At 68.9% G+C, this 40517-nt stretch carries 35 protein-coding genes and 2 pseudogenes (1 of these 37 cut by a window edge); 22 read left to right on the forward strand and 15 right to left on the reverse strand.

Annotation, left to right across the window (positions count from 1 at the left end; translation table 11 throughout):
- Positions 1 to 1113, reverse strand: partial view of a D-amino acid dehydrogenase gene (locus ACI48D_RS16550; RefSeq protein WP_435572334.1) — the 5' portion only. Its footprint begins 180 nt before the window's first position; 1113 of the gene's 1293 nt are visible here — the first part of the coding sequence; it begins with the start codon at positions 1111 to 1113; its stop codon lies off the left edge, out of view.
- A 105-nt stretch (positions 1114 to 1218) separates the two neighbouring features.
- Here ACI48D_RS16550 and ACI48D_RS16555 point away from each other — a divergent pair, with 105 nt between their 5' ends.
- The 10 genes and pseudogenes from ACI48D_RS16555 to ACI48D_RS16600 all read left to right on the forward strand — a co-directional run bounded on the left by ACI48D_RS16555 (position 1219) and on the right by ACI48D_RS16600 (position 12331).
- Positions 1219 to 1704, forward strand: coding sequence for a winged helix-turn-helix transcriptional regulator (locus ACI48D_RS16555; RefSeq protein WP_435572335.1), 486 nt, complete (start codon positions 1219 to 1221; stop codon positions 1702 to 1704).
- Between the two features lie 124 nt (positions 1705 to 1828).
- Entirely contained in the window at positions 1829 to 2794 is a 966-nt protein-coding gene (locus ACI48D_RS16560) for a chemotaxis protein (RefSeq protein WP_435572336.1), read from the forward strand.
- 43 nt (positions 2795 to 2837) lie between these two features.
- Positions 2838 to 3803, forward strand: coding sequence for a diguanylate cyclase (locus ACI48D_RS16565; RefSeq protein WP_435572337.1), 966 nt, complete (start codon positions 2838 to 2840; stop codon positions 3801 to 3803).
- 191 nt (positions 3804 to 3994) lie between these two features.
- Positions 3995 to 7201 (forward strand): efflux RND transporter permease subunit, encoded by a 3207-nt coding sequence (locus tag ACI48D_RS16570; protein WP_435572368.1) that lies wholly within the window; start codon positions 3995 to 3997, stop codon positions 7199 to 7201.
- Positions 7191 to 8363: an efflux RND transporter periplasmic adaptor subunit gene (locus tag ACI48D_RS16575; RefSeq protein WP_435572338.1), complete on the forward strand. Its 1173-nt coding sequence runs from the start codon at positions 7191 to 7193 to the stop codon at positions 8361 to 8363. Before ACI48D_RS16570 ends, ACI48D_RS16575 begins: the two co-directional genes overlap by 11 nt.
- A gap of 104 nt (positions 8364 to 8467) precedes the next feature.
- A complete protein-coding gene (locus tag ACI48D_RS16580; RefSeq protein WP_435572339.1) occupies positions 8468 to 9355 on the forward strand; it encodes a TauD/TfdA dioxygenase family protein in 888 nt (295 codons plus the stop codon).
- Between the two features lie 22 nt (positions 9356 to 9377).
- Positions 9378 to 10391 (forward strand): annotated as a pseudogene (locus ACI48D_RS16585) (ABC transporter substrate-binding protein).
- A 13-nt stretch (positions 10392 to 10404) separates the two neighbouring features.
- Positions 10405 to 11268: an ABC transporter ATP-binding protein gene (locus ACI48D_RS16590; protein ID WP_435572340.1), complete on the forward strand. Its 864-nt coding sequence runs from the start codon at positions 10405 to 10407 to the stop codon at positions 11266 to 11268.
- Between the two features lie 143 nt (positions 11269 to 11411).
- Positions 11412 to 11954 (forward strand): annotated as a pseudogene (locus ACI48D_RS16595) (ABC transporter permease); the annotation flags it as partial.
- 53 nt (positions 11955 to 12007) lie between these two features.
- Entirely contained in the window at positions 12008 to 12331 is a 324-nt protein-coding gene (locus ACI48D_RS16600; protein WP_435572341.1) for a DUF5710 domain-containing protein, read from the forward strand.
- On the opposite strand, the gene ACI48D_RS16605 is transcribed toward ACI48D_RS16600, so the two are convergent.
- Complete coding sequence (locus tag ACI48D_RS16605) at positions 12328 to 15171, reverse strand: hybrid sensor histidine kinase/response regulator (RefSeq protein WP_435572342.1); 2844 nt, start codon at positions 15169 to 15171, stop codon at positions 12328 to 12330. The genes ACI48D_RS16600 and ACI48D_RS16605 overlap by 4 nt on opposite strands.
- Positions 15172 to 15357: 186 nt before the next feature.
- Here ACI48D_RS16605 and ACI48D_RS16610 point away from each other — a divergent pair, with 186 nt between their 5' ends.
- The 3 genes from ACI48D_RS16610 (at position 15358) to ACI48D_RS16620 (ending at position 17243) form a co-directional block, all read left to right on the forward strand.
- A complete protein-coding gene (locus tag ACI48D_RS16610) occupies positions 15358 to 15804 on the forward strand; it encodes a hypothetical protein (RefSeq protein ID WP_435572343.1) in 447 nt (148 codons plus the stop codon).
- Positions 15805 to 15877: 73 nt separating this feature from the next.
- Positions 15878 to 16294, forward strand: a complete 417-nt coding sequence (locus tag ACI48D_RS16615; RefSeq protein WP_435572344.1) for a secondary thiamine-phosphate synthase enzyme YjbQ — start codon at positions 15878 to 15880, stop codon at positions 16292 to 16294.
- A gap of 88 nt (positions 16295 to 16382) precedes the next feature.
- Complete coding sequence (locus ACI48D_RS16620) at positions 16383 to 17243, forward strand: protein phosphatase 2C domain-containing protein (RefSeq protein ID WP_435572345.1); 861 nt, start codon at positions 16383 to 16385, stop codon at positions 17241 to 17243.
- A 31-nt stretch (positions 17244 to 17274) separates the two neighbouring features.
- On the opposite strand, the gene ACI48D_RS16625 is transcribed toward ACI48D_RS16620, so the two are convergent.
- Complete coding sequence (locus ACI48D_RS16625) at positions 17275 to 19737, reverse strand: PAS domain S-box protein (RefSeq protein WP_435572346.1); 2463 nt, start codon at positions 19735 to 19737, stop codon at positions 17275 to 17277.
- A gap of 216 nt (positions 19738 to 19953) precedes the next feature.
- Here ACI48D_RS16625 and ACI48D_RS16630 point away from each other — a divergent pair, with 216 nt between their 5' ends.
- From ACI48D_RS16630 to ACI48D_RS16640, 3 genes are all read left to right on the forward strand, one after another.
- Positions 19954 to 20094 carry a hypothetical protein gene (locus tag ACI48D_RS16630; protein WP_435572347.1) on the forward strand — a complete coding sequence of 47 codons (141 nt, stop codon included), beginning with the start codon at positions 19954 to 19956 and terminating at the stop codon, positions 20092 to 20094.
- A 22-nt stretch (positions 20095 to 20116) separates the two neighbouring features.
- The gene (locus ACI48D_RS16635) at positions 20117 to 20443 is read left to right on the forward strand and encodes a hypothetical protein (protein ID WP_435572348.1); all 327 of its coding nucleotides are present in this window, start codon (positions 20117 to 20119) and stop codon (positions 20441 to 20443) included.
- Between the two features lie 280 nt (positions 20444 to 20723).
- Positions 20724 to 21968, forward strand: coding sequence for a YaiO family outer membrane beta-barrel protein (locus tag ACI48D_RS16640; RefSeq protein WP_435572349.1), 1245 nt, complete (start codon positions 20724 to 20726; stop codon positions 21966 to 21968).
- Between the two features lie 6 nt (positions 21969 to 21974).
- On the opposite strand, the gene ACI48D_RS16645 is transcribed toward ACI48D_RS16640, so the two are convergent.
- From ACI48D_RS16645 to ACI48D_RS16655, 3 genes are read right to left on the reverse strand one after another with little or no spacing between them, the layout of a single operon-like run.
- A complete protein-coding gene (locus ACI48D_RS16645) occupies positions 21975 to 22436 on the reverse strand; it encodes a universal stress protein (RefSeq protein WP_435572350.1) in 462 nt (153 codons plus the stop codon).
- Between the two features lie 6 nt (positions 22437 to 22442).
- On the reverse strand, positions 22443 to 22880 hold the full coding sequence (locus tag ACI48D_RS16650; RefSeq protein ID WP_435572351.1) for a universal stress protein: 438 nt from the start codon (positions 22878 to 22880) through the stop codon (positions 22443 to 22445).
- Between the two features lie 44 nt (positions 22881 to 22924).
- Positions 22925 to 23791, reverse strand: coding sequence for a MaoC/PaaZ C-terminal domain-containing protein (locus ACI48D_RS16655; protein ID WP_435572352.1), 867 nt, complete (start codon positions 23789 to 23791; stop codon positions 22925 to 22927).
- Positions 23792 to 23917: 126 nt separating this feature from the next.
- Here ACI48D_RS16655 and ACI48D_RS16660 point away from each other — a divergent pair, with 126 nt between their 5' ends.
- Both ACI48D_RS16660 and ACI48D_RS16665 read left to right on the forward strand, forming a co-directional pair.
- Entirely contained in the window at positions 23918 to 25045 is a 1128-nt protein-coding gene (locus ACI48D_RS16660) for a branched-chain amino acid ABC transporter substrate-binding protein (protein WP_435572353.1), read from the forward strand.
- A gap of 100 nt (positions 25046 to 25145) precedes the next feature.
- The gene (locus ACI48D_RS16665; RefSeq protein WP_435572369.1) at positions 25146 to 26138 is read left to right on the forward strand and encodes a diacylglycerol/lipid kinase family protein; all 993 of its coding nucleotides are present in this window, start codon (positions 25146 to 25148) and stop codon (positions 26136 to 26138) included.
- Here the strand turns inward: ACI48D_RS16665 and ACI48D_RS16670 are convergent, their stop codons facing one another.
- From ACI48D_RS16670 to ACI48D_RS16680, 3 genes are all read right to left on the reverse strand, one after another.
- Positions 26139 to 28895 (reverse strand): EAL domain-containing protein, encoded by a 2757-nt coding sequence (locus tag ACI48D_RS16670; protein ID WP_435572354.1) that lies wholly within the window; start codon positions 28893 to 28895, stop codon positions 26139 to 26141.
- Between the two features lie 212 nt (positions 28896 to 29107).
- A complete protein-coding gene (locus ACI48D_RS16675; RefSeq protein WP_435572355.1) occupies positions 29108 to 29551 on the reverse strand; it encodes a hypothetical protein in 444 nt (147 codons plus the stop codon).
- 99 nt (positions 29552 to 29650) lie between these two features.
- Positions 29651 to 31462, reverse strand: a complete 1812-nt coding sequence (locus tag ACI48D_RS16680; protein ID WP_435572356.1) for an ATP-binding protein — start codon at positions 31460 to 31462, stop codon at positions 29651 to 29653.
- A 135-nt stretch (positions 31463 to 31597) separates the two neighbouring features.
- On the opposite strand from ACI48D_RS16680, the gene wrbA reads away from it, so the two are divergent.
- Entirely contained in the window at positions 31598 to 32197 is a 600-nt protein-coding gene (wrbA, locus tag ACI48D_RS16685; RefSeq protein ID WP_435572357.1) for an NAD(P)H:quinone oxidoreductase, read from the forward strand.
- Between the two features lie 217 nt (positions 32198 to 32414).
- Entirely contained in the window at positions 32415 to 32981 is a 567-nt protein-coding gene (mntP, locus tag ACI48D_RS16690) for a manganese efflux pump MntP (protein WP_435572358.1), read from the forward strand.
- A 61-nt stretch (positions 32982 to 33042) separates the two neighbouring features.
- Here the strand turns inward: mntP and ACI48D_RS16695 are convergent, their stop codons facing one another.
- The 6 genes from ACI48D_RS16695 to ACI48D_RS16720 form a co-directional block, all read right to left on the reverse strand.
- Positions 33043 to 33387, reverse strand: coding sequence for a hypothetical protein (locus ACI48D_RS16695; RefSeq protein ID WP_435572359.1), 345 nt, complete (start codon positions 33385 to 33387; stop codon positions 33043 to 33045).
- Between the two features lie 16 nt (positions 33388 to 33403).
- Positions 33404 to 33793 carry a hypothetical protein gene (locus tag ACI48D_RS16700; RefSeq protein ID WP_435572360.1) on the reverse strand — a complete coding sequence of 130 codons (390 nt, stop codon included), beginning with the start codon at positions 33791 to 33793 and terminating at the stop codon, positions 33404 to 33406.
- Between the two features lie 97 nt (positions 33794 to 33890).
- Positions 33891 to 34178: a mercury resistance system periplasmic binding protein MerP gene (gene merP / locus ACI48D_RS16705; protein WP_435572361.1), complete on the reverse strand. Its 288-nt coding sequence runs from the start codon at positions 34176 to 34178 to the stop codon at positions 33891 to 33893.
- Between the two features lie 10 nt (positions 34179 to 34188).
- On the reverse strand, positions 34189 to 34542 hold the full coding sequence (locus ACI48D_RS16710) for a mercuric transporter MerT family protein (protein ID WP_435572362.1): 354 nt from the start codon (positions 34540 to 34542) through the stop codon (positions 34189 to 34191).
- 13 nt (positions 34543 to 34555) lie between these two features.
- A complete protein-coding gene (locus ACI48D_RS16715; protein WP_435572363.1) occupies positions 34556 to 35680 on the reverse strand; it encodes a transglutaminase-like domain-containing protein in 1125 nt (374 codons plus the stop codon).
- A gap of 36 nt (positions 35681 to 35716) precedes the next feature.
- Positions 35717 to 36289, reverse strand: coding sequence for a redoxin family protein (locus tag ACI48D_RS16720; protein WP_435572364.1), 573 nt, complete (start codon positions 36287 to 36289; stop codon positions 35717 to 35719).
- 154 nt (positions 36290 to 36443) lie between these two features.
- Between ACI48D_RS16720 and ACI48D_RS16725 the strand changes: the two genes are divergently transcribed.
- Both ACI48D_RS16725 and ACI48D_RS16730 read left to right on the forward strand, forming a co-directional pair.
- Complete coding sequence (locus ACI48D_RS16725) at positions 36444 to 38276, forward strand: family 43 glycosylhydrolase (RefSeq protein WP_435572365.1); 1833 nt, start codon at positions 36444 to 36446, stop codon at positions 38274 to 38276.
- A gap of 100 nt (positions 38277 to 38376) precedes the next feature.
- Positions 38377 to 40371 (forward strand): glycoside hydrolase family 2 TIM barrel-domain containing protein, encoded by a 1995-nt coding sequence (locus ACI48D_RS16730; protein WP_435572366.1) that lies wholly within the window; start codon positions 38377 to 38379, stop codon positions 40369 to 40371.
- Positions 40372 to 40517: the final 146 nt, after the last annotated feature.

Consider the following 40517-nt stretch of genomic DNA (forward strand, 5'->3'; position numbering starts at 1 on the left):
GCGCAGCGGCGTGGCGCCGACGATCGGGGTCGAGTCCGGGGTCATCGGGCGCAGGCCGGTCCAGAACTTGGCCCTGGCGACGTCGCCGCCGCCGGGGAACAGGTCGGTCACGACCATCTCCAGGGTCTCGCGGCGGCGCGGGTTCAGTTCCTTGCTGTAGCCCGCGATCTCGGCCATGCCGCCGACGCGGATGCGGTTCTCGAAGCGGGTGATGGCGATCTTGTAGGTTTCGTCCAGGATGGTCGATACCGGCGCCTGGGCGGCATCGGTGATCGGCACGGTGATCGAATAGCCCTTCAGCGGATACACGGGGACGCGGAAGAACTGCTTCATCAGCAGGCGCGAATAGCTGCCCAGCGCGAGCACGTAGCGGTCGGCCGTGAACGTGCCTTTATCCGTCCGCACGCCGGTGATCTGGTCGCCTTGCGATTCGACTGCACGGATGTCGACGCCGAATTCGAAACGCACGCCGAGTTCGCGGGCCATCTCGGCCAGCTTGGTGGTGAACATCTGGCAGTCGCCGGTTTCGTCGTTCGGCAGGCGCAGGCCGCCGACCAGCTTGTCGCGCACCCGGGCCAGCGCCGGCTCGGCATTGGCCAACTGTGCGCGGCTCAGCACTTCGAACGGCACGCCGGCCTGGCGCAGCACGTCGATGTCCTTGGCGGCGCCGTCGAACTGCGCCTGGGTGCGGAACAGCTGCAGGGTGCCCTGCTGGCGGCCTTCGTAGTCGATGCCGGTTTCTGCGCGCAGTGCGCGGATGCAGTCGCGGCTGTACTCGGCCAGGCGCACCATGCGTTCCTTGTTGACGGCGTAGCGGTCGGCGTCGCAGTTCTTGAACATCTCCCACATCCACTGCAACTGGAACAGCGAGCCGTCCGGGCGGATCGCCAGCGGCGCATGGCGCTGGAACAGCCACTTGAAGGCCTTCAGCGGGATGCCGGGCGCGGCCCAGGGCGAGGCGTAGCCGGGGGAGATCTGGCCGGCGTTGGCGAAGCTGGTCTCCAGCGCCGCCCCCGGCTGGCGGTCGATCACGGTCACCTCGTGGCCGCTCCTCGCCAGATAATACGCAGTCGTGACGCCGACGACACCGCTGCCCAGGACGATTACTCGCATAGTGTTCTCAAAAAATTGATTGGATTGGTTTAGAAAATATTGCTATCTTATATTTGACGTGGCCGTAATTGTTCCTATTTTTAGCTGCCTATTTGGTGAAACTTCATGCGCGTTCAAAAAGATTCGAGCCGGGTACTCGACAAGATCGACCTCCACATCCTTTCCATCCTGCAGCAAGACGCCCGCATCGTGATGAAGGACCTGGCCGAGCGGGTCGGACTGTCGCTGACGCCGTGCATCGAGCGCGTCAAACGGATGGAGCGCGACGGCGTCATCACCGGCTACCATGCGCGCGTGAGCCCGCAGGCGATGGGACTGCAGATCCTGGTGTTCGTCGAGATCACCCTGCTGCAGAAGTCGGAAAAGGCCTTCGAGCGCTTCCGCCGCGCCATGCTCGGCATTCCGGAAGTGATGGAATGCCACCTGGTGTCGGGCGACTTCGACTACCTGATCAAGGCGCGGATTCCGGAAATGTCCGAGTACCGCAGGCTGCTGGGCGAAATCCTGCACCTGGCCGATTCGGCGCAGTCCAAGAGCTATGTGGTGATGGAGGAGGTGAAGGAAACCCTGGCGCTGTCGATTGGTAATTGACGACGCTGTGGTTTTTTGGAACAAAACGACTGAAACTCAGCAAGAGTCTGTCCTGTAATGACACAGGAGCCAAGCTCGTCCCTAAAATCATTTCCCGGGGGAATTACCATCAACAGGACGAGACATGAAATCGGTTCAGCAGGAAGTCGACGAGCGCAGCAACCTTACCGGCACCAACAAATTCGAGCTTTTGCTGTTCCGTCTCGGCGGCGACGAGAACGGCGCACATAGCGAGCTGTTCGGCATCAACGTCTTCAAGATCCGCGAAATCGTCGCCATGCCGGAGATCACCGCGATCGCCGGGGCGCCGCCGCATGTGCTGGGCGTGGTCAACCTGCGTGGCCAGATCATCCAGGTGCTGGACCTGCCGGCCATCGCCGGCGTCAGGCCCGTCACCGGCCTGAACATCATGCTGGTGACCGAATTCGCCCGCACGACCCAGGCCTTCGCGGTCGAGAGCGTGGAAGAAATCGTGCGCCTGGACTGGAGCCAGGTGATGTCGTCCGAGCACAGCGCGGGCAGCGGCATGGTGAGCAGCATCGCCCGTCTCGAAGCGCAGGACGGCCAGCCGGGCCGCCTGGCGCAGGTGCTGGATGTGGAAACCATCCTGCGCGACCTCGGCCCGGCTGCCGATGACGGCGAGCGGGCGGTGCAGCAGGCGGTGGGCGCCAAGATCGGCATCAAGCCGGGCTCCGTGGTGCTGGCGGCCGACGATTCCGTGGTCGCGCGCGTCCTGATCGAGCAGGGCCTGGATGCGATGGGCCTGCCGTTCATCATGACCAAGAGCGGCAAGGAGTGCTGGGAGCAGCTGAACGCCATCGCGGCCGCCGCCGAGGCCGAGGGCAAGAGCGTCGACGACCGCGTGGCGGCGGTGCTGACCGACCTCGAGATGCCGGAGATGGACGGTTTCACGCTGACCCGCATGATCAAGACCAGCCGGCGTTTCTCGATGCTGCCGGTGGTGATCCATTCCTCGCTGTCAGGCACCACCAACGAGGAACATGTCAAGAAGGTCGGTGCCGACGCCTACGTCGCCAAGTATTCGGCCGAGGACCTGGCACGGACCCTGCGCGCTGTTCTGCATCCCTGACTTCCGGTATGATCCGGCAGTCGACTTGTTACCGAACTGCCAAGTGATCACTTCCAAGCCAGAAGCCGCCGATTCCGCGCATCTCGCCGCGCGCGTCCTGAACCTCGTCAGCGGCGGCGTCATCGTCCTCGACGCCGACCAGCGCATCGTGCTCTGGAACAGCTGGCTGACGCCGCGCTGCGGCCGCGCCGCCGGGCGCGTCATGGGCCACTCGCTGTTCGAGGTCTTTCCCACGCTGCGCGGCTCGCGGATCGAGACGGCGGTGCTGGCCGCCCTGGCCGACGATACCGCCACCGCAATCCCGCAGAGCGAGCACCGCAGCCCGTTCCCGCTGCGCGCCGCCGGCAGCTTCGACGGCCCGCTGATCGAGCAGGCGGTGTCGGTGTCGTCGTTTCGCGAGGACGGCGAGCCGTTCTGCCTGGTCGAGATCCGCGACATCAGCGGCGCGAATGAGCGCGAACGCCGCCTGCTCGACCACGCCGAATCGCTGCGCGCCCGTTCCTACGTCGACGGCCTGACCGGCATCGCCAACCGCCGCTACTTCGACGTCGCCCTCGACCGCGAACTGCGGCGCGCCCAGCGGCTCGGCGGCACGCTCTCCCTGCTGCTGACCGACATCGATTCCTTCAAGGCCTACAACGACCATTTCGGCCACCAGGCCGGCGACACCTGCCTGTCGGCGGTGGCGCAGGCGCTGGCGACCAGGCTGAAGCGCCCGGCCGACGTCGCCGCGCGCTACGGCGGCGAGGAGTTCGCCGCGATCCTGCCCGACACCGACGCGCTCCAGGCGCGCCAGCTCGCCGAGAACATCCGCGCCTACGTCGCCTCGCTGAACCTGCCGCATGCGCCGGGCGCGGTGCGGCCCTACGTGACCCTCAGCATCGGCGTGGCCAGCATGGACGAGGGCCGCCTCGGCGAGGCCAAGGCGCTGATCGAAGCCGCCGACAAGGCCCTGTACGCCGCCAAGCGCGGCGGCCGCGATCGGGTCGTGGTCGACGGCGAGGCTTGAAGCGCGCGCCGGGCAATACGATTGTGACGGCGGGGCGGGGCCTTGGGCTCCGCCCTTTTCATTTGTATTGACGCGACGGCGCCGGCGCGCAGTGACGCATGAAATTCATGGCGGTTTGCGGCTCGCGGGCCTAGCCAGCGTGGGGGTTTTCGCGCATATTATTGGGTTTGCATCAGCCGGAGTATTCCATGCTGCTTGGCCTTGTCCGCGTCGCGCTACGGCGTCCCTACACCTTCGTCGTGCTGGCGCTCACCCTGCTCATCATCGGCCCGCTGGCCGCCACGCGCACGCCCACCGATATCTTCCCGGACATCAAAATGCCCGTGATCGCGGTCGCCTGGCAGTACACGGGCCTGCCGCCGGACCAGATGGCGGGGCGCGTCTCGACCCTGTTCCAACGCTCGCTGACCACCACCGTCAACGACATCGAGCACATCGAAGCGAATACCTATCCCGGCATCAGCGTGGTGAAGATCTTCTTCCAGCCGGGCGTCGACATCGCGGTCGCGAACGCGCAGGTGACGGCGATTTCGCAGTCGGCACTGCGCCAGATGCCGGCCGGGATCACGCCGCCGCTGATCCTGAACTACAACGCGGCCACCGTGCCGATCCTCCAGCTGGCGCTGTCGGGCAAGGGCCTGTCCGAGCAGCAGCTGTTCGACCTCGGCATGAACACGATCCGCACGCCGCTGGTGACGGTGCCGGGCGCGGCGATCCCGCTGCCGTACGGCGGCAAGCAGCGCCAGGTGCAGATCGACGTCAAGCCGGATGCCCTGCAGGCACGCGGCCTGTCGGCCCAGGACATCGCCAACGCGCTGGCGGCGCAGAACGTGTTGACCCCGGTGGGCAACCAGAAGATCGACGCCCTCGACTACACGATCCAGCTGAACAGCGCGCCGTCCGCGATCGAGGACCTGGCGCGGCTGCCGGTCAAGGTGGTGAACGGCGCGACCATTTATCTCAGCGACGTCGCCGACGTCCATGACGGCAACGCGCCGCAGACGAATATCGTGCACGTCGACGGCGGCCGCTCGGTGCTGATGTCGATCCTGAAGAACGGCTCGGCCTCCACGCTCGCCATCGTCGACGGCGTGCGCGCCAAGCTTGGCCAGATCAAGGCCGGCCTGCCGGAGGCGCTGAAGGTGGTGCCGATCAACGACCAGTCGGTGTTCGTGCGCGCGGCGATCAAGGGCGTGGCGACCGAGGGCGCGATCGCGGCGCTGCTGACCAGCATCATGATCCTGCTGTTCCTCGGCAGCTGGCGCTCGACCGTGATCATCGCGGTCTCGATCCCGCTGTCAATCCTCGGCTCGATCATCGCGCTGGCGGCGTCAGGGGAGACGCTCAACCTGATGACGCTCGGCGGCCTGGCGCTGGCGGTCGGCATCCTGGTCGACGACGCCACCGTCACCATCGAGAACATCAACTGGCACCTGGAGCAGGGCAAGGCGGTGGAGCCGGCGATCATGGACGGCGCCCAGCAGATCGTGGCCCCGGCCCTGGTATCGCTGCTGTGCATCTGCATCGTGTTCATCCCGATGTTCTTCCTCGAGGGCGTGGCGCGCTTCCTGTTCGTGCCGATGGCGAAGGCCGTGATCTTCGCCCTGGTGTGTTCGTTCATCCTGTCGCGTACCCTGGTGCCGACCATGGCCAACTGGCTGCTCCGCGCGCACGACCCGCGCGCGGAGCACGCGCACAAGCCGACCAATGCCGTTCAACGCTTCCAGCGCGGCTTCGAGGCCCGCTTCGAGGGCCTGCGCCACGCTTACCGCGGCATCCTGCAGCATTCGATCCAGCACCGCCGGCCCTTCCTGGTCGGCTTCATCGCCGTGGTGGCGCTGTCCTTCCTGCTGGTGCCTTTCCTGGGCAGTAACTTCTTCCCGGCGGTAGACTCCGGCCAGGTACTGATCCACGCCCGCGTGCCGGTCGGCACCCGCGTCGAGGAGACCGCGAAGCGCTTCGCCAACATCGAAGAAGCGATCCGCGGCGTGATCCCGGGCCGCGAGATCGTGACCATGGTCGACAACATCGGCATGCCGTCCTCCAGCATCAACACCACCTACGGCAATACCGGCACCATGGGCACCCATGACGGCGACTTCCAAATCGCATTGAAAGAGGACCACGCGCCGACCGCGGACTACGTGAAGAAGCTGCGCGAAGTGCTGCCGCGCGCCTTCCCCGACACCACCTTCTCGTTCCCGCCGGCCGACATCGTCAGCCAGATCCTGAACTTCGGTTCGCCGGCGCCGATCGACGTCCAGGTGCGCGGCCGTGATATCGATGCCAACTTCGGCTACGCGGCCAAGCTCCTCAAGCGCATCCGCGCGATCCCCGGCGTGGCCGACGCCCGCATCCAGCAGTCGAACCGCGCGCCGCTGTTCAAGGTCGACGTCGACCGCACCCAGGCCCAGTTGCTGGGCCTGACGACCCGCGACGTCACCAACAGCATGGTGGTCAACCTGGCCGGTTCGAGCCAGGTCTCGCCGACCTATTGGCTGAACCCGGCCAACGGCGTGACCTATCCGATCGTGATGCAGACCCCGCAGAGCCAGCTCGATTCGCTGGCGGCGCTGGCCAACCTGCCGGTCGGTAATGGAAACAACAGCGGTGCCAACGCCAACGCCGCCACCGTCGGCGGCCTGGCGCGCTTCGAGCGCGGCACCGGCAGCGCGCTCATCAGCCAGTACGACATCGCGCCGATGGTGCAGATCCATGCCACCACCCAGGACCGCGACCTCGGCGCCGTCGCCGCCGACATCCGCAAGGTCCTGGCCGACACCACGGCCGACCTGCCCAAGGGCGCCTCGGTCGAGATGCTGGGCCAGGTGCGCACCATGGAGCGCGCCTTCTCGGGCCTGCTGTTCGGCCTGCTGGGCGCGGTCGGCCTGATCTACCTGCTCATCGTGGTCAACTTCCAGTCCTGGCTCGATCCGGCGGTGATCGTCTCGGCGCTGCCGGCGGCGCTGGCCGGCATCGTGTGGATGCTGTTCGCGACGCACACCACGCTGTCGGTGCCGGCGCTGACCGGCGCCATCATGTGCATGGGCGTGGCCACCGCCAACAGCGTCCTTGTCATCAGCTTCGCGCGCGAGAGGCTGGACATATTGGGCGACGCCGCAGCCGCCGCGCTGGAAGCGGGCTTCGTGCGTTTCCGCCCGGTCCTGATGACCGCCCTGGCGATGGTGATCGGCATGCTGCCGATGGCCCTCGGCCTGGGCGAGGGCGGCGAACAGAATGCCCCGCTGGGCCGCGCCGTGATCGGCGGCCTGCTGTTCTCGACCATCGCCACCCTGGTCTTCGTCCCCGTCGTTTTCAGCCTGGTCCACGGCCGCCGCGAACGGCGCGCCGTGGACGCCGGCTTGCCCCCATCTGGAGTTCCCGCCCATGCCAACTAAATCCACTTCTTCCCGCCCGCTGGTCGCAGGCGTGCTCGCCGCCGCCGTTGCCGCCGCCGTGGTGATCGGCGGCCTGGCCACCCGCCACTCGCAGGCCGAGCAGCTCAAGGAGGCCGCCGCCGAGCATGCGGTGCCGATCGTGAATCTGGTGGCGCTGAAGGATGTCGCCGGAGCCCCGATGGAGCTGCCGGCCCGCATCGAGGCCTGGTCGCGCGCACCGATCTATGCCCGGGTGTCCGGCTACCTGGCGCGCTGGAACGTCGACATCGGCGCTCCCGTCAAGGCCGGGCAGGTGCTGGCCACCATCGAAACCCCGGACCTCGACCAGGACCTGCGCCAGGCCCAGGCCCAGCTGGCGGTCGCGCGCAGCAACCTCGCGCTGGCCGAAAGCACCGCCAGGCGCTGGCAGTCGCTGGTGGCGCAGAACGCGGTCTCGAAGCAGGAAGCCGACGAGAAGCAGGGCGACTTCATTTCCAAGAAGTCGAACGTGCAGGCCCTGCAGGCCAGCGTCGAGCGCCAGCAGGCGCTGAAGCGCTACACCCGGCTGGTCGCGCCCTTCGACGGCGTGGTCACGGCCCGCAACACCGACGTCGGCGCGCTGGTCAACGCCGGCGCCTCGGGCACCAGCGGCAGCGAGCTGTTCGTGGTGTCCGACCTGCGCCGCCTGCGTGTGTACGTCCAGGTGCCGCAGCGCCAGGTGGCGCAGATCCATCCGGGCAGCAGCGCGAACGTGAGCGTGCCGGAACGTCCGGGCAGCAGCTACCAGGCGAAGGTGCAGTCGCTGGCCCAGGCGATCAACGCCGGCTCCGGCACCATGCTGGTGCAGCTGGCGGTCGACAATCCCAAGGGCGAGCTGCTGCCGGGCGCGTTCGCTACCGCGCAGTTCGATCAGGCCGCGCCGGCCGACGACGCCGTGGCGGTGCCGCCGGGCGCGCTGATCATGGGCCGCAACGGCGCCCAGGTCGCGGTGCTGGACGCCGGCAACCGCGTGCACATGAAGAAGGTGACGATCGCCCGCGATTTCGGCAACGTGATCCAGCTGGGCGAGGGGGTGACGCGGGCGGACCGCATTGTCGACAGTCCGCCGGACGGCATCGGCGAGGGCGACCTGGTGCGGGTGGCGCAGGCTGCGCCAGTGGCGCCGGTGCGCAAGGCGGGCTGAATCGTCGTTGAGCGAATTTCGTATTTGGTTTCTCGAGATGCTTCGTTGTCGAGTCAATCATGCGGGCCTAAGCTGGATGCACCTGAACTCATCCGGAAACGCCCATGTCTGCCGTCCTCCAAGCACTCCCTGCGTCCCGCCAGCATCTCGCCATCAAGCCCTTCGACGCCCCGCTCGGGGCCGAGGTGCTGGGCCTCGACCTGTCGCAACCCGTATCGGAGCAGGACTTCGCGCTCCTGCACCGCGCCCACCTCGACCACCACGTGCTGGTGTTCCGCGACCAGCACATCGCGCCGCGCGAGCAGGTTGACTTCAGCCGCCGTTTCGGAAGGCTGCAGATCCACGTGCTGCGCCAGTTCCAGCTGCCTTCCGATCCGGAAGTACTGGTCATCTCGAACATCCGCGAGAACGGCCAACCGATCGGCCTGGGCGATGCCGGCCACTTCTGGCACTCCGACCTGTCGTACAAGGAGACCCCAAGCCTGGGCTCGATGCTGCACGCCCAGGAGTTGCCGGAAGAGGGCGGCGACACCCTGTTCGCCAACCAGCACACGGCCTGGGAGCAACTGCCGGACTACCTGTGGCGCGCGGTCGAGCATGCGCAGGCCGAGCACAGCTACCTGGCCCGCTACGCGGACCTGCAGAAGCGTAATCCCTGGCGGCCGGACCTGACCCAGGCCCAGATCGACGAGGTCAGGCCGGTCGTGCATCCGGTGGTGCGCACCCATCCCGAGACCGGCCGCAAGGCGCTCTTCGTCAGCGAGCATTTCACGACGCGCATCGTCGGCCTGCCGGAGAGCGAATCGCGCGCGCTGCTGAAAGAGCTGTTCGAGCACAGCACCCGTCCGGAATACATCTACCGCCACCGCTGGCAGCCGGGGGACATGGTGTTCTGGGATAACCGCTCGCTGCTGCACCTGGCGGCCGGCTGCCCCATTGACCAGCGCCGCAAGCTGTACCGCACCACGATCGAAGGCGATGTGCCTTTCTAATAACGATCAACGAAAGTTCACCATGCGTATCCCGTTCCGCACATTTGCCGCCGGCCTGACCCTGTCCGCCCTGGCACTCTACTCATCCACTGCCGCCCGTGCCGAGGGCCAGCTCCGCATCGCCCAGCAGTTCGGCGTCGTCTACCTGCTACTCAACGTCGCCCAAGACCAGAAGCTGATCGAGAAGCACGGCCGCAAGCTGGGCGTGCCGATCCATGTCGACTATATCCAGCTGTCGGGAGGGAATACCGTCAACGATGCGCTGCTGTCCGGCTCCATCGATGTTGCCGGTGCCGGCGTCGGCCCGCTGTTGACGATCTAGGACCGTACCGCCGGACGCCAGAACGTGAAGGGCATCGCTTCGCTCGGCAACTTCCCGTACTACCTGGTCAGCACCAACCCGAAGGTCCGGACCATCGCCGACTTCAGCGACAAGGACCGCATCGCGCTACCCGCGGTGACGGTGTCGGTGCAGGCCCGCATCCTGCAGATGGCAGCGGCGAAGCAGTGGGGCACAGCCCAGTACAGCCGCCTCGACCACCTGACGCAGTCGGTACCGCACCCGGACGCCACCGCGGCGGTGATCGCCGGGCAGACGGAACTGAACAGTCACTTCGGCAACCCACCGTTCCAGGACCAGGAACTGGTGGGCAATCCGAAGGCGCACATCGTGCTCAATTCCTACGACGTGCTGGGTGGGCCGAGTTCGTCGACGGTGCTGTACGCCACCGAGAAGTGGGTCCAGGACAACCCGAAGACCTACCGCGCCTTTATCGATGCGCTGAACGAGGCCGCGCAGCTGGTCGCCGCCAATCCGGAACTCGGAGCCGACGCCTACCTGCGCGTGACCAGGGCGAACACCGACCGCGCTTTTCTGTTGAAGGTGATCCGGAATCCGCAGATCCAGTTCAAGATCGCGCCGCAGAACACCTTGGGCCTAGCCCAGTTCCTGCACCAGACCGGCGCGATCCGGAAGCAGGCGGCCAGCTGGAAGGATTACTTCTTCGAGCATCCGGTGCTGGGCGCGGGCAGCTGAGGAGGATGGAACCATGAACGTCTTGCCTTTCCAGGGCGCCCAGGGCGCCCACCATGAGCCGCCGCGCCAGCCGGCGCCGCTACTGCGGGCCGAGGATGTCGGCATCGACTACGCCACCGCCACGGGGAGCGTGCGCGCCGCCCACGGCGTCAGCTTCGATGTCTACCAGGGCGACCGCTTCGTCCTGCTGGGGCCTTCGGGCTGCGGCAAGTCGACCCTGCTGAAGGCCGTCGGCGGCTTCGTGCGGCCCGCGGTCGGTGGCCTGCTGCTGCGCGGCCGGCGCATCGTCGGCCCGGGCCCCGACCGCATCGTCGTGTTCCAGGAGTTCGACCAGCTGCCGCCATGGAAGACCGTGAAGCAGAACGTGATGTTCCCGATGCAGGCCGGCGGCGTGAAGTGCAAGGAAGCCGGGGAGCGTGCCGATCACTGGCTGGACAGGGTCGGCCTGGCGGGCTTTGCCGACGCCTGGCCGCATACGCTGTCCGGAGGGATGAAGGCACGGGTGGCAATCGCCCGCGCGCTGGCCATGCAGCCCGACATCCTGCTGATGGACGAGCCCTTCGCCGCCCTCGACGCGCTGACGCGCCGGCGCATGCAGGAAGAGCTGCAGGCGCTGTGGGAGGAGGCGCGCTTCACCATGCTGTTCGTCACCCACTCGATCGAGGAAGCGTTGGTGGTGGGCAACCGCATCCTGCTGCTGTCGCCGCATCCGGGCCGGGTGCGCGCCGAGGTTGACAGCCACCGCTTCGGCCTGGCCAGCAGCGGCAGCCCGGACTTTCAGGCCACCGCCCAGCGCATCCACCGCCTGCTGTTCGGCGAGGAGGCGCAGGCCGCGGCCGACGTGGAGCATGCAGCGGCGATGGCGGTGCGCTCATGAGCGCGCCTTACGATCCGGTCGCTCGTCCCGAGTACGAGCTGCCGCTGCTGCCGGTGTCGGCGACTGCGGCGCCGCCGTTCACCCGGCGTGAAGGCCTGCGCGGCGCCATCCTGCGGGCCGGCTGGCTGCGCAAGTCCCTGTTGCTGGCCTCGCTGGCGATGTCCAGCCGTCTCGGGCGCGACCTGCTCGAGGTCCTGACTGCCATGTTCAATCCGCTGCCGGCGATCGCGCTGCTGCCGCTGGCCCTGCTGTGGTTCGGTCTCGGGAAGGGCAGCCTGGTGTTCGTGCTGGTGCATTCCGTGATGTGGCCGGTGGCGCTGAATGCCTATGCGGGCTTTCGTGCGGTGCCGGAGACGCTGCGCATGGCCGGCCGCAACTACGGCTTGAACGGACTGCGGATGGTGACGCAGATCCTGGTGCCGGCCGCGCTGCCGGCGATCCTGTCCGGCCTGAAGATCGGCTGGGCCTTCGCCTGGCGCACCCTGATCGCGGCGGAACTGGTGTTCGGCACCACCTCGGGCAAGGGCGGCCTGGGCTGGTACATCTTCCAGAGCCGGAACGAGCTGTTCACCGACAAAGTGTTCGCCGGATTGGCGACGGTGATCGTGATCGGGCTGCTGTTCGAGCACATCGTGTTCGACGCCGCCGAGCGCGTGACGGTGCGGCGCTGGGGCATGCAGCGCTAGCGGCGGTGCCGTCCGAGCGGCCGGGCCGCTTGTGTCGATGGTATGATGGCGCCATGATGTTTCTGAATGTTCCCTACGCCGAAAAAGACCAGGCCCGCGAGCTGGGTGCACGCTGGAATCCGGCCCGCAAGCGCTGGTACGTGCCTGACGGGGTCGCGCCCGAACCCTTCGCGCGCTGGATGCCGAAGGACGGCGAGCCGGCCTCCGCCGGCTCGGGCCGCCAGGACGCCCGTGCCGCCAAGCTGATGACCGGCACCCGCTACCTCGACGTCGACCACGACTGCAATCCCTTCGAAGCCTGCGGGCGCTGTGCGCCGGTGCTGGCCGAAAGCGGCTGGAGCGCCGCGCGCGAGGACGTGCTGAAGGCCCTGCGCTAGCCGCGCGCGGCAGGCGCTTCCGCCAGCGCGGCCAGCAGGGCATCGAGGTCGACCGGCTTGACGAAATGGCGGTCGAAGCCGGCCGCCCTGGACAGCACCTTGTCATGCGCCTGGCCGTAGCCGGTCAGGGCAAGGTACAGGGCCGCGCGTTGCTGCGGCTTTTCTTCCGCCATCGCGCGCAGGCGCCGCGCCAGCACATAACCGTCGATGTCGGGCAGGCCGATGTCGAGGATGAAGACCTCGGGCCAGTCCCGTCCGGCCAGCGCCAGCGCGCTCTGCGGCCCGTGGGCCACGCCGACGCGGTGGCCAAGGGTGCGCAGGATCTCGGCCAGCGACTGCGCGGCATCGGCGTTGTCGTCGACGATCAGGACGTCCAGGCTGCGCGCGGCGCCGGCTGCCGCGGCAATGCCGGCGGTGGCCGGCACCCCGGCCGCCGCCTGCGTGAGGGGCAGCACCACGCGGAAGGTGCTGCCCAGTCCCGGGCCCTCGCTTTCGGCCTCGACGCTGCCGCCGTGCAGGCCGACCAGGCTCTTCACCAACGCCAGTCCCAGCCCGAGGCCGCCCTGGGCGCGGTCCGGGGTGCGCTCGGCCTGGGTGAACAGGTCGAACACCTGGGGCAGCAGGTCCGGCCCGATGCCGATGCCGTTGTCGCGCACCGCGATCGATGCGAAGCCCGCATCGACGTCGAGCGTGAGCGTGATCGCGCCACCCTGCGGGGTGTACTTGGCCGCGTTGTTGAGCAGGTTGGCGACCACCTGCACCAGGCGGATGCGGTCGCCGTCGACCCAGGCCGGGGCAGCGTCCAGGGCCAGGTCGAGGTAGTGCCGGCGCGCCTCGACCAACGGGCGGGCCTGCTCCAGCGCGCTGGCCACGACGGCTTTCAGGTCGACTTGTTCGCGCTGCAGTTCGACCAGGCCGCGGGTCACGCGCGAGACGTCCAGCAAATCGTCGACCAGGCCGGTCAGGTGGCGCACCTGGCGCACGATGATGTCGCTCGACTGGCGTACCCGCTTCTCGTCGGCGGCGACATGGACCAGCAGCTGGGCCGCGCTGTTGATCGGCGCCAGCGGATTGCGCAGCTCGTGCGCCAGCATCGCCAGGAACTCGTCCTTGCGCCGCGCCGCGGCCTTCAGCTCCTCCTCGCCGCGCTTCTTGTCGTGGATGTCGGTCAGGCTGCCCATCCAGCGCACGATGGCGCCATGTTCGCCGGTGACGGGCAGGGCGCGGTTCAGCACCCACCGGTATTGGCCGGAGTGATGGATCAGCCGGTGCTCCACCTCGAACGGTGCGCCACCGGCCTGGCTGCGCTCCCAGGCGGCCAGCAGCGCGGGCAGGTCTTCCGGATGGATGAAGGCATGCCAGCCGCGGCCCGCGGACTGCTCGATCGTCAGGCCGGTGAACTCGGTCCAGCGCGAATTCAGGTAGTCGTTCTCGCCCCCGGCGGGGGCCGACCACACCATCTGCGGGATCACGTTGGCGATCGAGCGGAACCTGCTTTCGCTGTCCTTCAGCGCGCGCTCGGCGGCCACCTGGGCGGTGATGTCGAGGTCGGCGGCCACCGCCCCGACGATCTCGTTGCGCTCGTTGCGGATGGCGGCGGTGCGGATCAGGATCGTGCGCCGCGTGCCCGGCGCACCGAAGGGTTCGATCTCGGCACGGCCGCCGCCGACGTCCTCGCCGCGCAGCACGCGCGCAATCGGCCATTCGTCGGCGCCGATCGGCTGGCCGGCGCGCGGGTCGCCGGCCGGCCACCAGCCTTTCCAGTCGCCGAAGCCTTCGGCCGCGGCCGGGGCAGGGTGGCTGCCCCAGATGTCGCGGTTGGCCGAATTCGCGACCAGCAGCTTGCCGGCGGCGTCGACGTAGACGATGCCGACCGGCGCGGCGTCCAGCAGCACGTCGAGGCGGCGCCGGTTGTCCAGCTCGCGCAGCAGGGCGCGCGAGGCGATCCGTTCGCTGTCGTCGCGCGCCAGCTCGGCCTTCTTGCGCTCGGTGATGTCGATGGCGACGCCGGCGAAGCGGCGCCGGCCCGTGCTGAGGTCCTGGAACAGCTTGCCGCGCGCGTTCACCCAGACCTCGGCGCGCGCCAGCTGCGGGATGCGGTATTCGATGTCGTACGGGGTATCGGTGACGATCGCGTGTTCGATCGCGGCGACCACGCGCGGGCGGTCGTCTGGATGGATCATGCTGGTGAAGCGTTCGAGCTCGGTGCCGGCGCGGGCCAGCGCGGCGTCGACCTGGAACAGGCGCGCGAACTGCTCGTCGACGAAGGTGGCGCCGGTATCGAGCTCGTAGGTCCAGGTGCCGATGTTGCCGGACGCCGTCAGGCACAGGGCGTAGCGTTCCTCGGCTTCCTTGTGGCGGGCCAGGGCGAGTACCTTGTCGGTGACTTCGACCACGGTGCACATCAGGCCGCGCACCGCGCCGGCCTCGTCGCGCACGGGGCTGTACGAAAACGTGAACCAGGCCAGCTCCGGATAGCCCTTGCGTTCCACCGTGACCTGGAAGTTCTCGAAGAACAGGGCCTCGCCGTCCAGCACGCGGCGCGCCAGCGGCGCCATGGTCTCCCAGATTTCCGGCCAGACGCTGGACAAGGGCGCGCCGAGCGCGGTGCCGGTCCGGTTGCCGAGCATCGGCGCATAGGCGTCGTTATGGAAGACGAACAGCTCCTCGCCCCAGGCCAGAAAGGTCGGAAAGGCGGAGCCGAGCACCATGCCGAGCGACATGCGCAGCAAGGTCGGCCAGCCGTCGACGGGACCGAGCGGGTGCGCGCTCCAGTCCTGCGCCAGGGCGTGCGCGCCGGCGTCGCCGCCGTTGGCCAGGAAAGCGTCGCGGTGATTCATCGTGGAAACGGTCCGGTAGCGATTAAACTTGTCATTCTACCCAACATTCGCGGGCGGCGCCGCGATGGTCACCGTGGCGCCGCTACAACCGGTGGCGACAGAATCGCCTCCATGTGATTTTTCGAGAGCTTCTTTGCCGGCACTGGTAGTAGTATGACGAGCGTCAATCTACCGGAGTCGAATGCCATGCTGACCGTCGAAACCCTGGAGCGCTCCGAAGTGGCGGCCGATGAATGGCTGCGCCTGGGCGTGCGCATCGTCGTTACCGGACGCGACGGCGCCAACAGCCAGGCCGTGCTGCAGCAGGTGCTGGCCCTGTTCTGGCCGACCGCCGAGCTGTTTGACTTCTACACCACGCCGTATCCGCGACTGCCGGACGCCACCGTGCTGCGCGTCGCCTTCGACCTGCCGGCGAGCTACGCGGCGGGCGTGAGCGGGATCGTGCAAGCCATCGGCGGCTCCGGCTGGATCGTCGACATCTACGAGGACGGCGAGCAGGCCGCCTGCTGGAAGCCGGAAGACGGCGCCGTGCGCCCGCTGTGCCAGCACTTCCATTCGGCGGAGATCAACCTGATTCCGTCTTCGCACCTGGCGGACTTCCGCAAGAGCGCCGGCCCGTGCCTGCGCCAGTAAACAAACGATCCCGACGCCTATCGCACCCTGCTCGAATCGACCACGGCGATTCCTCGGAAGATCGGGGGCGACCATGAGCTGGCAGACCATCCTCGAGATCGCGACCGCCGGACGCGGCACGCGCGACATCACCGCCGCCGTGGCCGACGCGGTCGCGGCGTCCGGGCTGCGCTGCGGCCTGGCGCACGTCTTCGTCCAGCACACCAACTGTTCGCTGACGATCACGGAAAACGCCGATCCCGACGTGCGGCGCGATCTCGAGACGATCATGGCGCGCCTGGCGCCCGACGGCGATCCGGCTTACCGCCACGATGCCGAGGGGCCGGACGACATGGCCGCCCACGCGCGCAGCATGCTCAGCGCCACCGGCCTGAGCGTGCCGGTCGGCGGCGGCCGGCTGCTGCTCGGCACCTGGCAGGGCATCTATCTGTGGGAGCACCGCACGGCGCCGCACCGGCGCCGCGTGGTGGTGACCGTGCTGGGTGCCTGAGCCGGGCTTTCCAAGCCAAGCCGAGGCTGATTATGCATCTCTCCGGAAATTGTTCTATAGTTAAGGCAATATATTCGGGAGCAATGCAATGGGCTGGACTTCAGTGTCCTCGGGCGGCGGCGGCCACGCCAACGAGGATCATGTGGCGGTATTCGAGCAAGGGCACGTCGCCGACATCGTGGTGCTGGACGGCGCCACGTCGGTGGCGAGCCGGAATTACATCGACCACCAGGCCGGCGACGTGGCCTGGTTCGTGCGCCGTTTCAGCGCCGCCTTCGGCGACGCCCTGACCGGCCGCTGCCCCCAGGAACAGGCGGTGCGCACTGCGCTCGAAGCGGTGCGCACCGATTTTCACTGGCACACCGCAGGGCTGGCGGTGCCGGTGTATGCCTGGCCGATCGCGGCCATGACCTGGATCCGCATCCTGCCCGGACACGGTGCGTCCGAGCTGATCGTCTACTGCCTGGGCGACTGCAAGACCCTGCTGCTGCGGCCGGACGGCAGCGTGCAGGACCTCGATCCCTGGGTGAATCCGCAGGAAGCGGTGCTGCAGAAGGCCATCGCCGCATTGGCCGGCGAAGGCGTCGGCGATCCGGCCGAGCGCCGCGAGCGCCTGCTGCCCATGCTGAGGCGCCGCCGCGAAGAGCAGAACACGGCGCCGATGCCGCAGTCCCTGTGCCTGATGCCCGCCGGTTCGTTCGCCGCGCGCCGCTATTCGGTACGGGCCGAATCCGGCGCGGTGCTGCTGGTGATGACGGACGGCTTTTACCGGCTGGTCCATCCCTACGGCCTGCACAGCGATGCCAGCCTGGCCCGGGGCTGCGCGCGCGACGGCCTGGACGCCATGCTGGCCGGGCTGCGCGCCCACGAACACGCGGCCGGCGCCGGCACCGACCTGGCCGTCAAGCAGGCCGACGACGCCTCGGCCGTCGTGTGGCGCTTCGATTGAGGAACAGCGCGGCCGGCCGGAAGGGCACCGGCTAGCCCGCGCGCGGCGCGCGCTGGCGCAGGGCCGCGAGCAGCTGGCCGGCGTCGACCGGCTTGACGAAGTGGTGGTCGAAGCCGGCCTGGCGGGTCAGCTCGCGGTCGCCCTGCTGGCCGTAGCCGGTGAGGGCCACATACAGGGCGCCGCGGCATGCCGGGTGCGCGCGCAGGCGGCGCGCCAGCTCGTAGCCGTCCACGCCCGGCATGCCGATGTCGAGGATGAAGGCGTCCGGTGCCGCCGCCGGCGCCGCCGCCAGCGCGCTGCGCGGGTCGCTGAAGCTCTCGACCTTGTGGCCGGCCGCGGCCAGCAGGGCGGCCAGCATGGTGACGGCGTCGACGTTGTCGTCGACCAGCATCAGCGACAGCGGCGCCCCGGCCGATGCCGCGCCGCCGCCATCGGCCCCGGCGCTGACGGCGCCTTCGGAGGTGGCCAGCGGCAGCTCGACGGTGAAGCTGCTGCCCTGGCCGGCCCCCTCGCTGTGCGCATGGATCATCCCGCCATGCGCGAGCGCGATGGTGCGTGCCAGCGCCAGGCCCAGGCCGAGGCCGCCCTGGGCGCGGTCCGGCGTACGCGCGCCCTGGGTGAACAGGTCGAACACGTGCGGCAGCAGGGAAGCTTCGATGCCGCTGCCGTTGTCGCTCACCCGCACCCGTGCGCCGGTGCCCGCCGTCTCCAGCGCCACCGCGATGCGCCCGCCGGCGGCGGTGTACTTGGCGGCGTTGGCCAGCAGGTTGGCGAACACCTGGATCAGACGTGCGCGGTCGCCGCGCACGGTGAGGTGGGCGGCGTCCGGCCCCAGGTCGAGCGAGAGGGCATGGCGGCGTGCCTCGAGCAGCGGGCCAAGCTGCTCGACGGCGCTCATGATCACGCTGCGCAGGTCGACGTCTGCCTTCTCGTACTGCACCATCCCGCGCGTGACCCGCGAGACGTCCAGCAGGTCGTTCACCAGCGAAGTCATGTGATTGACCTGGCGCCCGATCACCTCGGCGAAACCGCGCACCTTGTCCGGGTCGGCGGGAGCGATGCGCAGCACCTGGGCGGCGGCGCTGATCGGTGCCAGCGGATTGCGCAGTTCGTGGGCCAGCATCGCCAGGAACTCGTCCTTGCGCTGGTTGGCGTCCTGCAGTGCATCCTCGGCCAACTTCTTTTCGTGGATGTCGGTGTCGGTGCCCAGCCACTTGACGATGGCGCCGCCGGCGTCGCGCAGCGGCAGGGCGCGCGCCAGGATCCAGCGGAATTCGCCGCTGTGGTGGCGCAGGCGGTAGGTCATCTCGTAGGGTTCGCCGCGCGCCACGCTGCGCTGCCAGATTTCGCGCCCGGCCTGGCGGTCTTCCGGATGCAGCACCGCCTCGGCCCAGCTCGTGCCCTCGACCGCGCCCGGCGCCAGGCCGACGAACTCGTCAAACTGGTCGTTGTGGTAGTCGATGCTGCCGTCCGGCAGGGCGGTCCAGACCATCTGCGGCATCGCGTTGGTGATCGTGCGGAAGCGCTGCTCGCTGGCCAGCAGCTCGTCCTCGGACTGCTTGCGCTCGGTGACGTCGCGGGTGGTGCCGGCGACCGCCTCGACTTCGCCGTCCGGTCCCAGCACCGGCACCAGAATGTATTCGTACATGCGGCGTCCGAAGGTGCCGTCGAAGGGGACCTCGCCACGGACCGGGCGCCTGGTCGCCTTGACCTGCTCGATCTCGCGGCCGTGCATCTCGGCGTGCCAGCCGGGGTAGCCCAGCTCCAGGCAGTTCTTGCCGATCGCCTCGTCCCAGGTCTTGCCCCACATCTGCAGCAACACCGCGTTGGCGTAGGCGAAGCGGTGTTCCAGGTCGAACACATAGACCAGGTCGGGGGTGGCCGACAGGACTGCCTCGTAGAGCCGGCGCCGGCGCTCGGATTCGGCGGCGACCATGGCCAGGTGCTCCCGGGCCAGGGCGTCGCGCTGCTCGCTGTCGCGTTCGCGCAGGTGGCGCTGCACGACCAGGGCGGCGAGGTCGGCGAAATAGGCGATGTCGTCCGCCAGGCCGGGGCCGGGGAGTCCGGGCGCGCGGCGGTAGAAGGCCAGCGTGCCGATCACGACGCCGCCCGGCGCGTGCAGCGGGTACGACCAGCAGGCGTTGACGCCATGCGTCCGCGCCAGCGGCAGCCATGGCGCCATCCGCGGTTCGGCCGCCAGGTCGCCGACGACCACCGCCTGGCGCAGGTGGGCGGCGCGCCCGCAAGCGGCTGCGTCGGCGCCGATCGGCAGGCGGGCGAGGGCAGCAGCCAGGCCCTGGTCCATGCCGATCGACGCGGCCAGTTCCAGTTCGTTCTCGCGGGGGACGGCCACGTAGATGGCCGCCATCGTGGCCTGGCCGGTCAGGCGGCAGGCAGCCTGCAGCAGGCTGGCCGTCAGGGTCTCGAAAGGCGCGTCGCGCACGGCGAGGGCGAGCACATCCTTCATGCTTTCGAGATTCAGCCGTTCTTGCATCCCATCCTCTCATGATTATCGGAAACGCATGATAGCGCAGGAGCAGGGCGCGAAAGTCGGTATTGCAGAGGCCGATAGGAAAGGCTTGTTGCGAGGGGGCGACAGAGGCGCTTGCGCTATAACAACGCTTGTGGTTTTTCTGGAAGCATCCGTGGCGCGCCTTTTTTGGCAATCGTATTATGATTCAATATAGATAACGCACTAGAAAGGGATGTCATGAGCACCGATAAAGGTTTCCGCCTCTCACGTTTTTCGCAGCACAAGCAACGCGCCCGCCGTGTCCGCATCGGGGTCGTGCTCGTGCTGTGCGCCCTGCCGGTGGCGATGGCCCTGGCCAAGTCCGGCCTGCCGCTCTGAGACGGCTTCACCGGAGACAGGCATGCGCGCACGGCAGCCAGGTGACCGCACCCGGGACAAGGCCAGCCTGGCAAGGGATGTGCGCCGGGTCCTGCTGGGGGCCGGCGCGATCCTGCTGGTGCCGCTGGTAGCGATGCGCTTCACCCGTGAAGTGAACTGGGGGCCGCTCGACTTCGCCGTCGCCGGCCTACTGCTGGCGGGCATCGGTAGCCTGTACGTCCTGCTGGCCCGCAAGCTGCGCACCGCGCCGCAGCGCAGGGCGATCGGCGGCGGGCTGCTGCTGACCCTGGTGCTGGTCTGGGCCGAACTCGCCGTCGGCCTGTTCGGCAGCCCGATCGCAGGCAGCTGAGTCTCCCGCAACACCTCCCTGCGCCAGCGGCTTCAGCCCGAAGCCGAGCGCCGCCCCGCCGCAACCCTGTCGCCTATCCGTCGACGCTCGGCAAGCTCACGCCGCTGAGCGGTGGATTGCCTGAGCACGCGGCTTGCTAGGCTTGCAGCAAAAATTGACGGATTTGCGCGACAGAAGTAGATGCGGAAGGGTGGTTTCCTTGACGCAATAGAGCCAGTCCGGCACAGTTTCGCCTGCGCGCGACCGCCGCGCCTCGTCGCTCCTTGCCGCTTTCACATTCATGCCCATCGATTTCCAGCTTCCGTCCGATCCGCCCTCACAGGTCCAGTCCGCCAGCGCAACATCCTTCGACGACCAGTACGCCAAGGCCCGCGCCTTGGCCAGCGGCGGCCAGCCGGAACTGGCGCTGGCCGCGTACTCGGCGCTGCTGACCTGCTCGCCGGGCAATGCCGACGTGCTGCTGAGCCGCGGCATCGTCCATGCGCGCCTCGGACGCTGGCGCGAGGCCGAGGCCGACCTGGGCGCGGCGGTGAAGGCCTCGCCCGACTACGCCGACGCCTGGGAAGCCTTGGGCAATACCTACCGCTGGAGCGGACAAGCGGCCAGGGCGCTGGATGCCTATGAGCGCCTGGCGGCGCTGCGCCCGAACGACCCGCACGCGCTGCTCGCGCGGGCACGCGCGCACCGCGCCCTCGGCCATGCGGCCCAGGCGCGCGCCGACCTGGAGCGGGCACCTGCCCTCGGCGGCGACGCCGGCGAGATCGATGGCCTGCTGGCCGAGCTGCAGCCGCGCCCGCCGGTCCCGTCCGCCGGCAACCCGGATGCGGTCAATCCGGCCGGCGCCAGCTGGGCCGCCAGCCTGTCTTCGGGCTGGACCGAGGTCGGCAACGGCCCCCGGTGGAACGACCAGACCGCCAGCGTGCGCCATTACCTGCCGGCCGGCTCGCTCGCCTTCGAGGCCCTGCGCGCGCAGCGCTTCGGCCGCCACGACGCCGCCTGGGCGCTAGACGCCTACACCGGCCTGTGGCGCGGCGCCTATGCCAACCTGCGCTACCAGCACGCCGCCGGCAGCCGCCTGTTTCCCGCCAACGCCGGTCGCGTCGAGGTCTGGCAGGCGCTCGGCCAGGGCTGGGAAGCCTCGCTCAGCGACGACGTGCTGGGCTTTGGCGCGCGCGTCAACATCTACGGCGCCAGCCTCGCCAGATACATCGGCAACTACTATGTCCAGCTGCGCCACCAGGCCATCGTGTCGGCGGGCTCGCACAGCACCGGCGAACGCTTGCTGGCGCGCTGGTACTACGCCGGCGACGCCGATAACTACCTGGAGCTGAGTGCCAACAGCGGCCGCAGCGACGATCCGCTCAGCCTGGTGGGTGGACGCGCCCGCTCGGGCGGCGGCGGTGTCGCCTGGGTGCGCTACTTTACCCCGCAGTGGGGCGGCAAGATCGGCGCGAGCTTCTCCCGTTCCGCCGCCGGCGGCGGGGATGAGCGCGGTCTGTCGTTCGCGCTGGTCCGCCGCTGGTAGCCGTGCTCATGGTGCGTTCGACGGACCGCGCACCACCAGCACCGGGATAGCGCACAGGCTGAGCACCTTCCAGGTCTCGCTGCCGAGCAGGCGCGCGCGCAGGTTCGCGCCGAGGCCCGCGTGCCCGTGCGAGGCCATCACGATCAGGTCGCAATGGCGGTCGCGCGCCGTCTCGACGATCGCGGCGGCCGGGCTCTCGTGGTGGATCATCAGGGTTTCGCAAGGGACGCCGGCTTCGCTGGCGCGGCGCGCGATCCAGGACAGGGCATCGGTGCCGGCCTGTTCGCGTTCGGCCAGCCAGGCGGCGCGTACCGCATCCTCCTCGGCCAGCGGCCCCAGGCGGTCGGGTGGCCCGGCATGAAAGCCGACGATGGAACCGCCGCCCAGCGTCGCCAGTTCGAGGGCGGTGGCGAGGGCGGCACTGCACAATTCGGTGCCGTCGGTGGGAACGAGGATGCGCTTGTACATGGCGGCTCAGCGATGGACCAGCACCGGGATCGTGCTGTGCACCAGCACTTTCTGGGTTTCGCTGCCCAGCAGCACGCCCTTGAGGCCGCGGCGTCCGTGCGAGGCCATCACGATCAGGTCGCAGCCCAGGCGCTGGGCGGCGGCGATGATGGCGGCGTAGGGGTCGTCGTCGACGGCATGCTCAGTGCGGCAGGGCACGCCGGCCTCTTGCGCGGCGTTCTCGACGTCGGCAAGGATGCGCCGGGCGCGCGCCTCGCTGACGGCGGCGAACTGCTCCGGTGTCTCTTCCAGCATCTCGCTGTCGGTGCTCAATACGTGGAAGGCGGGCGTGGCGGTCAGGCCCACGACCTCGGCGCCCACCTCGCGGGCAAACTCGACGCCGGCCAATATCGCGCGCTGCGAGGGGGCGGCGCCGTCGGTCGGTATCAGAATGCGTTTGTACATGGTTGACTCCCCATGAATAGGCCCAACCTATTCAGTATAGTCGATCATGCACATTGCATAGTTTGAGATGAATCAAAGCTGAACTCACCCGCGACGGCGATGCGGCCGCCGGCCTCGACGGTGTAGCGCCCGGCTTCCAGGTCCGCCGCGAGCGCCACGTCGCTGCCGAGGTGAATCGGCGCGCGGAAGCGCCCGCCCAGCCGGGTAAGCGGGCGCCCGCCGGCCCGTTCCAGCTCGGCGCAGGCGCGGCCCATGGTGTGCATGCCGTGGATGATCGGCGCCTTCAGGCCCATCAGGCGCGCCGACCAGGGCCACAGGTGGATCGGATTCCAGTCGCCGGACAGCGCCGCATAGTCGCGGCCGCTGGCGGACCCCAGCCGCCAGCCGGCGACCGCTGCCGGTGCCGGCGCGGCAGACGGAGGGTGGCGGGCGCCGCCGCGCCGTCCGCGCACCACCAGGTAGGTGCTGGCGCAGGCGAACACCAGGGCGCCGTCCTGGGTCGCGCGGGTGTCCAGCAGCGCGTGCACGGCTCCGTTCCCGGCCGGCGGCCCGACCCGCACCTCGGTCAGCAGCGCGAGCGGACGGTCGGCGCCGGGCGGGATGCCGGCGCGCAGCGCATTCTCGACGTGGATCGCGCCCACCAGCCGGAACGGGAAGGATGCGCCCAACATGGTCGCCAGGTGGGCGCGCTGGGCCAGCAGGTAGCAGTAGGTCAGCGGCAGGTGGCTGCCCGTGAAACCGAGGGCGGCCCGGTAGCGCGCCAGCTGCGCGCTGTCGATGCGGCCGAGCCGGTAGCGGGTCGTCGCGCAGCCAGTGGCGGCAGCGGGGGGCGCCGGCCGCTTGAACAGGGCACGCAGCAGGGTCGCGCCGGACATCGGCGGCAGCGGCGGGAAAGACGGGTCAGGATGCATGACGAGGATTGTGCCCGAAACGCCGGGTGAAAGGCCAATGTTGCCCTGCAAACCTTGTCTGTTAACGCCGTTCGCTGTACCCTTATGGTTTGGTTATATAGAATCACTTATTTAGATGAGGATGGAATGAAGAAGTACGCGTTTGCCCTCGCGGCACTGTCGGCCGCCGGCCTGGCGCCGGCCCAGGAAGTCGTCCGGATCGGCCACGTGGCCGCCATGACCGGACCGGTGGCCCACTTCGGCAAGGACAGCGAAAACGGTGTCCGCATGGCGATCGAGGCACTGAACGCGCGCGGCGCCACGATCGGCGGGCGCAAGGTCAAATGGGAGCTCGCAGCCGAAGACGACGGCGGCGATCCGAAGCAGGCCACCGCCGCGGCCCAGAAGCTGGCCGATGCCAGGGTCAACGGGGTGATCGGCCACGAGACTTCCGGCACCACGATCCCGGCCTCGAAGATCTACTACGATGCCGGCATCCCGCAGATCACGGCCTCGTCCACCAACCCCAAGTACACGCTGCAGGGTTTCAATACCGCCTTCCGGGTGGTCGCCAACGACATCCAGCTCGGCCGCGCGCTGGGCCGCTACGCCGTCAAGAGCATGGCGGCCAAGCGGGTCGCCGTGATCGACGACCGCACCGCCTACGGCCAGGGCCTGGTCACGGAGTTCGTCAACGGCCTGCGCCAGCAGGGCGTGAACGTGGTGGCCAAGGAGTTCACCAACGACAAGGCGACCGACTTCTCCGCGATCCTGACCCGCATCCGTGCCAGCAATCCGGACCTGGTCTTCTTCGGCGGGATGAACGCGGTGGCCGGCCCGATGCTGCGCCAGATGAAGCAGCTCGGCCTGAACGTCAAGATGATGGGCGGCGACGGCATCTGCTCGGACGAGATGCACAAGCTGTCCGGCGGCACCATGGCCGATGGCCAGGTCGTGTGCGCGGAAGCGGGCGGCGTCGAGGCGGCGGGCAAGGCCGGCATGGACAACTTCCGCGCCGCCTACCGCAAGCGCTTCGGCATCGACGTCCAGATCATCGCGCCGTATTCGTACGACGCGACCCTGATCCTGGCCGAGGCGATGAACAAGGCCGGTTCGTCGGCGCCGGCGAAATACCTGCCCGAGCTGGCGAAGATCCACTACAAGGGCGTGACCGGCAACATCGCTTTCGACCCGCACGGCGACATCCGCGACGGCACCATCACCCTGTATACCTTCAAGGGCGGCCACCGCACCCAGATCGCCGTCACGAAGTAATCCCGACTTGGCCCGGTGTGTCCGGGCGGCAAGCGGGAACGGTCCTCCTTTCGGAGCTGTTATGCTGAAAAGACAGCAGATAGAGGAGGAAGCAATCACGATGGCGAAGCAGGATCCCCGGCCCGATGCGCCCTTCCACGTCGTGCTGAACGCCGGCTCGGGCCATACCGACACCGAGCTGCGCTGCGCCACCATCCGCGAGGTCCTGGAAGCCGCGGGCCGGACCTGCGTGCTGGAGATCGTGCACGACGGCGCACGATTGCCCGAGACCGCGGCCCGGACGGCGGCGCGCGCCGCGCGCGAGGGCGCGATCCTGGTGGCGGCCGGCGGCGACGGCACCCTGAACGCGGTCGCGCACGAGGCGGTACGGCACGGCTGCGTGTTCGGCGTACTGCCCCAGGGCACTTTCAATTATTTCGGCCGTACCCACGGCATCCCCGAAGACCTGCGCCAGGCCGTGCACGCGCTGCTGCGCGCCCGCGTGCGGCACGTGCAGATCGGGATGGTCAACCAGCGCAGCTTCCTGGTGAACGCCAGCGTCGGCCTGTACCCGCGCCTGCTCGAGGAGCGCGAGCACGACAAGCGGCAGTTCGGGCGCAGCCGCGTGGTGGCCCTGCTGTCGGCGCTGAAGACGGCGCTGGGGCGGCACCGCAACCTGCGTATTGCGCTCGAGCTGGACGGCGAGTCCCGGCGCCTGCGCACCCCGACCCTGTTCGTCGGCAACAACCGCCTGCAGATGCGGCAGGTCGGCATGCAGCCGCTCGACCACGCGGTCGAGGAAGGGCGGCTGGCGGCGATCGCGCCGCGTCCGGTCGGGCGCTGGCGCATGCTCGGCCTGCTGCTGCGCGGCGCGCTCGGGCGCCTGGGCCAGGCCGAGGACGTGGTGGCCTTTGCCTTCCGCAGCATGACGGTGCGCGCGCCGCTGCTGTCCGGACGGCGCCGGGTCAAGGTCGCGGTCGACGGCGAGATCTGCAAGCTGGCGCTGCCGCTGCGCTTCGAGGCGCTGGACGGCAGGCTGGCGCTGCTGGTGGCCGATCCGCCGCAACGGGCGGCCGGAGCGGGCGAAGCAGCGGGCCAGGACTGCGCGCTCTGATCACGCGCCGAGCAGCGCGCGCAGTCCTTCCAGCGGCAACGGACGGCCCAGCAGGTAGCCCTGCGCTTCGTCGCAGGAGGCAGCGCGCAGGAAGTCCAGCACCTCGGTGGTTTCCACGCCTTCCGCCACCACCGACAGCTGCAGCGCGTGCGCCATGTCGACGAAGGCCTTGACGAAATCGAAGGCACTGATGCGGCCGTCGTCCTGCAGGACGAAGGAGCGGTCCAGCTTGAGCACGTCGATCGGCAGGCGCCGCAGGTAGGCCAGGCCGGAATAGCCGGTGCCGAAGTCGTCCACCGCGAGCTTCACCCCGATCGCTTGCAGCTCGCCCAGCATCGCGGCGGTGCGTTCCAGGTCTTCGATCAGCGCGCTTTCGGTCAGCTCCAGTTCGAGCGCGGACGGCGCCAGCCCGGCGTCGTCCAGCGCCTGGCGCACCTCGGCCACGAAGCCCGGCTGCGCCAGCTGGCGCGCCGAGACATTGACCGAGACCCGGATCGGACGCCCGAATTCGTCGACCAGGCGGCGCGTCTGGCGGCAGGCCTCGCGCAGCACCCAGCGCCCGATCGGAACGATGAGTCCGGTCTCCTCGGCGATGCCGATGAATTGCTGCGGCGGCACCATGCCCTGCTGCGGATGGCGCCAGCGGATCAGCGCTTCCATGCCGACCACCGCCATGTTGCGCAGGTCGACCCGCGGCTGGTAGTGCAGTTCGAATTCCGCGCGCGCCAGCGCCGGCCGCAGCGACAGTTCGAGCCCCATGCGGGCGCGCGCCGCCACCGTCATCTCGGCCTCGAAGAAGCGGTAGCGGTTGCGGCCTTCCGCCTTGGCGCGGTACATCGCCGTGTCCGCGGTCTGGAACAGCAGTTCGCGCGTGGCCGCATCGCGCGGGTACATGCTGATGCCGATCGAGGCGCCGACCACCACGTCCTGGGCCCCGACCGTCACCGGCAGGGTCAGGACTTCGAGCAGCTTGGCGGCGATCGCGGCCGCCGCTTCGGCGCCGCACACTGCGCCGCCCTTGCATTCGGCCGCCACCACGAATTCGTCGCCGCCCAGGCGCGCCACGACGTCGCCAGGTCGCAGCACCCTGCGCAGGCGCGCCGCCACTTCGCACAGCAGGACGTCGCCATGCTCGTGGCCGAAGGAGTCGTTGACCTCCTTGAAGCGGTCGAGGTCGAGGAACATCACCGCGATCGAAGCGCCCGGCGCGCAGGCTTCGAGCATGCGCTGCAGGCGTTCGTGCAGCAGGGCGCGGTTCGGCAGCCCGGTCAGGGTGTCGTGGGTCGCGAGTTCCTGCAGGCGGTGCTCGGCCTGCTTGCGGTCGGTGATGTCGGTCAGCAGGCCGGTGAAGGACGCGAAGCTGCCGTCGGCGTCGCAGTGCGCGCTGCCGTTCAGCAGCACGTGCAGCAGGCGGCCGTCGGCATGCTGCAGCACCGCCTCGGCCCCGTGCAGGGAGGCGTGCCCGGAATGCTCCGCTTCCAGCCTGTCCCAGGGAAACACCCTGAACAGCTGCGCCAGGCGCGTGCCGACCAGGGTCTGGCGGGCGTAGCCGGAGAGGGCGCACAGGGCGGGGTTGACGTCGAGAATGCGCTCGTCGGCGCTGGCCAGCAGGTAGCCGGCCGGCGTCATCTCGATCACTTCGCGGAAGCGCTGCTCGCTCTCGCGCAGCTGGCGCTCGGCTTCCTCGCGCTCGGTCAGGTCGCGTATGATCGCCTGGAAGAATTCCTGGCCGCCGTCCTCGAAGCGCGAGACATGCACCTCGGCCGGGAAAGTGCTGCCGTCCTTGCGGCGCTTGAGGATGCGCAGCAGGTGGGTCTGCCCCTGGCGCAGCGTCTCCAGCAGCTGCGGTCCATACACGTAGTTGCTGTCGATGTCGTGCACGGGCAGGCCCACCAGCTCGTCCTCCGTGTAGCCGAAGTGGGCGCAGGCGCGGCCGTTGGCGGCGACGATGTTCAGCTCGTGGTCGGCGATCAGGATGCTGTCGCCGGCCTGCTGGAACAGGTTGCGGAAGCGCTGTTCGCTCTTGCGCACCGCTTCCTCGGCCAGGCGCTTCTCGGTGATGTCGTGGAAGTAGACCGACAGGCCGTCCGGGGTCGGATAAGCACGTGCCTCGAACCAGGCGCCGGACGGTTCCCAGTAGGCTTCGATACTGGTCGGCTGGCCGCCGTCCATCGCCTTGCGGTATTGCTCCAGCACGGCCGTGCCGGCGAGGTCCGGCGCCACTTCCAGCAGCGGCCGCCCGATGCTGGAACTCAGCTCGACGTTCACGAAACTGGCGGCCTTGCCGTTGGCGTAGATGATGCGCCAGTCGCGGTCGACGGCAAAGAAGGCGTCGCCGATGCTTTCCAGCATGCCATTCATGCGCTCGCGCGAGCGCTGCAGTTCTTCCTGGGCGGCGCGGAATTCGGTGACGTCGCGCGCGCTGGCGTAGCCCAGCTCCTCGGCGGCCGACCAGCGTACCGACAGCGCCAGGCAGACCGTACGGCCGTCGCGCCGGTGCCAGCGCAGTTCGCGGTCGCGGCAGGGGATACCGGCGCAGGCCGCATCCCACAGGCCGTCCAGCGCGGCGCGGTCGGCCTCGAGCACCAGTTCGCGGCAGGGACGGCCCAGCAGTTCGGCAGGCCCGTAGCCGAGAACCTCGACGGCGGCGGCGTTCACGCGCAGGATCCGGCCGGCGCGGTCGAGCACGGCCATCAGGTCGAAGGCGTTGTCGAAGTGGGCGCGGTGGGCCTCTGCGAGGGAAATCGGCGCGTTCATGTCGTGGTGTCGTTCAGGGTGACCGGACGCGGGCTGCGCGTGCCTGGGATTGCGAGGGGTATGCAGGGCGGGTAAGACTTGATGCCCAAGTATATCATTCCACACGGCAACATTCTCCTTGTGCGGAATCTTTGCGGCGAATACGCAACGCCGGTGCGCGCACAAAAGGAGAGCACGGCGGGCAGGGCGCCCGCCGCATGGGTGGATGATGCTTACAGTTGATCGTCGGCGCCGGAGTCGTCCTCGCTCAGCCGATTCTGTCCCTGCTGGCGCTGGCCCCGCTGCTGGCCGCTCTGCCCGCCCTGGCTGCCCTGCTGGCCGCTCTGGCGGTTGCCGCTTTGCTGTCTGCCTCCCTGTTGCTGGTTGCTCATGTTACCCATGTTGCCGGATTGCTGATTCAGATTTCCTCCTTGCTGGCCGGCCTGGCCGCGCTGCGAATTGCCCTGGGCGGGTGTTCCGCCCGGCTGGCCGGTGTTGCCCGATTGCAGGTTGCCCGAGTCGGAGAGGTCGGGTGCGCCGACGCCGCCATCGCGGCCACCGTCGTTGAGGTTGCCCGTGGTGCCGGTCTTGCCGGCGCTACTGGTGCCGACGCCGCTCAATTCGTCATAGTTGCGGCCCTTCATGCCTTTACCCTTGTATTCCTGGTTACTTGGCATAATCGCTCCTTGTCTGTGCCGAAAACCCCATGGTAAGCCGCTCACCGGAGCGGACAATCGGAAAACAGGCGAGAGCGACGTAGGATATCTCGGACAGGCCTATCCAGGAACCTGGGCCGGCGCCTCCGCCAGCGGAAAGCGCAAAGTGAAGGTGCTGCCCATGTCAGGCCCGGCGCTGTAGGCGGCCGCGCTGCCGCCGTGCAGTGCCGTGAGTTCACGCACCAGCGCCAGGCCCAGCCCGAGGCCGCCTTGGGCGCGGTCGATCCCGGTCGGACCCTGCACCAGCGCGTCGAAGATCGTCGGCAGGGTGTCGGCATCGATGCCGACCCCGGTGTCGCTCACCTCGATCACGGCGTCGCCGCCGTCGGCATGGGCGCGCACCGCGATCGTGCCGCCCTGCGGCGTGTACTTGATCGCGTTGTGCAGCAGGTTGTCGAAGATCTGTTCGAGGCGTGTCGGGTCGGCGTCGATCCACAGGCTGGCGGCATCGACCTGCCAGGCGTGGGCGCCGGCGTCGGCCAGCGTGCGCGTCTCGCAGCAGCGGTGCAGCAGGGCGCCGGCGTCGAGGCGGCCGCGCCGCAGGTCGACCTTGCCGGACAGGATGCGGCGCACGTCGAGCAGGTCGTCGACGATGCGGGTGAGGTGGCACACCTGGCGCCGGCCGATCGCGCGCGCGTGCTGCGCCAGTTCCGGCTTCACGTCCGGCAGGTCGAGCGCCTGGATCGCGCCGGCGATCGCCGCCAGCGGATTGCGCAGCTCGTGGCCCAGCATGGCAAGGAAGCTGTCCTTGGCCTTGCTCTGGGCTTCGGCCTGGCGCCGCGCCTCGTGTTCGCTGCGCAGCAGGGCTTCGCGTTCGTCCTGCAGGCGCTGGCGGGCGCCGCGCTCGCGCGCCAGGTCGGCGCTGGTGTGGCGCAGGCCGTCCAGCAGCATGTCGACTTCAGCGACCCGGGTCGGCGCGCACGGCGGCGCGGCGCCGCTGGCCAGTGCCTGGGCCGCCGTGCGCGCCTGGTCCAAGGACATCGACAGGCGCTTGGCGAGGAACACGGCAATCGCGGTCGCCAGTCCCATCATCCCCAGCAGGGACAGGGCCGCGTACACGGTCGCGGTGCGCGCCCGGGCTTCGATCTCGGGCGCCGGCACGCCGATCGCCAGGGTCCAGCCGGACAGCGGGGCGCGTGTATAGACGCTGTAGACGTCGATCCCGTCGAGGGTCGTGTGGCGCACGATGCCGTTCGGCTGGCGCCGCGAGGCGCGGTACAGCTCGGGGCGCACCGGCTTGCCGACCAGCTCCTCGGCGTTGCGGTTGCGCGCGATCGCGATGCCGTTGGCGTCGAAGATCGTGATCACCCAGCCGGGCCCGATGGCGGGATCGCGGAACACCCGCGCGAAGTAGCTGGCGTCAAAGATCTGGCTGACCACATAGGGTTCGCCGAACCTGCGCGGGACAGGCACGTCCACCGAAATCGTGGGGCGGTGCGCCAGGGTGCCGAAAAAATACCCGGACACGCGGGTGTTCTGGGTGTCGTAGACCTCGCCGACCCACTTTGCCGAAAACACCGGAAGCGGCGCCCCCCACGGCACCAGGGTGTTGAGCATCGGCTTGCCGCTGCGGTGCATCAGCAGGGTCCAGGACCAGGGCGTGGCGGCGTTCATTGCGCTGGCCTCGCGGTGCAGCTGGGCGAAGTCGCCGCGGCGCAGCGCTTCGGAGTTGACGATGCCGCGCAGCGAGGCCTCGGCCACCGCGATTTCGCGGTCGATCAACAGTGCGGTGGCGCGCCCCGTCTCCTGCACGCTGCGGATGCGCGATTCCCGTTCCGAGTCCAGCAGCCGCGACAGGCCCGCGGACGCGACCAGCGCCGCCGGCACCAGGATCGCGGCCGCCATCAGGATCAGGTAGGTACGCGCTTTCATGCTGAGGAAATAGTTGCTGACGGGCGGCATTGTACTTCTATACACAAACCACCGCTCGGCTTTCTGGCGCGCGTCCCGCCGTGTCGCTTTCGGATAGCATGGCGCCCACATCCATCATTCACGGGAGGGCACGCCATGGCGAAAGTACTGGTTCTGTATTACTCCACCTACGGTCACATCGAGCGGATGGCGGAGGCGGTCGCGGAAGGCGCGCGCGCGGCCGGCGCCACGGTCGAGCTCAAGCGGGTGCCGGAGACGGTGCCCGAGCACATCGCCGGCCCGGCCCACTTCAAGCTCGACCAGCAGGCGCCGGTCGCCACGGTCGACGAGTTGCCCGGCTACGACGCGATCATCATCGGCACGCCGACCCGCTACGGACGCATGGCCTCGCAGATGGCGGCCTTCCTCGACCAGACCGGCGGACTGTGGGCGCGCGGCGCCCTGCATGGCAAGGTCGGCGCCGCGTTTACCTCGACCGCGACCCAGCACGGCGGCCAGGAGACCACCCAGTTCTCGATCATTACCAACCTGCTGCACCTCGGCATGGTGGTGGTCGGCCTGCCGAACAGCTTCGCCGGCCAGATGACGCTCGACGAGATCACCGGCGGCAGCCCCTACGGCGCCAGCACCATCGCCGGCGGCCAGGGCCAGCGCCAGCCCAGCGAACTGGAGCTCGAAGGGGCGCGCTTCCAGGGCGACCTGGTGGCGAAGACGGCGGGCAAGCTGTTCGGCTGAGCAGTTATCGGGTATCATGGCGGCACCCATTGGGGAGTAGCCTGCTTCCGTCCTCCGGAAGTTCCCGTATCAACATACTCGTCGCCGCTGATATACACAGCGATACACAGCGACGTGGTACGGGCAGCCGCATCGGTTGGCAAGACCTTTGGCATACCGCACGCTTTTGACCGGGCCGTGCGGCATGCCTTCGTCATTGCCCGGCCAGCGAGAAACCATGAATGTAGCCGCCACGCTAGCCATCGCGCTTGCGATGTCCACCGACGCCTTCGCCGTCGCCATCGGCAAGGGCGCAGCCCTGCACCGCCCCCAACTCAAGGAAGCCCTGCGCACCGGCCTGATCTTCGGCGTGATCGAGGGCCTGACCCCGCTCGTCGGCTGGGCCCTGGGGAGGGTCGCGGCGCCCTATGTGGAAGCCTGGGACCACTGGATCGCCTTCACCCTGCTGGGCGTGCTCGGCCTGCGCATGATCCACGCCAGCCTGACTGCGGACGAGGAGGAACAGGAAAAGCCGAGCAGCCATTCGTTCTGGCTGCTGGCGATCACCGGCTTCGCCACCAGCATCGACGCGATGGTGGTGGGCGCCAGCCTGGCCTTCATCGACGCCAACATCTTCACCACCGCCGGCGCGATCGGGCTGGCGACCTTCATCATGGTGACGCTGGGCGTGATGCTGGGCCGCGGCCTGGGCCACCTGGTCGGCAAGCGCGCCGAACTGGTCGGCGGGCTGGTGCTGATCGCGATCGGCGGCCTGATTCTGTACGAGCACCTGAGCGCGGGTTGAGGCGCCGTCCGGCTCGAAGCGAGCGGCTACGTGGTGTCCGCCAGGGATTTTTGACTGGCAATCACAAATCGCTGGGCTGCGGCGTCGGCAGGTAGTGCTCGCGCGCCTCGCGCGTCAGCTCGGCGATGCGGCGCAGGCAGTCCAGGGTCGGCGCCCCGGCCGCCGCATCCGCGCCCTTGGCGTAGAGGCGGGCGAGCTGGGTCGCCACCGCGGCCGCGCCGGGGATCTGGTCGCGGAACAGCTTGATCAGGCCGACCACGGTCTCGTGCACCGGCGCGTGCAGGGTGCGCGCGATATGCTTGCCGCCGGGGTCGAGCGCCAGCGATTGGGCGATCGTGTGTTCGAATTGGGTTTCCGCTCGCTGGATGAGCATGCGGATCTGTCCGGGTGTGAACTGGTGTCGCATGGTCGCCTCGTCCTTGTTATCGGTCCGCCCAGGCAGGCTCGCCCTGGTGCTCCGGCCGCAGGCGGGCGTGCAGCCTGCCCGGCCTGACCCGCAACGGTGCGCGCGGCGTGGTCGAGCGCACCGGCGTCAGTTCTCCTTCGTAGGGGGCGGTGGCGGGGTCGATCTCGACCGGTTCGCCGTCGCGCCCCGCGCCGGCCAGGTAGTGGGCAATCGCGATCTTCACGATCGCGCGGTTGCTGAGCTCGGCCGTGAGCCGGACCTTCCGGTTGTAGTACAGAAATGTGACGGTGTCGCCGTCCGGAGCTACGATGTCCACCTTCTTCGGCAAAGAGAATCCGTAGCGTCCGCTTGCCCACAGCTTGACCGCGCAGGCACCGGTATCGTGTGATGAAAAAGTAAAGTTCATGCAGGAATCGTAATCCCGCATATGGCCGCGCACGTAACGAAATTGTTCCAAACTATTACGGCGGGAATACTTCTTTCCTGCGATCAGCTAATTGCCGTCAGCGTACGGTCTTCAGCATCGAGGGATAGCCGACTTCCTCGGTCGCCTTCTTCAAGTCGGCGACGCTGGCCTGGGCGTCGTCATAGACGATCACCGCTTCGCGCTTTTCGTAGCTGACCTGCACCTTCGTCACGCCCGGCACCTTGGCCAGGGCGGCCTTGATGGTGATCGGGCAGGTGGCGCAATCCATGGTCGGCACGTTCAGCTTGACGGTCTGCGGCGTGGCCAGCGCGAGGGGCGCGGCGCAGGCAAGGGTGATCAGGGACAGGGCTTTCAGCGTTTTCATGGTCGTGGTCTCAATAGAACAGGGGAGCGATCAGCGGGAAGCCCAGCAGCAGGCCGATGAACACGGCGCAGCCGAGGAACAGCTTGCGCATCGCCGGCCGGGTGGTGGCGCAGTCGCGGTCGTCGACCGCGCAGCTTGCCGCCGGGCGGAACAGCAGCCAGCCGGCCCAGCCCAGCGCGCCCACGGTCAGCGCGATGGCGTAGGGCGTCAGCGGCTTGAGCGCCGTCAGGTGCACCATCCAGGCGCCGGTGATCCCGACCAGCACCAGCGCCAGCGGCAGCACGCAGCAGGTCGAGGCCAGGATCGACGCCAGTACGGCAAAGGCGAGCAGGCCGCCAGCCTTGCGCTCGGGTGCTTGGCTCATCGTCGGTTCCGGCTCAGATGGCGCGCGCCGTGATGGTGTACGCGAAGCTGTCCGGCGCCAGCGTGTCGTAGGGCTCGCCGCGGTTTTCCGCCTGCGGGTACATCAGGAAGCCGACCTTGCCCGCCTGCGAGCCGGGCAGGCGCACGTCGTGGGCGAAGTTATAGCCCATCCAGTTGCCTTCCCAGCCGCCGAACAGGGCCTGCTTGACCGGCGCCACCAGCGGGTGGTCGGGGTCCTTGATCCAGTTCGGGGTCTCCTGGCGCATCACCTTGGCGACGTCGGCCGGATCCATCGCGACCCAGCCGTGCTGCTTCAGGTAGACCTCGGCGCGGCAGTGCTGAGCGCCCTGCAGGGATGCCGGCTTGCCGCCCAGCTCCTTGTAGCCGAAGGCGCTCGGGGCGATGCGGATGCCGTAGACATCGCGCGCCGGCACGCCGGCGGCACGGCACAGGCCGACGAACAGGCCGTTCAGGTCGGCGCACTTGCCGCCGAAGTTGCCGGTCTCCAGCATGGTCTTGATGTCGCCGGTACCGCAGCCTTTCACCTTCGGTTCGCGGAAGGTGTTCAGCACGATCCAGTCGTAGATGCGCTGGACCTTGTCTTCGTCGGTGCGCGCACCCGAGGTCACCTGCAGCGCGGTCTTCCTGACGATGCCGTCGAGCGGCATCAGGTCGGTCGGCTGCAGCCACAGGCGCAGGTCCTCGCCGGATTCGGCGCCCGGCGTGCGGGTCTTCCAGTTCTCGGCGCGGTCGCGCGTCTGCACGCGCGAAACCACTTCCAGCAGCGGCGGGGCGCTGCCGTCGAATTCGGCCATCAGGAAGCGCGCGCCGTAGTGCGGGTCGGCGCCGGCGCGCATCGACTTGGCGTTGCCCGACCAGTTGTTCGACAGCGTGCGCTGCCAGTCGGTGTCGACCGCCGGCAGCGGCACCCAGATCGTCGACGGACCGGACGCGCGCTGCAGGTTCACGCGGGTCACCACTTCATAGCTCTTCCACTCGCCCGGGCGCGGGTCGAAGTGGCGCTCCTGTTCCTGTGCCTGGGGCTGCGCCAGCAGGGTGCGCGGCAGGGAGCCGGCCAGCAGCGCGCCGGTGGCGGCCTTGAGGAGGGCGCGGCGGCTCGAAGGTTTGGTGTCGTCCATGATCGGTCTTCCTATTCGGATGTCGTTGATTATTCGTTATTCGTGCTGTTCGGCCAGCAGCGCGTCGATCGCGGACTGCAGGCGGGTGTCGCCGGCGCCGATCTCGCCCACGCTGCGCCAGCGTGCGCGGCCCTGGCGGTCGACCAGGATGGTGGTCGGCATCACGCCGGCGGTCCAGGCCTTGAACATGTCGCCGGAACGGTCGCGCAGCACGGGGTAGGCGAACGGATGGGCGGTCGAGAAGCGCTCGACGCTGTCGAGCGGCTCCTTGTAGTTCACGCCGACCACCGCCACCTTCGCCGGGTCGCGCCGGGCCAGCGCATTCAGGACCGGCAGCTCGTCCACGCAGGGGGCGCACCAGCTGGCCCAGAAATTCACCACCACCACCTTGCCGCGCAGCCGGGCCAGGTCCCAGTCCTTGCCGTCCACGCCGGCGAGGCGCAGGACCGGCGTCGCCAGCTTCGCGGGCCAGGGCTTCAGGTCGGCATCCGCGGCGCATGCCGCGGGGCTGCCGGCCACTGCGGCCAGCAGGCAGGCGATAACCGGGAGGAAAGGGCGTGAAATCCTGGTCTGCATCGTCGTCGGCACGGCTGGGGTAAAGGGCGTCATGATACCAGAGTAGCCGGAACGTCGTTCCGGGCATTGCCCGAAACGACTCCCCGCACAGGCCGGGACCGGTACGACGCCGATTGGCGGTTTCCAAACGTGCAACAAGCCTCCGAACGCTGCGCTATTCTCTTCGGCAAAAATCCCGGAGACGCCCATGCACCCGTTCCGATCCCTGGCGGCGCAGTTGTTCGCCGCGCTGCTGTCGCTGCCCCTGCTGGCCACGGCCGATCCCGCACCCGGTTCCGCCACCCGGGCCTACCACAATCCGCTCAGTGTGCGCCTGGCCAGCGGCGAAGCGGCGCAGAACTGCGCCGACCCGGCGGTGCTGCGCGATCCGCGTGCCGACAAGCCTACCTGGTACCTGTACTGCACCAGCGACCCGGTCAGCAAGCGCGAACGCGACCCGCAGGGCAAGGACGGCGGCTGGCACTTCCGGATGATCCCGATCTACCGCTCGACCGACCTGGTGCACTGGGACTTCGTGGCCGACGCCTTCTCCGACCGCCCGGCCGGGCTGGCCGCGCCGACTTCCGGCCTGTGGGCGCCGGAACCCGAATACCTGAACGGCCGCTACTACCTGTATTTCACGGTCACCGACGTGGTCGACGCCCACAGCCCGGAACCCGGCTGCGCCAACGACAGCGCGATCGGCGTCGCCACCGCCGACGCGCCGGCCGGCCCCTGGCGTGCCAGCACGACGCCGGTGGTGATGCCGCGCCGCGCCGGTCCCGGCTGCAGTTTCCACTGGACCTTCGACCCGAAAGTGATCGAGGACGAGGGCCGCAAATACCTGTACTACGGCAGCTACGGCGGCGGCATCTCGGTCCAGCGCCTGAGCGCCGACGGCCTGCACGCCATCGGTGCGGCCGTGCTGGTGGGCGCGACCGGCCGCTACGAAGGCGCGGAAGTCAAGCGCCACGACGGCTGGTGGTACCTGTTTGCCTCCGCCACCGACTGCTGCAACGGACCGCTGACCGGCTACGCGGTCTACGTCGGCCGCGCGCGCAGCCCGGAAGGCCCCTTCCTCGACCGGCTCGGCAACGACATGGCGAAGGGCCGCGCCGGCGGCACGCCGCTGCTCGGCCAGAACGGCAACCGCTGGGTCGGGGTCGGCCACAACACCGTGTTCCTTGATGCCGCCGGGCAGTGGTGGACCATCTACCACGGCATCGACGTCAACCAAGCCTTCTTCAGCGCCAAGGACAAGCTGACCCGGCGCGTGGCCCTGCTCGACCGCATCGACTGGGTCGACGGCTGGCCGGTGGCCGGCGGCGGACTGGCGCCGAGCGACCGGGCGATGGCGGCGCCGATCGTCGTCGAGGGCGCGCAGCCCGACGCCCATCCGCTTGCGGAGCAGGCGGCCGTGCCGCGCGTGCGCCCGCTGTGGAGCGACGATTTCCGCGGCGCTACGCTGAACCCGCGCTGGAGCTGGTTGCGCCCGCGCGCGCGGGACGCCTGGTCGCTGGCCGGCCGCGGGCTGGTGATGGCCACCCAGGACGCCGACCTCTACATCGACCGCAACACGGCCAGCGTGCTGCAGGCGTCGCTGCCGGCGGGCGACTACCGCATCGAGGCCGAGCTGAGACTGGACGCGCCGGAAGACTGCTGCGCCAGCGCGGTGCAGGCCGGCTTCGTGGTGATGCGCGACGACGACAACTACGTCAAGCTGGTCGAGATGGCGCGCGAGGGCCTGCGCCAGGTCGAGTTCGCGAAGGAAGTCGCGCCGGTCGAGCAGTACCACCCGCGCTACGGCAATACCGTGGTCGGCACGCCCGGCGCCGCCACCTGGCTGCGCCTCGATGTCCACCGGGAGGGGGGGCAGGAACGTTATAGGGCATATTCGAGCCAGGACGGACGCACCTGGGTCGGCGGCGGCACCTGGGTGCACCGCCTCGGCGCCAAGGCCCGGCTGGGGCTCGTCGCGATGGGCGGCGCGGGACAGCGCGCCACCTTCATCCGGGTCGCCGTCGGCAGCCTGTCGCCATAAAAACACAGGGCGTGAAAGCGTTTGTAACGGTGCGCGAAAGCGCTTGCTTTCGCGGACGGCGGGTCATTAAATAAGCTCAGAAGAACACAAGGAGCACATCGTGGAATACCCCCGCCCCCAACTGCGGCGCGCCACCTGGCGCAGCCTGGACGGCCCATGGCAGGCCATGCTCGACGATACGGCGGCGTGCGCCGATCCGGTCGAGGTGAGCTGGGACCGCACCATCGTCGTCCCGTATCCGCCCGAAGCGCGCGCCAGCGGCGTGAACGACCGCGGCTACCGCCGGCGCATCTGGTACAAGCGCCAGATCCAGCTCGATCCGTCGATGGCGCCGTCGCGCGAAGAGCGCCTGATGCTGCACTTCGGCGCCGTCAACTACCGGGCCCGGGTCTGGGTCAACGGCCGCTTCGCGGTCGAGCACCACGGCGGCCACAGCCCGTTCTCGATCGACGTCAGCCGCCACCTCGACGGTTCGCTGCTCGAGGTGGTGGTGCAGGCCGAGGACGATCCGCAGGACATGCACAAGGCGCGCGGCAAGATGGACTGGGAGCCGGAGCCGCACAAGATCTGGTACCCGCGCAGCAGCGGGATCTGGCGCACGGTGTGGATCGAGAAGGTGCCGCGCGCCCACGTCAGCCAGCTGCGCTGGACCGCCGACGTCGCCTCGTGGCAGATCCGGCTCGACGCCGACGTCGCCCACGTGCCCGAGGGCGGGATGGCGAACGTCACGCTGCGGCTGGGCGACAAGCTGCTGGTGGCCGACCGCTGCCTGCTGACCGGCCCGCGCCTGTCGCGCATCTTCCAGTTGCCCGACCCCGGCATCGACGACGCCCGCGCCCTGTGGATGTGGAGTCCCGAAAGCCCGCAGCTGATCGACGCCGAAGTCGAGATCCGCAGCGCCGACGGCAACCTGATCGACAGCGTGCAGAGCTACACGGCGCTGCGCACGGTCGGCGTCGAGGGCGACCGCTTCGTGCTGAACAGCCGGCCCTACTACCTGCGGATGGTGCTCGACCAGGGCTACTGGCCGGACAGCCTGATGGTGGCGTCCAGCGACCAGCTGCGCCATGACGTCCTCCTGATCAAGCGGCTCGGCTTCAACGGCGTGCGCAAGCACCAGAAATCCGAAGACCCGCGCTGGCTCTACTGGTGCGACGTGCTGGGCCTGTGCGTGTGGGGCGAGATGCCCTCGGCCTACGGCTTCTCCAGCGCCACCGTGCACGGTGTGATGGAAGAGTGGAAGGAGCTGGTCGAGCGCGACGTCTCGCACCCGTGCATCGTGGCCTGGGTGCCGACCAACGAGTCCTGGGGCGTGCCGGAACTGATGAACGACCGCCGCCAGGTCGACTTCGTGCGCGCCCTGTACCACATGACGCGCGCGCTGGACGGTACCCGCCCGGTGGTCGGCAACGACGGCTGGGAGATGCCGTGCGGCGACCTGGTCTGCGTGCACGACTACGAGCAGGACCCGAAGATCCTGCTGGAGCGCTACGGCAGCCGCGACGCCGTCGCCTACACCCTGCAGCACGTGCAGCCCGACCGGCGCCGCCTGCTCATCGACGGTTTCAACGGCATCGGAAAGCCGCTGTTCCTGTCCGAGTTCGGCGGCATCGCGCTGATGAAGGGGGCCGAGGAGAAGGGCTGGGGCTATTCGGTGGCGAAGGACGGCAAGGAACTGCTGGCACGCTACGAGCAGCTGATGGCGGCGCTGCACGCCTGCCGTCCGCTGTCCGGTTTCTGCTATACCCAGCTGACCGATACCTTCCTCGAAAAGAACGGCCTGCTCACCGAAGACCGGGTGCCGAAGGCGCCGGTCGAAGCGCTGGCCAAGGCCACGCGCGGGCCGAACGCGTACTTGCACGACTGGTACCAGGACCCGCTCGGCCACGGCAAGCGCTGGCAGGCGAGGCGCGGGCCGGATTTCCCGATAGAATGGACGCGCGTCGGAGAAATTGCGGAAGTGATAGCCTATCCGGGCGAGCGGCCGGCCGATCCGCCGGTGACTCCGCCGGCGACTCCTCCGGCCGGGGCGGGCGGGTTCGAACGCCGGGGCCGTGGCGGCGCGGGAGCGCGCCCGCGGCGCAAGGCGGCCTAAGCCGGGATAGGCACCGGGACAAGCACTACCGGGCGGCGCGCTAAGAACAATTAAACGAAATGGGGACGACGACGTGGCAAGACGAGGACTGAACCTCGCTACCGCCGTCGCGCTGCTGGTGACGCTGGCCTCCGGGCCGGCGCCGG

This window comes from Massilia sp. LXY-6 (assembly GCF_051233485.1).
In the GTDB taxonomy this organism is placed as follows: Bacteria; Pseudomonadota; Gammaproteobacteria; order Burkholderiales; family Burkholderiaceae_D; genus Telluria.

Bases quoted from the DNA above. Each gene is read 5' to 3' on its own strand.
- ACI48D_RS16645 (WP_435572350.1), bottom strand. From the start codon at position 22,436: ATGTACAAGCGCATCCTCGTTCCCACCGACGGCACCGAATTGTGCAGT.
- ACI48D_RS16580 (WP_435572339.1), top strand. From the start codon at position 8,468: ATGTCTGCCGTCCTCCAAGCACTCCCTGCGTCCCGCCAGCATCTCGCC.
- ACI48D_RS16725 (WP_435572365.1), top strand. From the start codon at position 36,444: ATGCACCCGTTCCGATCCCTGGCGGCGCAGTTGTTCGCCGCGCTGCTG.
- ACI48D_RS16720 (WP_435572364.1), bottom strand. From the start codon at position 36,289: ATGACGCCCTTTACCCCAGCCGTGCCGACGACGATGCAGACCAGGATT.
- merP (WP_435572361.1), bottom strand. From the start codon at position 34,178: ATGAAAACGCTGAAAGCCCTGTCCCTGATCACCCTTGCCTGCGCCGCG.
- wrbA (WP_435572357.1), top strand. From the start codon at position 31,598: ATGGCGAAAGTACTGGTTCTGTATTACTCCACCTACGGTCACATCGAG.
- ACI48D_RS16650 (WP_435572351.1), bottom strand. From the start codon at position 22,880: ATGTACAAACGCATTCTGATACCGACCGACGGCGCCGCCCCCTCGCAG.
- ACI48D_RS16560 (WP_435572336.1), top strand. From the start codon at position 1,829: ATGAAATCGGTTCAGCAGGAAGTCGACGAGCGCAGCAACCTTACCGGC.
- ACI48D_RS16710 (WP_435572362.1), bottom strand. From the start codon at position 34,542: ATGAGCCAAGCACCCGAGCGCAAGGCTGGCGGCCTGCTCGCCTTTGCC.
- ACI48D_RS16700 (WP_435572360.1), bottom strand. From the start codon at position 33,793: ATGAACTTTACTTTTTCATCACACGATACCGGTGCCTGCGCGGTCAAG.
- ACI48D_RS16615 (WP_435572344.1), top strand. From the start codon at position 15,878: ATGAGCTGGCAGACCATCCTCGAGATCGCGACCGCCGGACGCGGCACG.
- ACI48D_RS16680 (WP_435572356.1), bottom strand. From the start codon at position 31,462: ATGAAAGCGCGTACCTACCTGATCCTGATGGCGGCCGCGATCCTGGTG.
- ACI48D_RS16660 (WP_435572353.1), top strand. From the start codon at position 23,918: ATGAAGAAGTACGCGTTTGCCCTCGCGGCACTGTCGGCCGCCGGCCTG.
- ACI48D_RS16610 (WP_435572343.1), top strand. From the start codon at position 15,358: ATGCTGACCGTCGAAACCCTGGAGCGCTCCGAAGTGGCGGCCGATGAA.
- ACI48D_RS16640 (WP_435572349.1), top strand. From the start codon at position 20,724: ATGCCCATCGATTTCCAGCTTCCGTCCGATCCGCCCTCACAGGTCCAG.
- ACI48D_RS16665 (WP_435572369.1), top strand. From the start codon at position 25,146: ATGGCGAAGCAGGATCCCCGGCCCGATGCGCCCTTCCACGTCGTGCTG.
- ACI48D_RS16695 (WP_435572359.1), bottom strand. From the start codon at position 33,387: ATGCGACACCAGTTCACACCCGGACAGATCCGCATGCTCATCCAGCGA.
- ACI48D_RS16590 (WP_435572340.1), top strand. From the start codon at position 10,405: ATGAACGTCTTGCCTTTCCAGGGCGCCCAGGGCGCCCACCATGAGCCG.
- ACI48D_RS16635 (WP_435572348.1), top strand. From the start codon at position 20,117: ATGCGCGCACGGCAGCCAGGTGACCGCACCCGGGACAAGGCCAGCCTG.
- mntP (WP_435572358.1), top strand. From the start codon at position 32,415: ATGAATGTAGCCGCCACGCTAGCCATCGCGCTTGCGATGTCCACCGAC.
- ACI48D_RS16715 (WP_435572363.1), bottom strand. From the start codon at position 35,680: ATGGACGACACCAAACCTTCGAGCCGCCGCGCCCTCCTCAAGGCCGCC.
- ACI48D_RS16625 (WP_435572346.1), bottom strand. From the start codon at position 19,737: ATGCAAGAACGGCTGAATCTCGAAAGCATGAAGGATGTGCTCGCCCTC.
- ACI48D_RS16575 (WP_435572338.1), top strand. From the start codon at position 7,191: ATGCCAACTAAATCCACTTCTTCCCGCCCGCTGGTCGCAGGCGTGCTC.
- ACI48D_RS16600 (WP_435572341.1), top strand. From the start codon at position 12,008: ATGATGTTTCTGAATGTTCCCTACGCCGAAAAAGACCAGGCCCGCGAG.
- ACI48D_RS16555 (WP_435572335.1), top strand. From the start codon at position 1,219: ATGCGCGTTCAAAAAGATTCGAGCCGGGTACTCGACAAGATCGACCTC.
- ACI48D_RS16630 (WP_435572347.1), top strand. From the start codon at position 19,954: ATGAGCACCGATAAAGGTTTCCGCCTCTCACGTTTTTCGCAGCACAAG.
- ACI48D_RS16675 (WP_435572355.1), bottom strand. From the start codon at position 29,551: ATGCCAAGTAACCAGGAATACAAGGGTAAAGGCATGAAGGGCCGCAAC.
- ACI48D_RS16620 (WP_435572345.1), top strand. From the start codon at position 16,383: ATGGGCTGGACTTCAGTGTCCTCGGGCGGCGGCGGCCACGCCAACGAG.
- ACI48D_RS16670 (WP_435572354.1), bottom strand. From the start codon at position 28,895: ATGAACGCGCCGATTTCCCTCGCAGAGGCCCACCGCGCCCACTTCGAC.
- ACI48D_RS16655 (WP_435572352.1), bottom strand. From the start codon at position 23,791: ATGCATCCTGACCCGTCTTTCCCGCCGCTGCCGCCGATGTCCGGCGCG.
- ACI48D_RS16605 (WP_435572342.1), bottom strand. From the start codon at position 15,171: ATGAATCACCGCGACGCTTTCCTGGCCAACGGCGGCGACGCCGGCGCG.